This is a genomic window from Klebsiella sp. 10-1 (genome assembly GCF_009758445.1).
In the GTDB taxonomy this organism is placed as follows: Bacteria; Pseudomonadota; Gammaproteobacteria; order Enterobacterales; family Enterobacteriaceae; genus Klebsiella; species Klebsiella scottii.
The window spans coordinates 286,540-344,092 of the sequence record NZ_WQRE01000005.1 but is presented as its reverse complement, the minus strand read 5'-3'; the positions used below and the strand labels follow the sequence as shown (position 1 = coordinate 344,092).

At 59.8% G+C, this 57,553-nt stretch carries 50 protein-coding genes and 1 riboswitch (2 of these 51 running past the window's edge); of the genes, 27 read left to right on the top strand and 23 right to left on the bottom strand.

The genetic code is table 11. The annotated features are described in order from the left end of the window. The 4 genes in view from GO007_RS19700 to acpT are tightly spaced (at most 1 nt apart) and all read left to right on the top strand, a layout consistent with a single transcriptional unit that may run on beyond the window. A protein-coding gene (locus GO007_RS19700; RefSeq protein WP_095102892.1) for a hotdog family protein crosses the window boundary here: on the top strand, positions 1-12 show its end. Its footprint begins 465 nt before the window's first position; only the last 12 of its 477 coding nucleotides appear in the window; its start codon lies beyond the left edge, outside the window; it ends in the stop codon at positions 10-12. Beyond that, positions 9-740 carry a 3-ketoacyl-ACP reductase FabG2 gene (locus GO007_RS19695; RefSeq protein ID WP_095102891.1) on the top strand — a complete coding sequence of 244 codons (732 nt, stop codon included), beginning with the start codon at positions 9-11 and terminating at the stop codon, positions 738-740. The genes GO007_RS19700 and GO007_RS19695 overlap by 4 nt, the downstream gene beginning before the upstream one ends. Continuing rightward, the gene (locus GO007_RS19690; RefSeq protein ID WP_095102890.1) at positions 737-1,966 is read left to right on the top strand and encodes a beta-ketoacyl-ACP synthase; all 1,230 of its coding nucleotides are present in this window, start codon (positions 737-739) and stop codon (positions 1,964-1,966) included. The genes GO007_RS19695 and GO007_RS19690 overlap by 4 nt, the downstream gene beginning before the upstream one ends. 1 nt (position 1,967) lies before the next feature. After that, complete coding sequence (gene acpT, locus GO007_RS19685; RefSeq protein WP_095102888.1) at positions 1,968-2,537, top strand: 4'-phosphopantetheinyl transferase AcpT; 570 nt, start codon at positions 1,968-1,970, stop codon at positions 2,535-2,537. 1 nt (position 2,538) lies between these two features. On the opposite strand, the gene arnF is transcribed toward acpT, so the two are convergent. From arnF to GO007_RS19645, 8 genes are all read right to left on the bottom strand, one after another. After that, positions 2,539-2,922 carry a 4-amino-4-deoxy-L-arabinose-phosphoundecaprenol flippase subunit ArnF gene (arnF, locus tag GO007_RS19680; protein ID WP_095102887.1) on the bottom strand — a complete coding sequence of 128 codons (384 nt, stop codon included), beginning with the start codon at positions 2,920-2,922 and terminating at the stop codon, positions 2,539-2,541. Continuing rightward, positions 2,922-3,260 (bottom strand): 4-amino-4-deoxy-L-arabinose-phosphoundecaprenol flippase subunit ArnE, encoded by a 339-nt coding sequence (arnE, locus tag GO007_RS19675; RefSeq protein ID WP_095102885.1) that lies wholly within the window; start codon positions 3,258-3,260, stop codon positions 2,922-2,924. The genes arnF and arnE overlap by 1 nt, the downstream gene beginning before the upstream one ends. Next, positions 3,257-4,912 carry a lipid IV(A) 4-amino-4-deoxy-L-arabinosyltransferase gene (arnT, locus tag GO007_RS19670; RefSeq protein WP_095102884.1) on the bottom strand — a complete coding sequence of 552 codons (1,656 nt, stop codon included), beginning with the start codon at positions 4,910-4,912 and terminating at the stop codon, positions 3,257-3,259. Before arnT ends, arnE begins: the two co-directional genes overlap by 4 nt. Beyond that, complete coding sequence (gene arnD, locus GO007_RS19665) at positions 4,909-5,811, bottom strand: 4-deoxy-4-formamido-L-arabinose-phosphoundecaprenol deformylase (protein ID WP_095102883.1); 903 nt, start codon at positions 5,809-5,811, stop codon at positions 4,909-4,911. The genes arnT and arnD overlap by 4 nt, the downstream gene beginning before the upstream one ends. Next, positions 5,808-7,793 carry a bifunctional UDP-4-amino-4-deoxy-L-arabinose formyltransferase/UDP-glucuronic acid oxidase ArnA gene (gene arnA, locus GO007_RS19660; RefSeq protein ID WP_095102882.1) on the bottom strand — a complete coding sequence of 662 codons (1,986 nt, stop codon included), beginning with the start codon at positions 7,791-7,793 and terminating at the stop codon, positions 5,808-5,810. The genes arnD and arnA overlap by 4 nt, the downstream gene beginning before the upstream one ends. Further along, positions 7,790-8,773: an undecaprenyl-phosphate 4-deoxy-4-formamido-L-arabinose transferase gene (arnC, locus tag GO007_RS19655; RefSeq protein ID WP_095102880.1), complete on the bottom strand. Its 984-nt coding sequence runs from the start codon at positions 8,771-8,773 to the stop codon at positions 7,790-7,792. The genes arnA and arnC overlap by 4 nt, the downstream gene beginning before the upstream one ends. 1 nt (position 8,774) lies before the next feature. Next, positions 8,775-9,914, bottom strand: coding sequence for a UDP-4-amino-4-deoxy-L-arabinose aminotransferase (gene arnB, locus GO007_RS19650; protein WP_095102879.1), 1,140 nt, complete (start codon positions 9,912-9,914; stop codon positions 8,775-8,777). A gap of 394 nt (positions 9,915-10,308) precedes the next feature. After that, complete coding sequence (locus tag GO007_RS19645; protein WP_095102878.1) at positions 10,309-10,812, bottom strand: phenolic acid decarboxylase; 504 nt, start codon at positions 10,810-10,812, stop codon at positions 10,309-10,311. 99 nt (positions 10,813-10,911) lie between these two features. On the opposite strand from GO007_RS19645, the gene GO007_RS19640 reads away from it, so the two are divergent. The 8 genes from GO007_RS19640 (at position 10,912) to GO007_RS19605 (ending at position 18,583) form a co-directional block, all read left to right on the top strand. Next, positions 10,912-11,772: a LysR family transcriptional regulator gene (locus GO007_RS19640; RefSeq protein WP_095102877.1), complete on the top strand. Its 861-nt coding sequence runs from the start codon at positions 10,912-10,914 to the stop codon at positions 11,770-11,772. Positions 11,773-11,896: 124 nt separating this feature from the next. Then, positions 11,897-13,471, top strand: coding sequence for a nickel ABC transporter substrate-binding protein (gene nikA, locus GO007_RS19635; RefSeq protein WP_095102992.1), 1,575 nt, complete (start codon positions 11,897-11,899; stop codon positions 13,469-13,471). Then, positions 13,471-14,415, top strand: a complete 945-nt coding sequence (gene nikB / locus GO007_RS19630) for a nickel ABC transporter permease subunit NikB (protein ID WP_095102876.1) — start codon at positions 13,471-13,473, stop codon at positions 14,413-14,415. The genes nikA and nikB overlap by 1 nt, the downstream gene beginning before the upstream one ends. Beyond that, the gene (nikC, locus tag GO007_RS19625) at positions 14,412-15,245 is read left to right on the top strand and encodes a nickel ABC transporter permease subunit NikC (RefSeq protein ID WP_095102875.1); all 834 of its coding nucleotides are present in this window, start codon (positions 14,412-14,414) and stop codon (positions 15,243-15,245) included. Before nikB ends, nikC begins: the two co-directional genes overlap by 4 nt. Then, entirely contained in the window at positions 15,245-16,009 is a 765-nt protein-coding gene (gene nikD / locus GO007_RS19620) for a nickel import ATP-binding protein NikD (RefSeq protein WP_095102873.1), read from the top strand. Before nikC ends, nikD begins: the two co-directional genes overlap by 1 nt. After that, entirely contained in the window at positions 16,006-16,797 is a 792-nt protein-coding gene (gene nikE / locus GO007_RS19615; protein ID WP_095102872.1) for a nickel import ATP-binding protein NikE, read from the top strand. Before nikD ends, nikE begins: the two co-directional genes overlap by 4 nt. Then, positions 16,785-17,201, top strand: a complete 417-nt coding sequence (gene nikR / locus GO007_RS19610; RefSeq protein WP_095102871.1) for a nickel-responsive transcriptional regulator NikR — start codon at positions 16,785-16,787, stop codon at positions 17,199-17,201. The genes nikE and nikR overlap by 13 nt, the downstream gene beginning before the upstream one ends. A gap of 128 nt (positions 17,202-17,329) precedes the next feature. Next, a riboswitch (M-box (ykoK) riboswitch) is annotated at positions 17,330-17,513 on the top strand. 56 nt (positions 17,514-17,569) lie between these two features. Then, positions 17,570-18,583, top strand: a complete 1,014-nt coding sequence (locus tag GO007_RS19605) for a magnesium transporter (protein ID WP_095102870.1) — start codon at positions 17,570-17,572, stop codon at positions 18,581-18,583. Positions 18,584-18,626: 43 nt separating this feature from the next. On the opposite strand, the gene GO007_RS19600 is transcribed toward GO007_RS19605, so the two are convergent. After that, a complete protein-coding gene (locus GO007_RS19600) occupies positions 18,627-19,820 on the bottom strand; it encodes a BaiN/RdsA family NAD(P)/FAD-dependent oxidoreductase (RefSeq protein ID WP_095102869.1) in 1,194 nt (397 codons plus the stop codon). Between the two features lie 230 nt (positions 19,821-20,050). Here GO007_RS19600 and pitA point away from each other — a divergent pair, with 230 nt between their 5' ends. The 3 genes from pitA (at position 20,051) to GO007_RS19585 (ending at position 22,496) form a co-directional block, all read left to right on the top strand. Next, positions 20,051-21,547: an inorganic phosphate transporter PitA gene (gene pitA, locus GO007_RS19595; protein ID WP_095102868.1), complete on the top strand. Its 1,497-nt coding sequence runs from the start codon at positions 20,051-20,053 to the stop codon at positions 21,545-21,547. A 174-nt stretch (positions 21,548-21,721) separates the two neighbouring features. Next, positions 21,722-22,111: a polymorphic toxin type 44 domain-containing protein gene (locus GO007_RS19590; protein WP_189339896.1), complete on the top strand. Its 390-nt coding sequence runs from the start codon at positions 21,722-21,724 to the stop codon at positions 22,109-22,111. Next, a complete protein-coding gene (locus tag GO007_RS19585) occupies positions 22,089-22,496 on the top strand; it encodes a hypothetical protein (RefSeq protein ID WP_095102864.1) in 408 nt (135 codons plus the stop codon). Before GO007_RS19590 ends, GO007_RS19585 begins: the two co-directional genes overlap by 23 nt. A gap of 43 nt (positions 22,497-22,539) precedes the next feature. On the opposite strand, the gene uspB is transcribed toward GO007_RS19585, so the two are convergent. After that, positions 22,540-22,875: a universal stress protein UspB gene (gene uspB / locus GO007_RS19580; protein WP_095102863.1), complete on the bottom strand. Its 336-nt coding sequence runs from the start codon at positions 22,873-22,875 to the stop codon at positions 22,540-22,542. Between the two features lie 377 nt (positions 22,876-23,252). Between uspB and uspA the strand changes: the two genes are divergently transcribed. Both uspA and dtpB read left to right on the top strand, forming a co-directional pair. Then, on the top strand, positions 23,253-23,690 hold the full coding sequence (gene uspA, locus GO007_RS19575; RefSeq protein ID WP_041143102.1) for a universal stress protein UspA: 438 nt from the start codon (positions 23,253-23,255) through the stop codon (positions 23,688-23,690). 309 nt (positions 23,691-23,999) lie between these two features. Next, positions 24,000-25,469: a dipeptide/tripeptide permease DtpB gene (gene dtpB / locus GO007_RS19570; RefSeq protein ID WP_095102861.1), complete on the top strand. Its 1,470-nt coding sequence runs from the start codon at positions 24,000-24,002 to the stop codon at positions 25,467-25,469. 39 nt (positions 25,470-25,508) lie between these two features. Here dtpB and GO007_RS19565 read toward each other — a convergent pair whose 3' ends face one another. Further along, positions 25,509-26,012 (bottom strand): RrF2 family transcriptional regulator, encoded by a 504-nt coding sequence (locus tag GO007_RS19565; protein WP_076946208.1) that lies wholly within the window; start codon positions 26,010-26,012, stop codon positions 25,509-25,511. Between the two features lie 232 nt (positions 26,013-26,244). Here GO007_RS19565 and GO007_RS19560 point away from each other — a divergent pair, with 232 nt between their 5' ends. Then, a complete protein-coding gene (locus GO007_RS19560; protein WP_095102859.1) occupies positions 26,245-27,447 on the top strand; it encodes an NAD(P)/FAD-dependent oxidoreductase in 1,203 nt (400 codons plus the stop codon). 80 nt (positions 27,448-27,527) lie between these two features. Here GO007_RS19560 and rsmJ read toward each other — a convergent pair whose 3' ends face one another. The 3 genes from rsmJ to GO007_RS19545 form a co-directional block, all read right to left on the bottom strand. After that, entirely contained in the window at positions 27,528-28,280 is a 753-nt protein-coding gene (rsmJ, locus tag GO007_RS19555; RefSeq protein WP_095102857.1) for a 16S rRNA (guanine(1516)-N(2))-methyltransferase RsmJ, read from the bottom strand. 134 nt (positions 28,281-28,414) lie between these two features. Next, positions 28,415-30,457, bottom strand: coding sequence for an oligopeptidase A (gene prlC, locus GO007_RS19550; protein WP_095102855.1), 2,043 nt, complete (start codon positions 30,455-30,457; stop codon positions 28,415-28,417). 185 nt (positions 30,458-30,642) lie between these two features. Continuing rightward, positions 30,643-31,914, bottom strand: coding sequence for an acid phosphatase (locus GO007_RS19545; protein WP_095102853.1), 1,272 nt, complete (start codon positions 31,912-31,914; stop codon positions 30,643-30,645). A 193-nt stretch (positions 31,915-32,107) separates the two neighbouring features. On the opposite strand from GO007_RS19545, the gene GO007_RS19540 reads away from it, so the two are divergent. Further along, a complete protein-coding gene (locus GO007_RS19540; protein WP_095102851.1) occupies positions 32,108-32,950 on the top strand; it encodes a 23S rRNA (adenine(2030)-N(6))-methyltransferase RlmJ in 843 nt (280 codons plus the stop codon). Positions 32,951-33,021: 71 nt separating this feature from the next. Further along, positions 33,022-34,374 (top strand): glutathione-disulfide reductase, encoded by a 1,353-nt coding sequence (gene gorA / locus GO007_RS19535; RefSeq protein WP_095102849.1) that lies wholly within the window; start codon positions 33,022-33,024, stop codon positions 34,372-34,374. Between the two features lie 17 nt (positions 34,375-34,391). On the opposite strand, the gene GO007_RS19530 is transcribed toward gorA, so the two are convergent. Together GO007_RS19530 and GO007_RS19525 are read right to left on the bottom strand one after the other, a co-directional pair. Then, positions 34,392-35,525: a serine hydrolase domain-containing protein gene (locus GO007_RS19530; RefSeq protein WP_157349287.1), complete on the bottom strand. Its 1,134-nt coding sequence runs from the start codon at positions 35,523-35,525 to the stop codon at positions 34,392-34,394. A 214-nt stretch (positions 35,526-35,739) separates the two neighbouring features. Further along, positions 35,740-36,363, bottom strand: a complete 624-nt coding sequence (locus tag GO007_RS19525) for a glutathione S-transferase family protein (protein WP_095102845.1) — start codon at positions 36,361-36,363, stop codon at positions 35,740-35,742. Positions 36,364-36,584: 221 nt separating this feature from the next. Here GO007_RS19525 and GO007_RS19520 point away from each other — a divergent pair, with 221 nt between their 5' ends. The 3 genes from GO007_RS19520 to GO007_RS19510 all read left to right on the top strand — a co-directional run bounded on the left by GO007_RS19520 (position 36,585) and on the right by GO007_RS19510 (position 40,261). After that, positions 36,585-37,733, top strand: a complete 1,149-nt coding sequence (locus GO007_RS19520) for an iron-containing alcohol dehydrogenase (protein ID WP_095102843.1) — start codon at positions 36,585-36,587, stop codon at positions 37,731-37,733. 257 nt (positions 37,734-37,990) lie between these two features. Further along, positions 37,991-39,643, top strand: a complete 1,653-nt coding sequence (locus GO007_RS19515; RefSeq protein ID WP_095102841.1) for an alpha,alpha-trehalase — start codon at positions 37,991-37,993, stop codon at positions 39,641-39,643. Positions 39,644-39,712: 69 nt separating this feature from the next. Continuing rightward, positions 39,713-40,261, top strand: coding sequence for a GNAT family N-acetyltransferase (locus GO007_RS19510; protein ID WP_095102839.1), 549 nt, complete (start codon positions 39,713-39,715; stop codon positions 40,259-40,261). 17 nt (positions 40,262-40,278) lie between these two features. Here the strand turns inward: GO007_RS19510 and GO007_RS19505 are convergent, their stop codons facing one another. Further along, entirely contained in the window at positions 40,279-41,037 is a 759-nt protein-coding gene (locus GO007_RS19505; RefSeq protein ID WP_095102837.1) for an SDR family NAD(P)-dependent oxidoreductase, read from the bottom strand. A 118-nt stretch (positions 41,038-41,155) separates the two neighbouring features. Between GO007_RS19505 and GO007_RS19500 the strand changes: the two genes are divergently transcribed. From GO007_RS19500 to GO007_RS19490, 3 genes are all read left to right on the top strand, one after another. Further along, entirely contained in the window at positions 41,156-42,055 is a 900-nt protein-coding gene (locus tag GO007_RS19500; RefSeq protein ID WP_095102835.1) for a LysR family transcriptional regulator, read from the top strand. Between the two features lie 121 nt (positions 42,056-42,176). After that, positions 42,177-43,208, top strand: coding sequence for an inner membrane protein YhjD (gene yhjD / locus GO007_RS19495; RefSeq protein WP_095102832.1), 1,032 nt, complete (start codon positions 42,177-42,179; stop codon positions 43,206-43,208). A 269-nt stretch (positions 43,209-43,477) separates the two neighbouring features. Further along, positions 43,478-44,800, top strand: a complete 1,323-nt coding sequence (locus GO007_RS19490; RefSeq protein ID WP_095102830.1) for an MFS transporter — start codon at positions 43,478-43,480, stop codon at positions 44,798-44,800. A 46-nt stretch (positions 44,801-44,846) separates the two neighbouring features. On the opposite strand, the gene GO007_RS19485 is transcribed toward GO007_RS19490, so the two are convergent. After that, entirely contained in the window at positions 44,847-46,898 is a 2,052-nt protein-coding gene (locus tag GO007_RS19485; protein WP_095102828.1) for an AsmA family protein, read from the bottom strand. Positions 46,899-47,092: 194 nt separating this feature from the next. Between GO007_RS19485 and kdgK the strand changes: the two genes are divergently transcribed. Next, complete coding sequence (gene kdgK, locus GO007_RS19480; RefSeq protein WP_095102826.1) at positions 47,093-48,022, top strand: 2-dehydro-3-deoxygluconokinase; 930 nt, start codon at positions 47,093-47,095, stop codon at positions 48,020-48,022. Positions 48,023-48,080: 58 nt separating this feature from the next. On the opposite strand, the gene GO007_RS19475 is transcribed toward kdgK, so the two are convergent. The 5 genes from GO007_RS19475 to bcsZ all read right to left on the bottom strand — a co-directional run. Then, positions 48,081-49,577 carry a M16 family metallopeptidase gene (locus GO007_RS19475; protein WP_095102824.1) on the bottom strand — a complete coding sequence of 499 codons (1,497 nt, stop codon included), beginning with the start codon at positions 49,575-49,577 and terminating at the stop codon, positions 48,081-48,083. A gap of 219 nt (positions 49,578-49,796) precedes the next feature. Beyond that, positions 49,797-51,083, bottom strand: coding sequence for a dicarboxylate/amino acid:cation symporter (locus GO007_RS19470; RefSeq protein WP_095102822.1), 1,287 nt, complete (start codon positions 51,081-51,083; stop codon positions 49,797-49,799). A gap of 155 nt (positions 51,084-51,238) precedes the next feature. Continuing rightward, positions 51,239-53,245 (bottom strand): biofilm formation regulator HmsP, encoded by a 2,007-nt coding sequence (gene hmsP, locus GO007_RS19465; protein WP_095102820.1) that lies wholly within the window; start codon positions 53,243-53,245, stop codon positions 51,239-51,241. Positions 53,246-53,529: 284 nt separating this feature from the next. Beyond that, a complete protein-coding gene (bcsC, locus tag GO007_RS19460; protein WP_095102818.1) occupies positions 53,530-57,009 on the bottom strand; it encodes a cellulose synthase complex outer membrane protein BcsC in 3,480 nt (1,159 codons plus the stop codon). After that, positions 56,991-57,553 carry the 3' portion of a cellulose synthase complex periplasmic endoglucanase BcsZ gene (bcsZ, locus tag GO007_RS19455; protein ID WP_189339895.1) on the bottom strand. 547 nt of this gene lie beyond the right edge of the window, so the window shows 563 of its 1,110 coding nt (coding positions 548-1,110); its start codon lies beyond the right edge, outside the window; its stop codon occupies positions 56,991-56,993. The genes bcsC and bcsZ overlap by 19 nt, the downstream gene beginning before the upstream one ends.

Below are 57,553 nucleotides of genomic sequence, written 5' to 3'. Positions count from 1 at the left end.
GAGAAACCATGAGTCGTTCAGTATTAGTGACCGGAGCCAGCAAGGGCATCGGCCGCGCCATCGCCTGCCAGCTGGCGGCGGACGGTTTTACCGTCGGCGTTCATTACCATCGCGACGCCGAGGGCGCGCGGGAAACCCTCGAGACCCTGCAGGCCGCCGGCGGCGCCGGGCGGGTGCTGAGCTTTGACGTCGCCAACCGCGAGCAGTGTCGCGAGGCGCTGGAGCAGGATATCGCCGCCCACGGTCCGTGGTACGGCGTGGTAAGCAACGCCGGGATCGCCCGCGACGGCGCCTTCCCGGCGCTCAGCGACGACGACTGGGATTGCGTTATCCACACCAACCTCGACAGCTTTTACAACGTTATTCAGCCGTGCATTATGCCGATGATCGGTGCCCGTCAGGGCGGGCGGATTATTACCCTGTCATCCGTTTCCGGGGTGATGGGCAACCGGGGTCAGGTCAACTATAGCGCGGCGAAGGCGGGCATTATCGGCGCCACCAAAGCGCTGGCCATTGAGCTGGCGAAACGCAAAATCACCGTCAACTGCATTGCGCCGGGGCTGATTGATACCGGAATGATCGAGATGGAAGAGGCCGCGCAGAAAGAGGCGATGGCGCTGATCCCGATGAAGCGTATGGGCCAGGCGGATGAAGTTGCCGGACTGGCCAGCTATTTAATGTCCGACATTGCGGGTTACGTCACCCGCCAGGTTATTTCCATCAATGGAGGTATGTTATGACACGCCGTGTCGTGATTACAGGGATGGGCGGCGTCACCGCCTTTGGGGAAAACTGGCAGGACGTTTCCGCCAGGCTGCTCTCTTACGAGAACGCCGTGCGCAAGATGCCGGAATGGCAAATCTATGACGGCCTGCACACCCTGCTCGGCGCCCCGATCGACGATTTCACCCTGCCGGAGCACTATACCCGCAAGCGTATTCGCGCCATGGGCCGGGTATCGCTGATGTCCACCCGCGCCAGCGAGCTGGCGCTGGAGCAGGCCGGCCTGATCGGCGAGGCGGTGCTCACGAACGGCGAAACCGGTATTGCCTACGGCTCTTCGACCGGCAGCACCGGCCCGGTGAGCGAGTTTGCCACCATGCTGACGGAAAAGCATACCAACAACATTACCGGCACCACCTACGTACAGATGATGCCGCACACCACCGCGGTCAACACCGGCCTCTTCTTCGGCCTGCGCGGGCGGGTTATTCCCACCTCCAGCGCCTGCACCTCCGGCAGCCAGGCTATCGGCTACGCCTGGGAAGCCATTCGCCACGGCTATCAAACGGTGATGGTGGCCGGCGGCGCCGAAGAGCTCTGCCCGTCCGAAGCGGCGATCTTTGATACCCTCTTCGCCACCAGCCAGCGCAACGATGAGCCGAAAACCACCCCGTCGCCGTTCGACGCACGTCGCGATGGCCTGGTGATTGGCGAAGGCGCCGGTACGCTGATCCTCGAAGAGCTGGAGCACGCCAAAGCGCGCGGTGCGACGATCTACGGCGAAATCGTCGGCTTTGCCACCAACTGCGACGCCGCGCATATCACCCAGCCGCAGCAGGAAACGATGCAAATTTGCATGGCACAGGCGCTCAGCATGGCCGGGTTACGCGCCGAAGATATCGGCTATATTTCGGCCCACGGTACGGCGACCGATCGCGGCGATATTGCCGAAAGCCGGGCCAGCGCTACCCTCTTCGGCAACCGCGTGCCGATCTCTTCGTTGAAAAGCTATTTTGGCCATACGCTGGGCGCCTGCGGGGCGCTGGAAGCCTGGATGAGCCTGCAGATGATGCGTGAAGGCTGGTTCGCCCCGACGCTCAACCTGCGCCAGCCGGATCCCCAGTGCGGCGAGCTCGACTACATCATGGGGGAAGCGCGCAGGATCGACTGCGAGTATCTGCAGAGCAATAACTTCGCCTTTGGCGGCATCAATACGTCCATCATCATTAAGCGTTGGTCTTGATATGTATCGGCTTTTGCTGGGGAAAATTTCGACCTTAAGCACTCGGGCGCTGCCGCCGGCGATCTCCGCCCTCGCGCCGCAGGGCGCGCGCCGCGCCGGCTGGTTAGCCGGCCGCGCGCTGCTGTATCAGGCGGTGACGCCGCTGCCCGAGATTATCTACGCCCAACAGGGCAAGCCGGGGTTTGCTGACGGGACGCCGCTGTGGTTTAACCTCAGCCACAGCGGCGACGATATCGCGCTGCTGCTCAGCGACGAGGGGGAAGTCGGTTGCGATATCGAAGTCATTCGCCCGCGAGAAAACTGGCGTCGGATCGCCAATGCGGTGTTTAGCTCCGGCGAACACGCCCAGCTGGAGGCCGAACGGCCGGAAATGCAGCTGGCGGCGTTCTGGCGCATCTGGACGCGTAAAGAAGCGATCGTTAAGCAGCGTGGCGGCAGCGCCTGGCAGATTGCCAGCGTCGACAGCTGCTTCCGCTCCCGGCTGTCGGTCAGCCAGCTCCAGCTTGGCGCCCTCAGCCTGGCGGTGTGCACGCCGACGCCGTTCGAGCTCAAGGTCGAACGGCTGGGCTAAGCTATCCTTTGCGCTTCAGCGGCCAGAAGATGGTCAGCACGCCGGCGACGATAATCAGCACGCCCAGCAGCGAGCGCCAGCGGAAAGCCTCATGCCAGCCGGGCAGCCAGATAGCGGCGGCCCACACCACAATGTAGCTCAGGCTCAGCAGCGCATAGGCTTTGGCGAGCGGCAGGCGATGCAGCGCAAAGTACCAGCACACCATTGACAGCAGATAGCCGCTCAGCCCCAGCGCCAGGCCGAAGGTGCCGGCCCGGAGATGTACGAGGTGGCTGATAAACGCGACCAGGTCGGTCAGCGGCGGCAGTTCAACCATCGCCCCGCGCAGCAGCAGCTGTGCGGCGCTGACCAGCCCAACGCTGAGTAGCGCCCAGATTAAGCCCATCAGACGCTACTCCCGAGAATCACGATACCCACGACAATCATCCCGACCCCGACCCAATGGCGGCGCGCTACCGGCTCGTGCCAGACGCCCCACGCCGCGAGGGTGACCCAGACGAAGTTGAGGCTCAGCATCGGGTAGGCGATACTCACCGGGATCGCCTGCAGCACGCTCAGCCACAGCAGCATACCGCCGCCGAGCGCCAGCAGCGCCAGCCCCAGCCAGCCGAGAATATGCCGCCCGCGCCGTCCGGATTTGGACGGGCGGGTGGCCTGTTTTTGGCACAGCTGCCCGGCGCAGCTCAGCAGGCTGGCGAGCGCCAGGCAGATCCAGATGCTCATTGCGGCAGATACTGGATGAACACAACCCGTCCTAACTCATAGGAGTTGTCGGGTTTCGGTAGCGCCAGGTCGTTCATATTCTCCCCTTTGTCCATCAGCAGAACCAGCGACACCGGCCCCTGCTGACGATGCGTCTCCAGCCAGCTGGCAAAGTCGCCCTCGCTGACGAAGCGGCCCTGCGCATCCGGCCAGTCGAGACCGTATTTTAGCTCACCCTGCTTATCGAACAGAATGATATCGCTGCGCCTGAGCTCCCACGACAGGCCGCCGGCAATACCGACGTTATTGGTCAGCACGTAGCGGCTTGGCGCCAGCGACTCGCCGACGATATCAATCATAAACTGCGGCTGCTTGCTATCAATCACCCGGTCAGGAATGGCGAAACCCACCAGCAGCGCCAGTCCCAGCGGACAGCAGGCGGCCAGCGGCCAGCGCCGGGCGCTGTCCTTCATCGTCAGCCAGCCCACCAGCGCCCAGGCCGCAAATATCAGGGCCGCCAGCAGGCACTTATACAGCTCAATCTGCGACCACACCGGCTTGTGCATAAAGCTCCACGGCGAGACCGCCAGCACCGCCAGCAGACCGACCAGGCCGAAGCCGATATTGATCATCGCGTTGATGCGCAGCACCTTCGCCCCCGCTTTCGCCGCATTCAGCGCATAGCGGGCCATCAGGATCGCCAGCGGCCCAAAGCACGGCAGGATGTAGGTCGGCAGCTTGCCCTTAGCGATGCTAAAGAACAGCAGCGGCATCACCACCCAGCCCAGCAGATACAGCGCGCCGCGGGCGTCGTCGCGTTCGGTCCAGCCGCGCTTCAGCGCCCCGGGCAGCAGCGCCAGCCACGGCAGGCTTCCGGCAATCAGGAACGGAATGTAGTACCAGAACGGAGCTTTATGCTGAGCGTCTTTCTCGGCAAAGCGCTGGATATGCTCCACCCAGAAGAAGTAGCGCCAGAAGTCCGGCTCGCGCTGGGCAATAGCCAACCCCCACGGCAGCACCACCAGCGCGCAGACGCCCACCGACAGCCAGCCCCAGGTCAGCACTTCGCGCCAGCGCTTACGCGCAATCACCCACGGCAGTACGCCAACCACCGGCACCGCCAGCGCGAGGAAGCCTTTGGTCATCACCCCCATCCCGCAGGCCACGCCCAGCAGGAGATAGCCGGCCATTTTGCCCTTCCGGGTCTGCGCCTGAGCGGCGCCCCAGAAGCTGCACATGGCGAGGGCCATCCACATGGCGATCATCGGGTCCAGCACCGCATAGGTGCCGATACCGTAGACCAGCAGCGCGGTCAGGAACATCACGCCGGAGAGGATCGCCAGCCGTTTATCCCGCCAGATCCGCCACGCCAGCCAGGCAACCAGCAGCGCGGTCACGCTGATGGAGAAGACCGAGCCAAAGCGCACGCCGAAATTGTTGTGGCCAAACAGCCACTGCCCGATGCTGTTAATCCAGTAGCCGGCAATTGGTTTTTCAAAGTAACGCAGCCCGAGGAAATGCGGCACCACCCAGTCGCCGGAGGCCAGCATTTCGCGGCTAATCTCCGCGTAGCGCGTCTCGTCAGGCTGCCAGAGCAGGCGGAAATTCAGCGGCAGTACGTAATACAGGGCAAACAGCGCCAGCAGGGAGATACCATAACGAATGCTTTTCATACGTCCTGACTCAATAATTGTTCACGCCCAAGCCAGCCTTCCCGGCCGGCCAGTTCACCGCGGACCACCTTGCCCACCGGCAGCTCGCTAAAATCAGCGGGCAGCAGCTGGCTTAGCGGACAAAACTGGATCTCTTCCTGCGCCGCCATCGTCAGCAGCTCATCAAACTGCTGCGCAAACGCAATGCCTTCAACTTCGGCATGAATGGTATAGACCGGGACGCCCGGGTCGCGATGAATGCAGTCCAGCAGATAGCGATTAAAGCCGCCAGCATCAACCGCGCTGCCGACCACCTCATCCCAGGTGGGAAGCGTGACCGGGATCTGCACGGTGCCCAGCGTCTCGTTGCCGAGCTGCGGCCGGAAGGGGCGGCTGCCCCGGCAGTCGCTGTTGTAGAGAAAATCGAAGGACTCTTTGGCTTTGATAACCCGCTGGTCGGCGCGCCAGCCGGCGACGGCGGAGCAGGTCACCGGCTGGCCAATAATCCGCTCCAGCTCCAGCAGCCCGCGCTCAACCTCCAGGGTCAGGCGCTCCTGCGGCCAGACGCCGCTCCACGCCTGCCAGCTGTAGTGATCCCAGGCATGCAGGCCCACCTCATGCGCCTGCGCCGTCGCGCGCAATACCTCTTCATTGCCCGCGCCGATGCGCCGCCCGGGCCAGGCGGTACCGGCCAGCAGGATGTCCCAGCCGTACAGCGAGGCCGCCTTTGAGCGCAGCATCTTCCACAAAAACTTCGGTTTTATCAGGCGCCACAAATGGCGCCCCATATTGTCCGGCCCAACGCTAAAAAAGAAGCTTGCCTGAATCCCGTGCTGGGCCAGAAGGCTCAGCAGCCGCGGAACTCCGTCCCGCGTGCCGCGAAAGGTATCAACATCTATGCGTAAGCCGACCTGTTTCATGATCTCTTATCATCCGCCAGTTCAACGGTGCGCAGGAAGAAGTCGAGGGTATGCTCGACGGTCTCTTCCATCGGTACCGTCGGCGTCCAGCTCAGGCAGCGCTTCGCGTTGCGGATGCTCGGCTTACGGTGCTCGACGTCCTGATAACCTTTACCGTAGTAATCGCTGCTTTCGACATCGCGGAAGCCGGCGAACGGCGGGAAGCTGCCGCGCAGCGGATGGCGCTCGAAGCAATCCAGCAGCATCTCCGCCAGCTCTTTAATACTGGCTTCGTTATCCGGGTTACCGATGTTGATAATCTGCCCGTCGCAGCGACCGTCTTTGTTCTCGATAATCCGGAACAGCGCCTCAATCCCGTCGCTGATATCGGTGAAGCAGCGCTTCTGCTTACCGCCTTCGATAAGCTTAATCGGCGAGCCCTCAACCAGGTTGAGGATCAGCTGGGTAATGGCGCGGGAGCTGCCGATACGCGCGGCGTTGAGGTTATCCAGACGCGGCCCCATCCAGTTAAACGGACGGAACAGGGTGAAGCGCAGCGCGGCTTTATCGCCGTAGGCCCAGATAACGCGGTCGAGCAGCTGCTTCGATACCGAATAGATCCAGCGCTGCTTGTTGATCGGCCCCACCACCAGGTTCGAGCTGTCTTCATCGAAGTTTTTATCGGTGCACATACCGTACACTTCAGAGGTCGACGGGAAGATAATGCGCTTATCGTACTTCACGCAGTCGCGGATAATCTTCAGGTTCTCTTCGAAGTCCAGCTCGAACACGCGCAGCGGGTTACGGGTGTATTCGATAGGCGTGGCGATCGCCACCAGCGGCAGAACCACGTCGCATTTCTTAATGTGATACTCAATCCATTCGGAGTGAATGCTGATATCCCCTTCGACGAAGTGGAAACGCGGATTCTCAAGGAAGCGGCTGATGGCATCGGAGCCGATATCCAGACCGTAGATTTCGTAATTATCGTCCTGCAGTAAGCGCTCGGTCAGATGGTTGCCGATAAACCCGTTAACGCCGAGGATCAGCACGCGGGTGCGGCGCTTAATCGCCACCACCGGTTTGCTGCTCAGCACGGCGCCAGAGACCAGGCCCAAAGCCTGCGCCAGCTGCGTACCCTGAATATAGACGCCGCGATCGGTCTGACCGGTGACGATTTCCAGCGCTCCGTCCTGGCAGGCCACCACCAGCGGCGTGGTGGAAATCACCGTCCCCGCCTTCGCTGCCGGCAGGTCGTGACGGACGCGCGATTTCCAGACGATAAATTTGTTGGCGCCGGTATAGCCAAACGCGCCCGGCCACGGATCGGATACGGCGCGGACCAGGTTATGCAGGGTTTGCGCGGGCTGCTCCCAGTCAAGACGGCCATCTTCCGGCGTACGGCGGCCGACGTAGGTCGCCTGGCTCTCATCCTGCGCGCGCGCGTCAATTTTGCCTTCACGGATCGCCGGCAGCGCCTGGCCCAGCAGCTCGGATGCCGCCGAGCACAGCCTGCGGTGCAGGGTCAGAGCCACGTCATCGCCCCCGATGGCCACCGTCTGCTGCGCGACGATATCGCCGGCATCGGCGCGGCTGACCATGCGGTGCAGGGTGACGCCCGTTTCGCTTTCACCGTTGACCAGCACCCAGTTCAGCGGCGCGCGGCCGCGATATTTCGGCAGCAGGGAGCCGTGCAGGTTAAAGGCGCCCTGCGGCGCAATATTGAGGATCTCATCGCCCAGCAGATTGCGGTAGTAGAAGGAAAACAGGACGTCCGGCGTCATTTCGCGGATACGTTCAATCCACAGCGGGTGATTCACATCTTCTGGCGCCCACACCGGGATACCTTGTTCCGCAGCGATACGCGCCACCGAACCAAAGAAATGGTTTTCGCCGGGGTTATCCGGATGGGTGAAAATAGCGGCAATGTCATACCCGGCGTCCAGCAGGGACTGAATACCGGCACAACCCATATCGTGATAAGCGAAGACTACGGCTTTCATGAACGATCTTCCTCTTGAGATGCCGTTTCCGGCTGACGAACAACACGTTGAATAAAGTAGCGGGGGCGGGCGCGAACATCGTTATAGATGCGGCCGATATACTCCCCAAGCAGACCCATGCCGACAAACTGGGCGCCGATAAACATAAACAGCACGGCAAAGAGCACGAATACCCCTTCGGCCGCCCACTGCGGGCCTAATACCAGGCGCAGCACAATCAGCAAGATCGAGAAGGCAAAGCCCAGCAGGGCGATCACGCTGCCGAAAACGCTGAGCAGGCGCAGCGGCGTGGTGGTCAGGCAGGTCACCAGGTCGTACATCAGGTTGATCAGGCGCATAAAGCTGTATTTGGAATCACCGAACTCACGCTCGGCGTGCATCACCGGGATCTCCACCGCCCGGCGGGCAAAGGTATTCGCGAGGATCGGGATAAAGGTGCTGCGCTCGTGGCAGTTGAGCATCGCGTCGATGATATGGCGGCGATAGGCCCGCAGCATGCAGCCGTAATCGCCCATCGCTTTGCCGGTGGTGCGCTGGATCAGGCGGTTGATCATCTTCGACGCGGTTTTACGGAAGAAGGTATCCTGGCGGTTCTGACGTACGGTACCGACCACGTCATAGCCCTCGTCCGCTTTCTCCACCAGCCGCGGGATCTCCTCCGGCGGGTTTTGCAGGTCGGCATCGAGGGTAATGATCAGATCGCCGGTGACGTGGCTAAAGCCCGCCATAATCGCCGAGTGCTGGCCGTAGTTGCGGTTCAGCAGCACCGCCACGACGTGGCTGCCTTCGGCTTCGGCCGCCGCCGTCAGCATGCGGGCGGAGTCATCGCTGCTGCCATCATCGACCAGCAGGATTTCATATTCGCGCCCAAGGGTGGCGCAGGCGCTATCCGTGCGGCGAATGAGCTCTGGCAGGCTCTCCTGCTCGTTATAAACAGGGATAACCACCGAGACCTTCTTCACGGGAGGATAAGTAAACATATTAACGTCCTGACAGCTGGTGCAGAGCGGAGATAACGCGGGTGACGTCGTCATCGGTCATATCCGGGAACAGCGGGAGTGAACAAATGCGCGCGCTGTTCCATTCCGTATTCGGTAATGACAGCGTCGGGAAGCGCTCGCGGTAATACTTTTGCGTATGCGCCGCGCGGAAATGCAGCCCGGTGCCGATCCCCATGGCTTTCAGCTGCTCCATTAAGGCATCGCGATTAATGCCGCAGAGGGCTTCATCGACGCGAATAATAAACAGGTGCCAGGCGTGCTGGTGCTCCCAGCCCGGCACCTGCAGCGGCGCGAACGGGGTATCCGCCAGCTCGCTCAGATAGCGGCGGGCGATGTCGGCGCGACGCCGGTTGGCGTGCGGCAGCTTCTCCAGCTGCACCAGCGCCAGCGCGGCGTTGATATCGGCCAGGTTGTACTTGAAGCCCGGGGAGATCACCTCCGCCTGCGGAGCGCGGCCGAGGGTCTGGCGGTCGTAGGCATCAACGCCAAGGCCGTGGAATTTGAGGCTACGGATACGCGAAGCCAGCTCGTCGTCATCGGTGACGATCAGGCCGCCTTCGGCACAGGTCATATTTTTAATGGCGTGGAAGGAGAAGATTGCGGTACCGCGGCTGCCGACGTGACGGCCCTTGTAGTAGGTCCCCGCCGCGTGGGCGGCATCTTCAATCACCGCGATGCCGTGACGCTCGCCGACGGCGCGAATCGCGTCGATATCCGCCGGCGCGCCCGCGTAATGCACGGGAACGATGGCCCTGGTGCGGGGGGTAATCGCGGCTTCGACCGCTTCAGCGGCGATCATCAGGTTATCGCGATCGACATCGATCATCACCGGCGTCGCGCCCAGCAGACAGATCATGTTCAGGGTCGAGACCCAGGTCTGCGAAGGGGTGATCACCTCATCGCCGGCGCCGATGCCCAGCGCCATCAGCGTGACGTGCATGCCGCCGGTCGCCGAGCTGACCGCCACCGCATGCCGGTTGCCGGTCAGCGTGCAGAAGGCCTCTTCCAGCGCCTGATTTTTCGGCCCGGTAGTGATCCAACCTGATTGCAAAACTTCACGCAGCGCGGCCAGCTCTGCGTCACCCATTGACGGGCGCGAAAACGGCAAAAATTCGCTCATCATTTTCCTGTTCTGTATATGGCCCGAACAAACTCAGGCCGGTAGAAAAAATATCCTGCGCCAGCGGACTTAAACAAAATGAAAATGAAATTCTTTCAATGCCACATTTTCATTCCAGGGTATTTGACGTTATTTAATTTAGACGGGGTTGCTTAGGATAATATTAAGAAATTAATATAGTTGGCGATCGACAATACAACCAGTTGTTTTATAAATAAGTTTATTAACTGTGATGGCGGTTTTAAGCGGGGAATTCGGCCCCTGACTCAGAACGGGCCAGGAGCACGGGGCGGTAAAGTAAACAAACATTAAACCGTTAAACAATAAATAAAATTTTACTCTATGATACTAAAGAGAGAAATCTTACATAGATCACAAAATTATTTCCGGAGTATTACAAGTTTGCAGGAAAATCTGCAGGTAATTGGTTAGCAGGACAATTAATAATAGCGTCATTATCCGCGCCGCAGTCGCGAACAAAGGTAATTGTCGCAAACTCGTCAATCACTTCCGTCGGATAGGCCGGGCCGGCGGCGCGGTACGACTCCATCAGCGGGATATGCTCATTCTGGAAGCAGACGGTTTTTTGCGGATCGTTGATAACCCAGCGCGGAAAGAAGATGGTGCCGTGAAATAGCCGGTCGCCGAGATTAACGATCAGGCTGACGTCAGTCCCGGTCGGTTCGGTCCACGAGATTTTATAGATGCTGGCCCCTACTCGTACGATAAAAGCCTGCTGATCTTTCACCCACCGGTTGCCGACGATCCCGCTATGAATACGGTAGTCCAGGGTGCGGCCGTTTTTGACGTAAATTTCGTAATTCCACCCGTTATCGTAGGTATAAACCAGATGTTTGCCGATAAAACCGCTCAAATCGTGTTTGTCGAAAGCGTTCATTGTGCTTGCTCCTCTGTTGTTGGAACCCAGAGTACTGCTTTAAAAAATGAATAAATAACGCTATGTTTTGATTGAATCCATCCACTTTTTAGATGAGTTATGCACAAGACAACGCTCGAACAATGGGCCCTGCTGGAGAAGGTTATCGCCCTGGGCAGCTTTGCCAGAGCCGCGGAGGAGACCCATCGCAGCCAGTCGTCGGTCAGCTACAACCTCGCCCTGCTGCAGGAAAGGCTGGGGGTAACGCTGCTGACGCCATCCGGGCGCCGCGCGGTATTAACGCCGGCGGGCGAGCTGCTGCTCGCCCAGGTTAAGCCGCTGCTGCAGGCTTTTTATTATGTTGAAAATCACGCTATTGCGCTGCGCAACGGCGCCCGTACCAGGCTCGATCTGGTCGTCGACAGCATTTTTCCTCGCCAGCGGCTGTTTGCTATTCTGCGCCAGTTCCAGCAGCGCTACCCGCAAACCCAGGTCAGGCTGATGGAGGTGCTGGAAAACATCGGCGACGAGAGCGCGGCGCGCGGCGAGGCTGACGTGATGGTGCTCACCCGCCGCCAGGATATTACCGGCCGCGGCGAGTGGCTTATGAACATCGATTTTATCGCCGTCGCTCACCGGGACCATCCGCTCGCCGCCCTCGACGGGCCGCTGGACGATAGCGCCCTGGCCCGCTGGCCGCTGGTGCAGATCGCCGATCGCCACAATGAACGCCAGCCGGGCCGCGACGCGTGGACCTTCTCCACCATTGATGCCGCTATTGATGCCGTGCTGTATCAGGTCGGTTTCGGCTGGCTGCCCGAAGAGCGCATTCGTCCGCAGCTCGCCCAGGGGGAGCTGAAGCCGCTGCCGCTGAGCCACGGCGCCCGACGCGCGACCCCGCTGCACCTGATCGTCAAGCGCGACGTCACCCCCATTGATGAACAGCTCGCCACGCTGCTGGATCTCTTCAGGCGCCCCTGACGGCGCCGCTTATATATGATTTTCTTATACTATCGGGCCATTGATTGATCTGAGTTACTCCTAAAGTATGATGAATTATTAAAATCATCATACTTTCCTGCTCACTGAGATTAACGCCTTGTCGATCCTCCGCACCCTCTTCCGCCCCCTTCTGACGGCGGTTTGCCTCTGTCTGCCTCTGCTAACCGGCGCCGCAGCGCGTGAATTAGTTACCGCCTGGCCGGTTAACGTAGGTCCTCTGAACCCCCACCTCTATACCCCCAACCAGATGTTCGCCCAAAGCATGGTCTACGAGCCGCTGGTCAAATATCAGCAGGATGGCTCGGTCAAGCCGTGGCTGGCGAGCAGCTGGAGCCACTCCGCGGACGGAAAAGTCTGGCTGTTTACCCTACGCAGTGACGTGCAGTTCTCCAACGGCGAGCCGTTTAACGCCCAGGCGGCGGTAGCCAATTTTCAGGCGGTGCTGGCGAACAGGCAGCGCCACGCCTGGCTGGAGCTGACCAACCAGATCAGCGATGTCAGAGCGCTGAGCGATACCCGGCTGCAAATCACCCTCAAAAGCGCCTACTACCCTTTTCTCCAGGAGCTGGCTCTGCCGCGTCCGTTCCGCTTTATCGCCCCGTCGCAGTTTGTTGACGGCGGCACCCTGCACGGCATTAAGGCGCCCATCGGCACCGGGCCGTGGGTGCTGAAAACCGCGAAACTCAATCAGTTTGATGTGCTGGTGCGTAACCCACGCTACTGGGGCGAAAAACCGTCGCTTGACCAGGTGACCGTGAAGGTGATCCCGGACCCGATGACCCGCGCCGTGGCCTTTGAAACCGGCGATATCGATCTGCTCTATGGCAACGAGGGCCTGCTGCCGCTGGATACCTTCGCGCGTTTCAGCCATAACCCGGCCTGGCGCACCCAGCTTTCTCAGCCCGTCGAAACGGTGATGCTGGCGCTTAACTCTGCCAAAGCGCCCACTAATGAGCTGGCGGTGCGGGAAGCGCTAAACTATGCGGTCAACAAAAAGTCGCTGATCGACAACGCGCTGTACGGCACCCAGCAGGTCGCCGATACGCTGTTTGCCCCTTCGGTGCCCTACGCCAATATCGGCTTAACGCCGCGCCGCTACGATCCGCAGCGGGCTAACGCCCTGCTGGAAAAGGCCGGCTGGCTGAAGCCCGCAGGCGAGCAGATCCGCCGGAAAAATGGCCAGCCGCTGCGTATCGAAATGTCGTTTATCGGCACCGACGCCCTGAGCAAATCAATGGCGGAAATTATGCAGGCCGATATGCGTCAGGTTGGCGTCGACGTCGTGCTGAACGGCGAAGAAGAGAGCAGTATTTATGCCCGCCAGCGCGACGGGCGCTTCGGCATGATTTTTAACCGCACCTGGGGCGCACCGTACGATCCGCACGCCTTTATGAGCTCAATGCGCGTCCCCTCTCACGCCGACTATCAGGCCCAGCAGGGGTTAGCCGATAAGGCGCTTATCGACCAGCAGATTGGCAAGGTGCTGGCTACAACCGACGAAACCCGGCGCCAGGCGCTGTATCGCGACATCCTCACCCGCCTGCACAACGATGCGGTCTATCTGCCCATCAGCTACGTCTCGATGATGGTGGTGGCAAAACCCGAGCTCGGTACAATCCCTTACGCTCCGGTTGCCGCTGAAATTCCGTTCGAACTGATCCGGCCGGAGAAACCCTGATGCGGCGCTACGTACTGCGGCGCATCCTGCTGCTGATCCCGATGATTTTCGCCGCCTCGGTCATTATCTTTCTCATGCTGCGTCTCGGCACCGGCGACCCGGCGCTGGACTATCTGCGCTTATCAAATCTCCCGCCGACGCCGGAGATGGTGGCCTCCACGCGCGCGATGCTCGGGCTGGACCAATCGCTCGTCACCCAGTACGCCAGCTGGCTATGGAAGGCGCTGCATCTCGATTTTGGCCTCTCCTTCGCCACCCAGCGACCGGTGATCGACGACGTGATGCACTTCCTGCCCGCCACGATGCAGCTGGCGGGCGCGGCGCTGGTCATTATCCTGCTGACCTCCGTGCCGCTGGGGATTTGGGCCGCCCGCCATCGCGACCGCCCGGCGGATTTCATCGTGCGGATGATCGCCTTTCTCGGCGTCTCGATGCCCAACTTCTGGCTCGCCTTCCTGCTGGTGATGTTTTTTTCCGTCTACTTGCAGTGGCTGCCGGCGCTGGGCTACGGCGGCTGGCAGCACCTTATTCTGCCCGCGGCGTCGATAGCCCTGATGTCGCTGGCCATTAACGCCCGCCTGCTGCGCGCCAGCATGCTGGAGGTTGCCGGCCAGCGGCACGTGACCTGGGCGCGGCTGCGCGGGTTGAGCGACAGGCAAACCGAACGCCGTCATATTCTGCGCAACGCCTCGCTGCCCGTGGTGACCGCTATCGGGATGCATATTGCCGAGCTGATTGGCGGCACGATGATTATCGAAAATATCTTTGCCTGGCCGGGCATCGGGCGCTACGCGGTGTCGGCCATCTTTAACCGCGACTACCCGGTGATCCAGTGCTTCACGCTGGTGATGGTGGTGGTGTTTGCCCTCTGCAACCTGACGGTTGACCTGCTCAACGCCGCGCTGGACCCGCGCATTCGCCGCCATGAAGGAGTACGCCAGTGAACCTTTTTCTTTCCGCCCGCTGGCCGGTTCGCCTGGCGCTGATCGCCATTATCCTGCTGGTGCTGATCGCCCTCACCGCCCAGTGGTGGCTGCCCTACGACCCGCAGGCCGTTGATTTACCGTCACGCCTGCTCTCGCCGGACGCCCGGCACTGGCTGGGTACCGACCATCTGGGACGCGATATTCTTTCCCGTCTGCTGGCCGCCACGCGGGTTTCTCTCGGCGCGGTGCTGGCCTGCCTGCTGCTGGTGCTGACGCTGGGGCTGGTCATCGGCGGCTGCGCCGGGCTAATGGGCGGCCGGGTCGACCAGCTCACCATGCGGGTTGCCGATATGTTTATGACCTTCCCGACCTCAATCCTGTCGTTTTTCATGGTCGGCGTACTGGGTACCGGGCTGACTAACGTGATTATCGCCATCGCCCTGTCGCACTGGGCATGGTACGCGCGGATGGTGCGCAGCCTGACGATTTCGCTACGCCAGCGCGAGTTTGTGCTCGCCTCCCGGCTTTGCGGGGCGGGGCATATCCGCGTCTTTGTCGATCATCTGGCAGGCGCGGTGGTGCCGTCGCTGCTGGTGCTCGCCACGCTTGATATCGGCCATATGATGCTGCACGTCGCCGGAATGTCGTTCCTTGGCCTCGGCGTCAGCGCGCCGACCGCGGAGTGGGGAGTGATGATTAACGACGCGCGCCAGTACATCTGGACCCAGCCGCTGCAGATGCTGTGGCCGGGCCTGGCGCTGTTTATCAGCGTGATGGCCTTTAACCTGGTGGGCGACGCGCTGCGCGATCGTCTCGATCCTCACCTGATCGCGGAGCATAGCCACTGATGCCACAGAAGATCGAGCTCGAGCAGTTCACCCTTCACGCCGGGCAACCTCTGGTCCACGATCTGTCGCTGACGCTGCGCCGCGGCCAGGTGCTGGCGCTGCTCGGCAGCAGCGGCTGCGGAAAATCGCTGACCTGCGCCGCGGCCCTTGAGGTTCTGCCGCCCGGCGTCCGGCAGAGCGCCGGGCGCATCCTGCTCGACGGTATGCCGGTCCACGGCAGGCAGCTGCGCGGAGGCACCGTCGCCACCATCATGCAGAATCCTCGCAGCGCCTTTAACCCGCTGCACACGATGGCGGCTCACGCCCGGGAAACCTGCCGCGCCGTCGGCCGGCCGCTGGATGAGTCCTCATTTATCGCCGCGCTGGAGGCGGTGGGGCTGGAGAACCCCGCCCGGCTGCTCAGGCGCTATCCCTTCGAGATGAGCGGCGGCATGCTGCAGCGCATGATGATTGCCCTGGCCGTGCTGAGCGAGGCGCCGTTTATCTTTGCTGATGAGCCCACCACCGACCTCGATGCCGTCGCCCAGGCGCGCATTCTTGACCTGCTGGAAGAGATCGTCACCACCCGCGGCCAGGGCCTGCTGCTGATCACGCACGATATGGGCGTTGTGGCGCGGCTGGCGCACGAGGTCGCGGTGATGGATGGCGGTCGTATCGTCGAGCGCTGCGATGTGGCAACCCTGTTCAGCGCCCCGCAGCATCCGGTCAGCCGGCGGCTGCTGGCGGCGCACCTGGCGCTGTATGGAATGGAGAGCAGAGCGTGAATTTACTTAACGTCGCTGGCGTCAGCCACGATTACCCGCATCACCCGGCGGTGCTGCAGCAGATCAATCTCAGCATCGCGCCGGGGGAGACGGTCGCCCTGCTCGGCCGCAGCGGCTGCGGCAAGAGCACCCTCGCACGCATGCTGGTGGGGCTGGAGTCGCCGGATTGCGGCGTTATCGCCTGGCGCGATACGCCGCTCACGGCCCTGAAGGATGAGGCTCTGCGCACCTTTCGCCGCGATATCCAGCTGGTTTTTCAGGACCCGCTGAGCGCGGTGAATCCGCGTAAAACGGTGCTGGAGATTATCAGCGAACCGCTGCGCCACCTGTTCCGCTACTCCCGCGATGAGCGCACGGCGCAGGTGAAGGCGATGCTGCAGGCGGTCGATCTCTGCGATGACCTGCTCCACAAGCGCCCGCTGCAGCTCAGCGGCGGCCAGCTCCAGCGCGTGTGCCTGGCCCGAGCGCTGGTGGTGCGGCCGCAGCTGCTGATCCTTGATGAGGCGGTGTCGAATCTGGATCTCGTCCTGCAGGCGGAGATCGTTGCCTTGCTCAAGCGTCTGCAGGTACAGTTTTCTACCGCCTGCCTGTTTATCACCCACGACCTGCGGCTGGTCGAACGCTTTTGCCAGCGGGTGATGGTGATGGAGAGCGGGCAAATTGTTGAAACGACGGAGATAAGCTCACCGCTGCGTCTTCAGTCCACGGCGGGCCGGGCGCTACAGCGCGCGGTACTTCCCGCTTTTCCAGCCTCCCTGACTAAAGAGAAACGGCCATGCAGCGCGTAACCCTGACCCTTGATGATGAGCTCCTCGCCACCCTTGATACGCTCAGCGAACAGCGGGGCTATAACAACCGCTCGGAAGCGGTGCGCGATATTTTGCGCAACGCCCTGATGCATGAGCACGCGCAAAAGAGCGAACAGCGCGGCTACGCGGTGCTCTCCTACGTGTATGAACACGAGAAGCGCGAGCTGGCGAGCCGGCTGATTGCCACCCAGCACCATCACCACGATCTCTCCGTCGCCACGCTGCACGTGCACATCAGCCACGATGACTGCCTGGAGATTGCGGTGCTAAAAGGGGAGATGGGCCAGGTGCAGCACTTCGCCGATGAGGTGATTGCCCAGCGCGGCGTGCGCCACGGGCATTTGCACTGCCTGACCGCCGAAGAAGAGCACTCCCACCCATAGTATCGCCGTCGGCGGGAACACGATGGCGTGCCGGTAAACAAAACCGCCGCCGTTTATCAACAGTTGATAAACCTGTTGAATTATAAGCTTGGTGAACGATCCCCCTTCGCCAATAATGGCGCCTCATTTAACGATCTCGTTATGGCGAGGCTCCTGCACAAATATAAGTTACCGCCCTGCTGGTATCGAGAGAGACCACTCAGGGAAATACAGGCATCCATCGAATCAAGGTGTTGCCAAGGTAACTTCTGACGGCATTCGTGCCGGACGGATACGTTGTGCAGTGCTAAAACCAGGACGTAGGGATCTGCCTGTGCTCATCCTGTCTTGTTCGCCCCTATGAGTGATTTTTTATAGGGAATTACACCATGTCATCCATCCAACACTGCGCCACCCATCCGGCTACCGCCGCCTTCGACGGCGATGCGATCGCCCAGTACATGCGTACCGATTTTATTACGCTGCCGGAGCAGCTCAGCGTCCATGAAGCGCGGGAGCGCTTTGTCTCGCAGCTCAGCAGCGATGATATTCCAGGCCAGGTTTTCGTCGTCGCCGGCAGGAAGCTGCGCGGCAGCCTGTCGATTAAAAAACTGCTGCAGGAGAGCGATACCACTCAGCCTATTCGCTACTTAATGGACAGCTGCCTGTTCCGCGTCAAGCCCGATGACGAGCGCCAGCAGGTGGTTGCCGAACTGGGCGAACGCGAGCTTACGCTGGTGCCGGTGGTCGAAAAAGGCGAACTGGTCGGCTGCCTGATGGAGAAAGAGATCGCCCATCTGCTGGAAGATGAGGTCACCGAAGACGCGCATCTGCAGGGCGCCACGCTGCCGCTGGAGAAGCCCTATCTGGAGATCAGCCCGTGGACGCTGTGGAAGAAGCGTTCGGTCTGGCTGCTGCTGCTGTTCGTCGCAGAAGCCTACACCAGCAGCGTGATACAGCACTTTGAAGAGGCGCTGGAATCGGCCATTGCGCTGGCCTTCTTCATCCCGCTGCTGATTGGCACCGGCGGCAACAGCGGCACGCAGATCACCTCCACGCTGGTGCGCTCCATGGCGCTGGGCGAAGTGCGGCTGCGCGATATGGGGCGGGTTATCCGTAAAGAGGTCTCGACGTCGCTGCTGATCGCCCTCACGCTCGGGCTGGCGGGATGCCTGCGCGCCTGGATGATGGGCATCGGCATGGAAATCACGCTGATCGTCAGCCTGACGCTGGTGTGCATTACGCTATGGAGCGCGCTGGTATCGTCGGTGATCCCGATGGTGCTCAAGCGCGTCGGCATTGACCCGGCGGTGGTCTCCGCGCCGTTTATCGCCACCCTGATCGACGGGACCGGGCTGATTATCTACTTCAAAATCGCCCAGTATTTTCTGGGATTGAACTAACTGGCCAGGTGTCAGCCTCCCGCTGCGGGAGGCTGACACCGTCTTACGCCTGGGCCAGCGCCTGCGCGCAGGCCCAGGCGGAGGACCACGCCCACTGGAAGTTATAGCCGCCGAGCCAGCCGGTGACGTCCATGACTTCGCCGATAAAATAGAGCCCCGGCACGTTACGCGCTTCCATCGTGCGGGACGAGAGTTCGTTGGTATCCACGCCGCCGAGGGTCACTTCCGCCGTGCGGTAGCCCTCGGTGCCGTTTGGCTGCACCCGCCATGCGGTCAGCATCTCAACCAGCGCCTCCTGCTCGCGGAGGTTAAGCTGCTTCAGCGTCACATCCGGGATCTGCCCCAGCTGCTGCAGGCACTCGACCAGACGCTTCGGCAGCTGCATGGCCAGGGTATTTTTCAGGCTTTGATTCGGATGCTCGGCCCGCTGCTGGTTGAGGAAGTCGTCGAGATTGCAGTCTGGCAGCAGATTGACGCTGACGAACTCCCCGGGCTGCCAGTAGCTGGAAATTTGCAGCACCGCCGGGCCGGATAGCCCGCGATGGGTAAACAGCAGATTCTCACGGAAAAGCGTGCCGTTTTCGGCGCTAATGGTCGACGGCACCGATACGCCGGAGAGCACCTGCAGCTGCTCAAGCAGCGGTTTATGCAGGGTAAAAGGCACCAGGCCGGCGCGGGTCGGCAGCACCGTCAGGCCAAACTGTTCAGCAAGCTTGTAGCCGAACGGCGACGCGCCAAGGCCCGGCATCGACAGGCCGCCGGAGGCGACAACCAGCTTGTTCGCCGCCACCGTTTCGCCGTTAAGCTGTAGCGTGAAGCCCGCGTCGTCGCGCTCGACGCTAAGGATCTCCGTGCGCAGGCGGATCTGCACGCCGCCCTTTTCGCACTCGGCCAGCAGCAGGTTGACCACCTGCTCGGCAGAATCATCGCAGAACAGCTGACCGAGCGTCTTCTCATGCCAGGCGATGCCGTGTTTACCCACCAGCTCGATAAAATCCCACTGGGTGTAGCGCGCCAGCGCCGACTTGCAAAAATGCGGGTTCTGGCTGAGGTAGGCCGCCGGCTCGATATACATATTGGTAAAATTGCAGCGCCCGCCGCCGGACATCAGGATTTTACGGCCCGGCTTTTTGCCATTATCCAGCAGCAGCACGCGCAGCCCCGCCTGGCCTGCCTGCGCCGCACAAAACATTCCCGCCGCCCCGGCGCCGATTACAATGGCATCAAACCTTTCCACACTGCTTTCCTCATGTCCCGATTGTCGGGAATTGTAAATATTTCACGCTGGTCGCACCAGCGCGAAAAATTAAGTATTTATGTACATCATTGAAAGATATAGGATTACTCCCAAGCGAGGCGGGCGCAAAGAGCAGGGAAATCAAAAAAAGTCTATATTTCACTTTGCCCACGCCGCCAAAGTCACTGATAATGCGCCGCGTTCATGTCCTCAAAATGGCGTAACGTCCTATGCTACATTTATTTGCCGGTCTGGATTTACATACCGGGCTATTACTATTGCTTGCTTTAGCTTTCGTGCTGTTTTACGAAGCGATTAACGGTTTTCATGATACCGCAAACGCTGTTGCAACTGTGATCTACACACGCGCAATGCGGTCGCAGCTTGCTGTGGCGATGGCGGCCCTCTTCAACTTTTTCGGCGTTCTGTTAGGTGGTCTTAGCGTAGCCTATGCCATTGTGCATATGTTGCCGACCGACCTGCTGCTTAACATGGGTTCTGCACATGGCCTCGCTATGGTGTTCTCCATGCTGCTGGCGGCAATTATCTGGAACCTCGGAACCTGGTACTTCGGTCTTCCGGCCTCCAGTTCACATACGCTGATCGGCGCCATCATCGGGATTGGTTTAACCAATGCATTGATGACCGGCACCTCGGTGGTTGACGCGCTGAATATCCCGAAAGTCATCGGTATTTTCGCCTCGCTGATCGTCTCGCCTATCGTGGGCCTGGTGGTGGCTGGCGGCCTGATTTTCATTCTGCGCCGTTACTGGAGCAACACCAAGAAACGCGCGCGCATCCACCTGACTCCTGCTGAACGTGAAAAGAAAGACGGAAAGAAAAAGCCGCCGTTCTGGACCCGTATTGCGCTGATCCTGTCAGCAATAGGCGTGTCATTCTCGCACGGCGCGAACGACGGTCAGAAGGGCATTGGCCTGGTCATGCTGGTGCTTATCGGCGTAGCGCCGGCAGGTTTCGTGGTGAACATGAATGCCTCCGGCTACGAAATCACCCGTACCCGCGACGCGGTCAATAACGTGGAAACCTTCTTCGAGCAGCGCCCTGAGCTGCTGAAGAAAGCGACCGGCGTTGACCAGCTGATTCCTTCACCGGAAGCCGGCGCGGTCGCCACCGGCGAATTCCACTGCCATCCGTCGAACACCGTCAACGCGCTTAGCCGCGTGAAAACGATGCTAACCGGAATCGAAAGCTACGACATGCTCACGCTCGATCAGCGCAGCCAGATGCGTCGCATTATGCTGTGCATTTCCGACACCACCGACAAAGTCGCGAAGCTGCCGGAAGTGAATGGCGATGATAAGCGTCTGCTGAAGAAACTGAAAACCGATATGCTGAGCACCATCGAATACGCGCCAATCTGGATCATTATGGCGGTTGCTCTGGCGTTAGGTATCGGCACCATGATCGGCTGGCGTCGCGTGGCGACCACGATCGGCGAGAAGATTGGCAAGAAAGGCATGACCTACGCCCAGGGTATGTCGGCCCAGATGACCGCAGCCGTATCGATTGGTCTGGCGAGCTACACCGGCATGCCGGTTTCCACCACCCACGTGCTCTCCTCCTCGGTTGCGGGGACGATGCTCGTTGACGGCGGCGGACTGCAGAAAAAAACCGTCACCAGTATTCTGATGGCGTGGGTTCTCACTCTCCCGGCGGCGATTCTGCTGTCAGGCGGGCTGTACTGGATAGCGCTGAAGATTATCTAAGAAGCTGAAAGCGACAAAAAAGCGGGTCAGGAAACTGACCCGCTTTTTTTATGTCCGCTGTTTTACTTAATCTTTTTCTGGCATGAGGAAAATCTGAACATTTTTTGTTCAAAAAACATGGAGGAAAAAAAATATCATCCCGGCCAGGATAAGATAACTCACAGTGGAGAATGTATGGCTGCTGTCCCCATCCCAGGACCTGGTTCAATCGTTATAGCGGGCAATATGCGTGAAGCACGCCGTCAAGGAATGTCACGTAATATGGCTACCCCATCAACGTACTACTGGTTTTATCAAAAAGTCAGAAATGGCGGCCCGTGGGATTATAAAAAATTCGCCCCGTATTTCGCCGCGTTCGGTAATTTCAATTTTGGGGCTACCGGCACTGCCGCAGGTATTCCTGCAAACATTCTTCTTATGGGCGCAGGTTGGGCGCAGGGTCGTGCGGGAACCTCAAAACCCGAATGGGGGAAATGGTATGAAAAACCTCCCTATGGAGATGACCCTACGGATCAGCGCAATATCAGAGAAGGGATAGATTATGCCATTCAGAACGGCTATTAGATGGATCCATCGGTTTGTTACGCTGGCACTTCTGGCCCTGATCGTCGGATTTGTGTGGCTAAACCACCATCCCGATCCGCGAAATAGCGATGAGCTCCAGCGTGTTTATAAATTGTCTGACGACGTTTGGCTCTATATGACCGTTAACAACCGAGGTGGCGCAACGGTGCCTACAATCTATCGTTACTATCTGTCGCATGAGATAGCAGGGAACAATACAGAAATTATCCAGCAGCTTACGCAGAAGAGCCCGCTGATTGAGGGGACAGGGAGTCTTACGAGTGCCGGCATAGATAAAAACGGGGAAGTGAACCTCTCTTACAGCGGGAAGGTTATCTCAATCCAGGACAATATCTCAGACCTCAGATTCTCAGTTAAGCCCTGACTCCGATGTAAAGAAGGCGAGACTAGCCTCGCCTTTCTTATGCTCAGTGCCAAATCATCAATGCAACCATACTCACCACCACCAGGCCACATAGCGCGCTGGTCAAAATAAACTGCCGCCGCACCCGTTCACAGCGACGAATAAACTCGTCGTCGTGATGATCGCGGTAGCGCTGGGCGTAGATATACCAGACCAGCCTCATCTGTTTACCCGGCTGGCCATGAGAGGTGAAAAAACCTCCGCCATCAACATATTGATACAGCAAGGGATCGCAACCACGCAGCACTACCAGCAACGCACGCAATGATGAGAAGTAGCGTGCCATATTCACCACACAAACGATACACAGGGCCCAAAACAGCGCAATTGTGCTGATCATACATCCTCCCCGGCGACCCGCCCTCGGAGACGTCTCCGGGGCTAGCGCTCCCCAATACCCAACCCATACAATAGAAGAGTGCGATACCAATCACGTTTATTTATTCGATCGGCTCATTAAATAGTGTAGGAGATCAGTTAATTTTTTTACCACAAGGTTAATCGTTATCAATACGTAAGACGGATATATTTGTTTAACTATTTGGTGAACCAGGCGCATTGACGGAGCGCGAGGGGCGCTATAAGGTAGAAATATCTTCTACAATTAAGTCCTTAACGGACTGAACCCCCGCGAATTAGCACGCAGGACGCGGGCGAAGCGGCAGCGCTAGCTGTCTGGTCCAACGGTCATCGACAACTTATGGAAGGAGTAACACTATGGCTTACAAACATATTCTTATTGCAGTAGACCTTTCCCCGGAAAGCAAAGTGCTGGTAGAGAAAGCCGTTTCTATGGCGCGTCCCTACAATGCCAAGGTTTCCCTGATCCACGTCGATGTTAATTACTCCGACCTCTACACCGGTCTTATCGACGTCAATCTGGGCGACATGCAGAAACGCATTTCTGAAGAGACCCACCATGCGCTGAGCGAGCTGTCCGGCAATGCGGGCTATCCGATTACGGAAACCCTGAGCGGCAGCGGCGATCTCGGTCAGGTGCTGGTTGATGCGATTAAAAAATACGATATGGACCTGGTCGTCTGCGGCCACCATCAGGACTTCTGGAGCAAGCTGATGTCCTCCGCGCGCCAGCTGATCAACACCGTACATGTCGATATGCTGATTGTGCCGCTGCGCGACGAAGAAGACGAATAACGTTCCCGCCTTTCTCAGTATCAGCCTGTCTGCGCCCGCTTATGCGGGCGTTTTTTCTGCCCGCGCAGACATCCCCCGCCCACCGCTATCCCCAACGCTCGTTAACGCATCTCCGCACCGAATAAACAGCACATAAAGCCACCCATTCAATATCAGTTAGTGTGATCAACCAATTATAAGAAAAAATATCTATATAATAATCTAATGATTCAGCCAATGACCGCAGCATAGCGCGTCATCATACTTTTTCAGCGCGTTCTGGCATACGCGTGCATACTTTTTTGGGATAGCACTAAAAGGCGAAGGAATATGAAAACAACTGCACCTACGGGCCTGCTGCAGCAACCGCGGCCGTTCTTCATGATTTTTTTTGTAGAGTTATGGGAGCGATTTGGCTATTACGGCGTCCAGGGCATCCTGGCGGTTTTCTTTGTTAAACAGCTCGGATTCTCTCAGGAACAGGCGTTTATTACCTTTGGCGCATTTGCGGCGCTGGTATACGGCCTGATCTCCATCGGCGGCTACGTCGGCGACCACCTGCTGGGCACCAAACGGACGCTGGTGCTGGGTGCGATTGTGCTGGCGCTCGGTTATTTCATGACCGGGCTGTCGCTCTTAAAACCCGAGCTCATTTTTATCGCCTTGGGCACCATCGCCGTCGGCAACGGGCTGTTTAAGGCCAACCCCGCCAGCCTGCTGTCAAAGTGCTATCCCCCGGACGACGCGCGCCTGGACGGAGCCTTCACCCTGTTTTACATGTCGATTAACATCGGCTCCCTGCTGTCGCTATCGCTGGCGCCGGTGATTGCGGAGAAGTTTGGCTATGCCGTCGCCTACAACCTGTGCGGTGCAGGGCTGATTATCGCTCTGCTGGTCTATTTCGCCTGCCGCGGGATGGTCAAAGATATCGGTTCGGAGCCCGACCATCGGCCGTTAGTTCCGCGCAACCTGCTGTATGTGCTGGTCGGTACGGTAGCGATGATTTTCCTCTGCGCCTGGCTTATGCATAACGTGAAAATCGCCAACCTGGTGCTGATCGTCCTCTCTGTCGTGGTGATTATTTTCTTCTTTCGCGAGGCCTTCAAGCTCGATAAAACCGGCCGCAACAGGATGTTTGTCGCCTTTATCCTGATGCTGGAAGCGGTGCTGTTCTACATCCTGTATGCGCAAATGCCCACGTCGCTCAACTTTTTTGCCATCAACAACGTGCACCACCAAATCCTTGGCATCACCATTAACCCGGTCAGCTTCCAGGCGCTGAATCCGTTCTGGGTGGTGGTCGCCAGCCCGGTGCTGGCCGCGATCTACACCCGCCTGGGCAACAAAGGCCGGGACCTGACCATGCCGATGAAGTTTACCCTCGGAATGTTTTTATGTTCGCTGGGCTTCCTGACCGCCGCCGCCGGCATCTGGTTTGCCGACGCGCAGGGGCTCACTTCGCCGTGGTTTATCGTGCTGGTCTATCTGTTCCAGAGCCTCGGCGAGCTGCTGATTAGCGCGCTCGGCCTGGCGATGGTCGCCGCGCTGGTTCCGCAGCAGCTGATGGGCTTCATCCTCGGGATGTGGTTCCTGACGCAGGCAGCGGCCTTCCTGATGGGGGGATACGTGGCGACGTTCACCGCGGTGCCGGAAAATGTCACCGACCCGCTGCAGACCCTGCCGATCTACACCAACGTGTTCGGCAAAATTGGCCTGGTGACGCTGGCGGTAACGATAGTGATGGCGATTCTGGTGCCGTGGCTCAACCGCATGATCAATACGCCTGCCGGCAGCAAATAGCGGCAGCTTCCGCCCTCGGCCAGCGGCAGCTGGCTGAGGTTAACTCTTACGGGCGTCAATCCACTCCTGCACTTCAATCACAAACTCATCCGGCGCTTTGCGGTACATCTTGCGGGCGAGATCCAAAATTGTATGCTGCCCGAGCGCTTCTTCCATACGCTGCTGGGCCATATCCATCACCGAACGCACGCCACAAATGCCTTCACAGGCCCATTCCGGCGGCTGCTCGTCAAATACCGCCAGCCGCTGGCGAATTTCACGGCATTCGAAAATACGCTTATCGCCATCAATAGCATTGACCACATCCAGCACCGTGATGTGTTCGGCGGGCTTCGCCAGCTGGAAGCCGCCGCCCTTGCCTTCCATGCTGCGCACCAGGCCTGCCCGGGAGAGGCGGGTAAATATTTTGGCCAGATAGTCGTAGGGCACGCTTTGCAGCTCGGCGATTTCCCGCACGCTCATATCGCGCGCGTCGCCTTTGCTGTCCACCATGCACATCAAACTATGGATGCCGTACTCAACGCCAGAACTGTAGAACGCCATTCTCTTATCTCAGCCAAAACAAATCTGAGTTATTGTAGCTTTTTGATCGTAGCCATACCAGACAGACGCCATAGCATGCCGCAGAATAAATAATTATTTAATTGTTTATCATATAGATAATACCGCATTCCGCCATTTCGCTCTGCCGAGGGCACAAATCACGTTGCATTCGATAACTACGACAAATAAAATCCGAGTAAATACATCGTAGCAAACAGTGAGTGAAACAATAATGGCTAAAAAAATCCTGATCGTCGGCGCGGGCTTTTCCGGAATGTGGGCTGCGCTCAGCGCCGCTCGGCTGGCGGATATGCACCGCGACGAGACCGTGGAAATCACGGTAATTGCCCCGCAGCCCGAGCTGCGGGTGCGTCCACGTTTCTATGAGGATGATGTGCCGACGCTGGTCGCCCCGCTACAGCCATTATTTGACGCCACCGGCGTCAGCTTCCTGCGCGGTACCGTTGCGCGCATCGTTCCCGCCGCCAGAGAAGTGGCGTGGGTCGATGCCTCCGGCAACGCGCAGCGCGCGGGCTACGACCGGCTGATTCTCGCCAGCGGCAGCCACGTTAACCGTTCTCTGGTCGCCGGAGCCGAGGCTTACGCCTTCGATCTCGACCAGCTGGAAAGCGCCACCGTTCTGGAAAACCATCTGAAATCCCTGGCCCACGCCGCGGATAGCGTGGCGCGCAATACGGTCGTCGTCTGCGGCGGCGGCTTTACCGGCATCGAGATGGCGATGGAGCTTCCGGGCAAACTGCGGGCCATCCTGGGCTCAAATGCTAAGACCAGAGTAGTCGTAGTTGAACGGGGCCCGCAGCCGGGCTCGCGCTACAGCGACGCGCTGCGCGAGGTTATCGTCCAGGCATCCGCAGAGCTCGGCGTTGAGTGGCTGGTGAATACGGAGGTCGAAAGCATTGACGCGGCCGGCGTCACGCTCAAAGACGGGCAGACCATTGCGTCGCAGACCGTTATCTGGACCGTGGGGGTACAGGCCAACGACCTGACGGCGCAGATTGACGCCCCGCGCGATCGCCAGGGTCGCCTGCACGTCAACCGCGATCTTCAGGTGGTGGGCCATGATGAGATCTACGCCACCGGGGACGTGGCCTACGCGGCCACGGATGACAAAGGCAACCACGCGCTGATGACCTGCCAGCACGCTATTCTGCTGGGCAAATTTGCCGGGAATAACGCGGCGGCCAGCCTGCTGGAAGTCGCTCCGCTGCCCTATCGTCAGGAAAACTACGTTACCTGTCTGGATCTCGGCGCCTGGGGCGCGGTCTATACCGAAGGCTGGGACCAGCAGGTGAAGCTAACGCGGGAAGAGGCGAAAAAGGTGAAGATATCGATAACCAGCGAGCTTATCTATCCCCCGAAGGCCGATAGAGCCATTGCCTTTGAGATCGCCGATCCGCTGGCGCCGTTTGTCTAACCGCGCCCCGGCCGCGCGATGCTGACCGGGCTACGTAGCCCGGATAAGGCGTACCGGCCGGGATATTCCGCGAGAAGGGGTTATTCCGCCGTACCGGCGTAAATATCAAACCGATGGCCCTTGGTAACCACCGCGTTCGGCGTGGCGACATCCGCCAGCGGCGGCGCGTAGTCAGGGCGTTTGACCACCACGCGTTTGGTCGCCAGCAGGCGCGCCGGCTCCAGCAGGCCGTCGGCGTCTAAATCCGCGCCCACCAGCGACTGAAAGACGCGCATCTCTTTTTTCACCAGCGCGCTTTTCTGCTTGTGCGGGAACATCGGGTCGAGATAGACCACCTGCGGCCGCGGCGTAATATCGGTCAGCGCCGTCAGGCTTGAGGCGTGAATAAGCTGCAGGCGCTGCTGCAGCCACGGGCCGATTTCCGGATCGGCGTAGCCGCGGGCCAGGCCATCATCAAGCAGCGCCGCCACCACCGGGTTACGCTCCAGCATCCGCACGCGGCAGCCTACGCTGGCGAGCACAAACGCGTCGCGCCCCAGCCCCGCCGTGGCGTCCACCACGTCCGGCAGATAGTCGCCCTTTACCCCCACCGCTTTGGCCACCGCCTCGCCGCGTCCGCCGCCGAACTTACGCCGATGGGCCATCGCTCCGCCGACAAAATCAACGAAGATGCCGCCCAGCTTCGGCTCATCGCGTTTACGTAATTCCAGATGCTCCGGCGTCATCGCCAGCGCCATCAGGCTGTCTTCGTCGTGCTCCAGCCCCCAGCGGGCGGCAAGAACGGATAAGGCGCCGTCTCCGGCGCCCGTTTCATCAATTAAGCAGATTTTCACTTCCGCTTTACCCTAAACAATTCGCGTTGCCTCAGGACAACAAGGGAAAAAATCCCCGGGAACGTACACAGAGCGCGTTCCCGGGGTGAGTGAGTGCAGTTGCCGAAGAGGCAGCCTGAAGTCTGTCGGGTAAATTAGCCCTTGATCCCGTAGTGATCCAGCATCGCGTCAAGCTGCGGCTCGCGGCCGCGGAAGCGTTTGAACAGAATCATCGGCTCTTCAGAACCGCCGCGGCTGAGGATGTTATCGAGGAACGACTGACCGGTTTCACGGTTGAAAATACCCTCTTCCTCGAAGCGAGAGAAGGCGTCCGCCGCCAGCACGTCGGCCCACAGGTAGCTGTAGTAGCCCGCCGCGTAGCCGCCGGCAAAAATGTGGCTGAAGGCGTGCGGGAAGCGGCCCCACGACGGACCCGGCACCACGGCGACCTGCTTTTTGATTTCCGCCAGCGTTTCGAGGATTTTCGCCCCTTGCTCCGGCTGGTACTCCGCATGCAGGCGGAAGTCGAACAGGCCGAACTCCAGCTGGCGCAGAATAAACAGCGCGGCCTGGTAGTTCTTCGCGGCGAGCATTTTTTCCAGCAGCGCCTGCGGCAGCGGTTCGCCGGTCTCGTAGTGCCCGGAGATAAATGCCAGCGCCTCCGGCTCCCAGCACCAGTTCTCCATGAACTGGCTCGGCAGCTCAACCGCATCCCACGGCACGCCGCTAATTCCGGACACGCCCGCGGTATCGATACGGGTCAGCATATGGTGCAGACCGTGGCCGAATTCGTGGAACAGGGTGATCACTTCATCGTGGGTGAACAGCGCCGGCTTGCCGCTAACCGGACGGTTAAAGTTGCAGGTCAGGTAGGCCACCGGCTTTTGCAGCGAACCGTCCAGCTTGCGCATCTGGCCGACGCAGTCGTCCATCCACGCGCCGCCGCGCTTGTGCTCGCGCGCATAGAGATCGAGATAGAAGCTGCCGCGCAGCTCGCCTTTTTCGTCATACAGCTCGAAGAAGCGCACTTCCGGGTGCCAGACGTCGATATCGGTACGCTCTTTGGCGCTGATGCCGTAAATACGCTTAACCACTTCGAACAGGCCGTTAACGGCTCTGTTTTCCGGGAAATAGGGGCGCAGCTGCTCATCGCTGATGCTGTAGAGATGCTGCTTCTGCTTTTCACTGTAGTAAGCGATATCCCACGGCTGCAGCTCCTCAACGCCGAACTCCGCTTTGGCGAAGGCGCGCAGCTGGGCCAGCTCTTTCTCCCCCTGCGGACGGGCGCGTTTCGCCAGGTCGGTCAGGAAGTCGAGCACCTGCTGCGGGTTTTCCGCCATTTTGGTCGACAGCGATTTTGACGCGTAGCTGTCAAAGCCCAGCAGCTGCGCCAGCTCGTGGCGCAGGGCGAGGATCTCGGCCATCACCGGGCTGTTGTCCCATTTGCCGGCGTTCGGCCCCTGGTCAGAAGCGCGGGTGGAGTAGGCGCGATAGAGCTCTTCGCGCAGCGCCTGGTTTTCGCAGTAGGTCATCACCGGCAGGTAGCTCGGGATATCCAGGGTCAGCAGATAGCCTTCCTGCTCTTTGGCCTGCGCCTGAGCCTGAGCCGCCGCCAGCGCGCTCTCCGGCATCCCGGACAGCTCGGCTTCGTCGGTCACCAGCTTGCTCCAGCCCATCGTGGCGTCGAGCACGTTGTTGCTGTACTGATTGCCCAGCTCGGAGAGGCGCGCGGCAATCTCGCCGTAGCGCTTCTGCTGCTCTTTCGCCAGACCGATACCGGAGAGTTCAAAATCACGCAGCGCGTTATCCACCGCCTTTTTCTGGGCGGTGTTCAGGGTGGCGTAGTGGTCGCCGTCGCGCAGATCGCGATACGCTTTGTACAGACCTTCGTGCTGGCCCACCCAGGTGCTGTATTCCGACAGCAGCGGCAGGGTTTGTTCGTAGGCTTCACGCAGCTCCGGGCTATTTTTGACCGAATTCAGATGGCTAACGGGAGAAAAAATACGCCCCAGCACGTCGTCGACTTCCGCCAGCGGCTGGCACAGCGTCTCCCAGCTATAGGGCGCGCCCTGCGCCACGACGCTCTCTACCGATGCCCGGCAATCGTCCAGCGCTTTGGTGACCGCAGGCACCACATGCTCCGGCTTGATTGCAGAAAAAGGCGGCAATGAAAAAGGCGTCAGTAATGGATTGGTCATATGCGCAGTCCTGTTGAAAAGGGGAAATGAAGCGCGCGTTCCGGCGCTTTAGCATGGGATCTAGAATGGGGGATAGTTGGGTGAATTTCAATGTCGCGCGATGCTCAGCGCCGGGTATTGCTGCAATAAGCCCGGCCGTTGAGCAAAATCCCGGCTGGCGCGATGCTTCGCCGGGCTGCGTGAGATTAATGCGTCTTCTGCGCCATCTGCCAGGCGGCAGGCAGGTTGAGGCGCTGCCAGAACTGCTGGTCGGCGGTCTCTCCCGACAGCGGGTAGCCGGCCGGCAGCGCGGTTTTCACCATCAGCGCCCGACGCTGTGCGGCGGAAAGATGCGGCAAGGCGGCCTCCAGCAGCACCTCGGCCCCTTCCGGCACCTTCAGGGCCTGCTTCTCACCCTTCTGCTGCGGCAGATCGTAGGTCATGGTGAAGCGATAAAAGGCGTTCATGGCCGGATCGCGATAGGGATCGTCCTTCCCGGCAGTTTTCGCGCATTCAGCCAGCGAGGTGCCGCACTCTTTCTCCAGCGCGGCGCGCAGCTGATCGCGCGCTTCGTTAAACAGCGCGCGATATTTTGCATCGTTCAGATAGTGGGCGACGTTACGCTGCGCCACCATCCGCGAGCCCATCACGTCCAGCGGGTAGTGGACGCCGAGGACGATCCGCGAGTAGCCGTAGCGCGCCCCGCGCGTGACCAGCGCATCAAAGCGTTCCGGGATCATCTCGGCCATCAGCAGGGCATCGGTATAGCCGGTATTGGTGTGCCCGCTGGGGAAAGAGCCCTCGTCGGCGGTATAGGGCTGGTTATCCTTCACCACCACGTCATCCGGCACCAGATGGATAGTGTTGCCCTGAATCAGGAACGGACGCGGGTTATTGAAGTGCTTTTTCGCCGCCCCGGTGCTGACTTCGCTGGCCTTAATCAGCGCCGCCGCTTTGCCCAGCTCGCCTTTGTCGTAGGCCGTAAGGAACGCTTTGCCCAGCCGAGGCCCCATCGCATCGCTGAGGAAGTAGAGATAGCTTATCCCCTCGGCATCGGCCAACGCCTGGTGCCGGGTAGCCTGGGTGGCATCACGGTTAATGGCGGTGACGGTAGCGAGGTTATCTTTCACCACCGAATCAGGGAGTTTGCTGAACGCCGAGAGCAGCTCAATCCCCGCCTGCTGGTTCGCTTTAGCCTGAAAATCGTAGCCGCTGGCCTTGAGCCAGGCTTTATCCGCCTGGGTTTTATTCTGCTTAGCGTGCTCCAGCTGGCCGCGGGTGAGCGTTGCGGCATCCCCTTTCAGCGCCTGGCGCAGCGCCGCCAGCGTCTGGCTTTCCAGCGCGTCAAACGCCGGACTGGCGGCCGCAGGGGTGACGCTGGCGGCGATCGCCGCCGCCTGATTAAGCGGGACGTCTTTTGCCAGCGCCGGCAGCGCCAGGATCAGCGCCGACGTCAGAAGTGTGATTTGCAGTTTCATTATTTTTCCTTTTATTCAAACAATTACCTTGCCTGCACGCGACGCTAGCGCGACCGTTTGACATTTTTATGACACCGTTATGTTTTGCAACGCTTTTGCCACAATTGAAACAGCACGGCGCTACAGCGGTAATCCGGACGGATCTGCGGTAAACTATCGGTTATCTTGTTTAATTCCCGGAATCTCTGCATCCATGCTCAGTTATCGCCACAGCTTTCACGCAGGCAACCACGCCGACGTCCTCAAACACACCGTTCAGAGTCTGATCATTGAATCGCTGAAAGAGAAAGAGAAACCGTTTCTCTATCTGGACACCCACGCCGGCGCAGGGCGCTACCATCTGAGCAGCGAGCACGCCGAGCGTACCGGCGAGTATCTGGAAGGCATCTCCCGCATCTGGCAGCAGGATGACCTGCCGGCCGAGCTGGAGCCGTATATCTCCGTGGTTCAGCACTTCAACCGTAGCGGCCAGCTGCGCTACTATCCGGGCTCGCCGCTGGTTGCCCGCCAGCTTCTGCGCGAGCAGGACAGCCTGCAGCTGACCGAGCTGCACCCGAGCGATTTCCCGCTGCTGCGCTCAGAATTCCAGAAAGACGAGCGCGCGCGCGTGGAAAAGTCCGATGGTTATCAGCAGCTGAAGGCTAAGCTGCCGCCCGCCTCCCGTCGCGGTCTGATTCTTATCGACCCGCCGTACGAAATTAAAAGCGATTACCAGGCGGTCGTTACCGGCATTCACGAAGGCTACAAGCGCTTCGCTACCGGCACCTATGCGCTGTGGTACCCGGTGGTCTTACGTGCGCAGATTAAGCGAATGATCAAAGAGTTAGAAGCAACCGGCATTCGTAAAATCATGCAGATTGAGCTTGCCGTGCGCCCGGACAGCGACCAGCGTGGAATGACCGCGTCGGGGATGATCGTTATCAACCCGCCGTGGAAGCTGGAACAGCAGATGAACAACGTCCTGCCGTGGCTGCACAAAAAGCTGGTGCCGACCGGCATCGGTCATGCAACGGTTAGCTGGATCGTCCCGGAGTAATCGCAGTCATCGGCGGAACCTATTGATTTCCGGTATACAATCGCAGCATTCAGATATTAAGGATATGACTCATGAGCAAACATTATGACTACATTGCTATCGGCGGCGGCAGCGGCGGTATTGCCTCCATCAACCGCGCGGCGATGTACGGCCAGAAGTGCGCCCTGATTGAAGCGAAAGATCTGGGCGGCACCTGCGTTAACGTCGGCTGTGTACCGAAGAAGATCATGTGGCACGCGGCGCAGATTCGCGAAGCGATTCACCTGTACGGCCCGGACTACGGTTTCGATACCACCATCAATCACTTCGACTGGGACAGGCTGGTTGCCAGCCGCAGCGCCTATATCGACCGCATTCATACCTCTTACGACAACGTGCTGGGTAAAAATAAGGTCGACGTGATTAAAGGCTTCGCCCGTTTTATCGACGCCAAAACGGTTGAAGTCAACGGCGAAACCCTGACGGCCGATCATATCCTCATCGCCACCGGCGGCCGCCCGAGCCATCCGTCGATTCCGGGCGTAGAGTACGGCATCGATTCCAACGGCTTCTTCGAGCTGCCGGCGCTGCCGAAGCGCGTGGCGGTTGTCGGCGCGGGCTATATTGCCGTTGAGCTGGCGGGCGTGATTAACGGTCTGGGGGCCGAGACGCATCTGTTCGTGCGCAAGCACGCGCCGCTGCGCAGCTTCGATCCGCTGATTGTCGAGACGCTGGTTGAGGTGATGAACGCCGAAGGCCCGCAGCTGCATACCCACGCCATTCCGCAGTCGGTGGTGAAAAACGCCGACGGCAGCCTGACCCTGACCCTGGAAGATGGCCGCAGCCAGACCGTCGATTGCCTGATCTGGGCCATTGGCCGCCAGCCGGAGACCGATAACTTCAACCTCAAGGCTACCGGGGTGAAGACCAACGACAAAGGCTATATCGTCGTGGATAAGTTGCAGAACACCAGCGTGGCGGGGATCTACGCGGTGGGCGATAACACCGGCGCGGTCGAGCTGACGCCGGTCGCCGTTGCCGCCGGCCGCCGCCTCTCCGAGCGTCTGTTCAACAACAAGCCGGAAGAGCATCTGGACTACAGCAACATCCCGACCGTGGTCTTCAGCCACCCGCCGATCGGCACCGTCGGCTTAACCGAGCCGCAGGCCCGCGAGCAGTACGGCGATGAGGCGGTGAAGGTCTATAAATCGTCCTTTACCGCGATGTATACCGCCGTGACCTCGCACCGCCAGCCGTGCCGCATGAAGCTGGTCTGCGTCGGTCCGGAAGAGAAGATTGTCGGTATTCACGGCATCGGCTTCGGCATGGATGAAATGCTGCAGGGCTTTGCGGTCGCGCTGAAGATGGGCGCCACCAAGAAGGACTTCGACAACACCGTGGCGATTCACCCGACCGCCGCGGAAGAGTTCGTTACCATGCGCTAATCTTCAAGGCCCCGTACTCACGGGGCTTTTTTTAACCCCTCATGGCGCGCCTGATAAGCCGTTCCCGCCGCCTGATTTTGCAAAATCGCATGCCCGATGTAGTTACTCCAGTTAAAGCTATTTTGCAGCACCACCACCGCATTCTGGTTCGCTTTATCGAAACCGATATAGCTGGAATAGCCGCCGATATAGCCCACCTGATAGGTAATTTTCTGCCCGCCGATCGTATCGGTAACCCAGGCAATATTCGCCGCCTCCGTCTGCCGCGGATAGTAGTCCGCGCCGACGTCGGCAAAGGCTTTATCCAGCGCCGCGTTATGGGTCGGTGAAAAATGGGCGCGGGCCCAGGCGATCAGGTCCTGGGCATCGCTGTACAGGTTTGCCGCCCCGACCATATTGTTGCTGAACTGCCAGTCCGGAGTCAGCGCTCCGCGGGTTTTAAATTTCGGCTGATCCCCCGCATGCCCGAGCGCGCGCCGGGAGTATCCGCGCAGCGTTGACGGCACGAAGCTGGTGCTCTGCAGCGCCAGCGGCTGGAAAATCATCCGCGACGCCAGCGTATCAACGGATTCCCCGGTCTGATATTTGAGGATGTAGCCCAGAACGGCGTAGCCAAGATTGGAGTACTCAGGCTCACGCACCCGCGGCGCGCTGAAGGTGCGGAGATAGCCCAGCGCATCGTCGCTGTCGAGGTCGTGGTAGAAGTTTTCCCCATCGCTCAGGTAGGCCAGCAGATGCTCCAGCGACAGCAGGTTCATCGGCTGACGCGGCAGGCCGGAGGTATGCGTGACCAGCTGTAGCAGGGTGATTTTTTTGGCATCCTCGCTCAGCCGGATCTCCGGCGGCAGCAGCATGGAGAGCGTATCGTCCCACTGCAGCCGCCCCTCATTGACCAGCAGGGTTATCACCTCGGCGGTGATCCCTTTACTCAGCGATCCCAGGGCAAAGAGCGTATCCGGGGTAATCGGGTAGCGATTTTTCGCATCGGTCACGCCGTAGCAGTGAAATTCCGCCGGGCCGTTATGCTGGATAACCGCCACCACCACGCCGCTCACCTGCTTGCTCTGCATATAATGGTTAACGAAGGAATCAATGGAGAGCAGATGCCCGTTTTGCCCAACCTGACTGGTTTCGTCAGAAGGGACACTCATTTGCGAAAGCGTTCCGGAGCATCCGACAAGCAGCAGAGACGCCAGCAACACAGGGCTCAACCGCCTGCTCAAACCATACCTTCCTGCCGTACGCGCTACCGGGTGGATAAAAAAGGGACGCAGATCGTAACGGCAGTCGTCGGTGATTGCAAAGCGAACAGGCTGAATTTAACGTCCAGGGCGATGTAATTCTGGACATTTTTTTATCCCGCCGTCACGCCGTGCCGTTATTACCGTGGCGCATGAACGCCGGGCGCTGATTGAGCGCCATATACCAGCGTTCAACGGCCGGCATCTCCGGGTGGGCGAAGGGCGTCATTTTCCAGCGATGGACCGACAGGCCCAGAACGATATCCGCCAGCGTAAACCGGCTGCCGGCCAGCCACGCGCCGGTTTGCTGAAGCTGAGCGTCCACTATCTGCACGCAGCGGGTCCAGCTGGCAATGCTCTCTTTCAGCGCCGCCGGGTCCTGAAAGCGCGGGTCCTTACGCACCAGGCCCATAAACGCGTAGCGCCAGGCGTTATTAAACTCCGTGGCCTGCCAGTCCATCCAGCGCTCGACCTCGGCAGCCGCCTGCGGCGCGACGGGCAGCAGATCGTCGCGCCCGGCTTTGCGCGCCAGGTAGCGACAGATGCTGTTCGACTCCCACAGGACAAAGTCGTCATCCAGCAGAACCGGCACCAGGCTGTTCGGATTCAGCGCGCGGAACTCCGCGGTATCAATCGGCTGAAATCCGCTACCGTAATCTTCCTGCTGATACTCAAGGCCCGCTTCTTCGCAGGTCCACAACACTTTACGGACGTTAATTGATGAGCGTTTACCCAGTATTCTTAGCATTGTCAGGGATTCCTTAACCGAAGGGACGTTTTATTCACCATACTCCATCGGCTGCGCGAGTACAGCCAGCAACGGAGCAGCCTGGCGGATAATATGTAATGACATATGCGTTGGCTTTCCTCGCTCGCCCCGGTCACTTACCTGCGTTGCCGCCTTCCTGCAACCCGAATTATTTAGGGTATAGTTGATTCCAGCCTTTTTCGCCGATACAGGAGCCCGTGATGCTGACCCCCTTTAACGTTTTAACCCCGGGAAATATTCGTTTTGGTCGCGGCCTGGCGCAGAGCGCTGCGCCCTGGCTGGCCCAGCACAGCGGCAAGGTGCTGATGGTGCATGGCGCCAGCCCGCAGCGGGCCGACTTTTTGCTGGCCGAACTTCGCGCCCACGCGCTTGAGGTGACGACCCTCTCCATCGCCCATGAGCCCGACCTGCACGCTATCGAACAGGGCGTGCGCCTGGCCCGCGAAGAGGGCGTCGGGGCGGTAGTGAGCCTCGGGGGCGGCGCGGTTATCGACGCCGGCAAGGCGATCGCCGCGCTGGTGCCAGCATCCGGGGAGGTCATCGAGTATCTGGAAGTGGTCGGCAGCGGTCGGGTACTGGAGGCGCATCCGCTGCCGTTTGTCGCCATCCCCACCACCTCCGGCACCGGAGCCGAGGTGACGAAAAACGCGGTGATTAACGTCGTGCAGCAGCAGCGTAAGGTCAGCCTGCGCGATGACCGTATGCTGCCGGACCTGGCGATCGTCGACCCGGCGCTGACCGATAACGCGCCGCGGGCGGTGACGCTGGGCTCCGGCCTCGATGCGATCACCCAGCTTATCGAACCCTGGCTGTGTACCCGAGCCAATCCTTTTACCGACGCCCTGTGCCGGGAAGCGATCCCGCGCGGCATCAAGGCGCTAAAAACGCTGATGGAGAAAGAGTGCCCGCAGAGCCGCGATGAAATGGCCTGGGTCAGCCTGTGCGGCGGCCTGGCGCTGGCCAATGCCGGTCTCGGCGTGGTTCACGGCCTGGCGGGACCGCTGGGCGGCCTGAGCAACGCCTCCCACGGCGCGCTGTGCGGCTGCCTGCTGCCCTTCGGCCTCGCGCTTAACGAATCGCTGGTCACCGATGAAGCCCTGCGCGGGCGCTTTAACGACGTGCGCCGCTGGCTGGCCGACGGGCTCAACGTGCATCCGGATACCGCCTGGGAGAGCCTGCACGAATGGAGCCGCAGCGCGGGGCTCGGCAACCTGAATGACCTTGGCGTGGCGCATCAGGCGCTTGAGCCCGCCGCGCTGGCCGCCAGCGGCTCATCGTCGATGAAAGCCAACCCGGTCACGCTGAGTAGCGAACAGCTGCTGGAGATGCTGGAAGCGGCGTGGGAGTGATCCCGCGTCAGCCCGACGAAATAAGATTTTGTTGCAAAACGATTGCTCTGAATTTTTCCGCGCTATTCAGAGCAACAAATTATAAATTTATGATAAAAATCATAAAGTAATAAAAATTCCGACTTCAGGCCTCCGCACAGAAGCGTGACCTGACGCACAGTTTACTCCACGAAAACCGAAGCGAATGACTAAGCTTAAAAACCATGCCGGGGATACCCGGCGCCATTAAGCGACGCGATCCGGAGGTCCGTATCACTATGTCCAGCCAGACATTACGCAACGATAATAGCGATGAGTTGAAGATCGACGTCGATCTGCGCTACGAAGCCGATCCGTATGAGTTAAAACTGGACGAAATGTTCGACGCCGAACCGGAGCCAGAAATTATCGAGGGGCTGCCGGCGTCTGACGCCCTGACCCCGGCCGATCGCTATCTGGAGCTGTTCGCCCACGTGCAAAAATCGCGCATTTTCGCCGACAGCAAAACCTTCCCCGACTGCGCGCCCAGGCAGGACCCGCTGGATATTTTAATCCACTACCGCCGGGTGAGGCGCACCCCAGGGTTCGATCTGCGGCAGTTCGTCGAGGATCACTTCTGGCTGCCGGATCATCGCGCGGAAGATTACGTTTCCGATCCTAAGCGATCCCTGAAGGAGCATATCGATCACCTGTGGCCGATCCTGACCCGCGAGCCGCAGGATCATATCCCGTGGTCGTCGCTGCTGGCGCTGCCGCAGTCGTATATTGTGCCCGGCGGACGCTTTAGCGAAACCTACTATTGGGACTCCTACTTCACGATGCTGGGGCTGGCGGAGAGCGGCCGCGAAGACCTGCTGAAGTGCATGGCGGATAACTTCGCCTGGCTGATTGAAACCTACGGCCATATCCCTAACGGCAATCGCACCTACTATCTCAGCCGTTCACAGCCGCCGGTTTTTGCCCTGATGGTTGAGCTGTTTGAAGAGGACGGCGTGCGCGGCGCTCGCCGCTACCTTGAGCACCTGAAGATGGAGTACCGCTTCTGGATGGACGGCGCCGAGTCGCTGATCCCGAACCAGGCGTATCGCCACGCGGTACGTATGCCGGACGGCTCGCTGCTCAACCGCTACTGGGACGATCGCGACACCCCGCGCGACGAGTCCTGGCGCGAAGATGTGGAAACGGCAAAACGCTCCGGCCGCCCGCCTAACGAGGTTTATCGCGACCTGCGCGCCGGCGCCGCCTCCGGCTGGGACTACTCCAGCCGCTGGCTGCGCGATATCACCCGCCTGGCGAGTATTCGCACCACCCAGTTTATCCCCATCGATTTGAACGCGTTCCTGTTCAAGCTGGAAAATACGATCGCCAATCTCTCCGGCGTTGAGGGCGATCGCGAAACGGAAGCCGCTTTTCGCCAGAAGGCCAGCGACCGTCGGGCGGCGGTGACGCGCTATTTGTGGGACGACGACAGCGGCTGTTTCCGCGACTACGACTGGCGCCGCGAGCAGCTGGCGCTATTTTCGGCCGCCAGCATCGTGGCGCTGTACGTCGGGATGGCCACGCATGAGCAGGCGGATCGCCTTGCCGACGTCGTGCGGGCTCGCCTGCTGACGCCTGGCGGCATTATGGCCACCGAGTATGAAAGCGGAGAGCAGTGGGATAAGCCCAACGGCTGGGCGCCGCTGCAGTGGATGGCGGTGCAGGGCTTTAAAATGTACGGCCAGGACCCGCTCGGCGATGAGATAGCCCAAAGCTGGCTGCAAACGGTGAACCACTTCTACAAGCAGCATCATAAGCTGATTGAGAAGTACCATATTGCCAGCGGCGTCCCTCACGAAGGCGGCGGCGGTGAATACCCGCTGCAGGATGGTTTCGGCTGGACCAACGGCGTGGTGCGTCGGCTGATAGGCCTCTACGGCGAGCCATTATAACCAGGTGCTATTCCGGCGAAGAATGTCCTGCTATGGTCACGCTATTGACCGTTGCAGGAATCCTGAACTATGCCTGAACTGCTTACGCCACGACTGCGCTGCTCGCCGCTGCAGCTGGATGACTGGTCCTTCTTTTTAGCCCTGCAGCGCGATCCGCAGGTGATGCTCTATATCGCCGATTCGCGCCCGCTCGCCGAGATCCGTGAAGCCTTCGATTCGCGCCTGTCGCCGTGGACGCCGGGCGCCAGGCACTGGCTGTGCCTGATCGTCCGCGATCGACACACCCATACGCCGCTCGGCATAACCGGCTATCGGCACCACGAGGACGACTGCGCTGAGGTCGGGTTCCTGTTCACTCCCCAGGCCCAGGGAAAAGGCTACGGCTACGAATCGCTGCAGGCGCTGTGCGATTTCGCCTTTTCCGCAGGCGGCGTCCGTCGCCTGACCGCCACCGTCACCGCCGGCAACATCGCCTCGAAAAGCCTGTTACAGAAAACCGGCTTTCTGCTGGAGGGCGAGCTGCGCGAATGCTACTGGCTCAACGGCCGCTGGCATAACGACTGGCTATTTGGCCTGCTGCCGCGCGACTATCTCCGCTCCGCCTCCGCAGCGGGCTAGCGCCGCGGCCTGACGGCTTACAGGTACATCCCGCCGGAAACCTCCACGCGCTGGGCGTTCATCCATTGCAGATCGTCGCTCAGCAGCGCCGCTATCGCATCGCCGATATCGTCCGGCAGCCCAACCCGCCCCAGCGCCGTTTGTGCCGCAATATGCTGGTTTACCTGCTTATTATCGCGCACCACGCCGCCGCCGAAGTCCGTCTCGATGGCCCCCGGCGCAATAATGTTCACCGAGATCCCGCGCGCGCCCAGCTCTTTTGCCTGGTAGCGGGTCAGCACCTCCATTGCCCCTTTCATTGATGCATAGGCGGCGTATCCCGGCAGCGCGAAGCGGGCCAGCCCGCTTGAGACGTTGAGGATGCGTCCGCCGTCCTGCAGCAGCGGCAGCAGACGCTGGGTCAGAAAGAACGGGCCTTTAAAATGGATATTCATCAGCTCGTCAAACTGCGCTTCGCGGGTCTCAGCAAAGGCGACGTTGAGACCGATCCCGGCGTTGTTTAATAAATAATCAAAGGTGCCGCGCTGCCAGCGCTGCTGCAGGAGTTTTTCCACCTCCAGAGCAAAGCTTTCGAAGCTCGCCGTATCGCCGACGTTAAGCGCTAATGCCGCAGCTTTAACCCCTTTTTGTTCGATTTCAGCGACAACTTCCAGCGCCGCCTGCCGGTTGCTGTGGTAGGTCAGGATAATATCGGTTCCCTTCGCCGCCAGCTTCAGCGCCGCGTTTTTTCCCAATCCACGGCTGCCGCCGGTCACTAAAGCAATACGGTGTGTCATCAGAAACCCCTTATCAGTTGCATTTGCATCGTAAAAGAGCTTATTAGCTGACGGAAAAACAATAAATACGCTAAATTACGTTTTACTGTTTCTATGACAACAACAATAGGTCTCGGGCATGGATAAAATTCACGCAATGCAGCTGTTTATTCGCGTGGCGGAGCTGGAGAGCTTTTCCCGCGCCGCCGACACCCTGGGCCTGCCGAAAGGCAGCGTATCGCGCCAGATCCAGGCGCTGGAAAGCCACCTCGGCGCGCGCCTTCTGCACCGCACCACCCGCCGGGTGCAGCTGACGCAGGACGGGATGGTCTATTACGAACGCGCCAAAGATCTGTTGAGCAACCTCGAGGAGCTGGACGGAATATTCCAGCACGATCCCTCCAGCATCAGCGGACGACTGCGGGTAGATATGCCCGTCGGCCTGGCAAAAAAGCTGATTATTCCGCGGCTGCCGGCCTTTTTGCAGCAGTATCCGGGGATCGAGCTCGAACTGAGCAGCAGCGATCGGCTGGTTGACGTGATCCGTGAAGGTTTTGATTGCGTCGTCCGCGTCGGTACGCTGAAAGATTCCGGCCTGATCGCGCGTCCGCTGGGTAAGCTGACGCAAATTAACTGCGCCAGCCCGCAGTATCTGGCGCGCTTCGGCTACCCGCACTCTCTTGACGATCTCGGCGATCATGCCCTGATCCACTATGCCAGCACCCTTGGCGTCCGCCCGGCGGGTTTTGAGGTCATCAGCGATGGCACCGCGCGCTGGGTAAAAACCGGCGGCATACTGACCGTCAATAGCACCGAGACCTACCAGGCCGCCTGCCTGGCCGGGCTGGGTATTATTCAGGTTCCGCGCGTCGGCGTTCGCGAAGCGCTGCGTACCGGCGAGCTGATTGAAATTCTGCCTCAATACCGCGCGGAACCGCTGCCGGTTTCGCTAATCTACCCGCATCGGCGCAATCTTTCGCGCCGCGTACACCTGTTTATGGAGTGGCTCGGCGGCGTGATGAAAGGCTACGTCGATTAGCCCGCGAGGGGCCCGTTTTGCCGGGGCCCTGCGGTCGGGTTTGCCGCCCCGCCGCCGCAACCGGCATTTTGCGTATATAATTTTTGCTGAATCTCGCTGTAAAGAAAGGAAGAAATAACTAATGACACCGGAAAACGACGCCACACGCCCGACTCAGGATCCGGGCCAGCAGCTGGAAAAAAGTAAAAGCAAGCTGGCCGCCATCAACGAATCCGCCGTGGGACAGAAAGCGAACCAGGCGCTGAAAAGCGTGACCGGGACGGCGGAAAAGGTCCAGCGGAATCCGATTATTGCGCACCTGATCCGCGCGGCCGAGCGCTTTAACGACCGCCTGGGCAATCAGTTCGGCGCGGCCATCACCTACTTCTCGTTTCTGTCGATGATCCCGATACTGATGGTCTCCTTCGCTGCCGCCGGCTTTGTCCTCACCTGGCATCCGACGCTGCTGCAGGACATCTTCGATAAAATCCTGCTCAACGTCAGCGATCCGACGCTGGCGGCGACGCTGAAGAACACCATCAATACCGCGGTTCAGCAGCGCACTACCGTCGGCCTGGTCGGGCTGCTGGTCGCGCTTTATTCCGGCATTAACTGGATGGGCAACCTGCGGGAAGCCATCCGCGCCCAGTCCCGCGACGTCTGGGAGCGTACGCCGCAGGATCAGGAAAAAATCTGGGTAAAATACTTCCGCGACTTTATTTCATTAATCGGCCTGCTGGTCGCCTTGATTATTACCCTGTCCATTACCTCCATTGCCGGCGCCGCGCAGCAGACCATTATCTCCGCGCTGTATCTCGATAACATTGAGTGGTTAAAACCGGCCTGGCGGCTAATTGGCCTGGCGATCTCAATTTTCGCCAACTACCTGCTGTTTTTCTGGATATTCTGGCGCCTGCCGCGCCACCGCCCGCGGCGCAAGGCGCTGATACGCGGCACGATGATTGCGGCAATCGGCTTTGAGGTCATCAAAATCGTGATGACCTGGACGCTGCCAGCGCTGGTGAAGTCCCCTTCGGGCGCCGCGTTTGGCTCCGTTTTAGGACTGATGGCCTTTTTCTATTTCTTCGCGCGCCTGACGCTTTTCTGCGCGGCGTGGATTGCCACCGCCGAGTATAAAGACGACCGCCGGATGCCGGGGAAAACCCACGATTGACGCCGTATCGGGCTGAACGGAGAGGTATCATTCAGCCCGATCCATCATTTCAGCAGATAAATCCAACGCGTAACTTTTATTTAACCTAAACCTGGTTTTATCTGCTATTGTTTTATTTATGTGAAGCATTTCATAGAAGTTATTTTTCAGGCACGAAAATTATCCGCTTTTTGCCCATTTTTTAGCCTCCTCCGCGCCCTGTTACAGATTGAAATGTCGCTTTTGCTGTGGCTATATGGCCTTTCGTTCGCTAAAAATAAGAAAGATCTATGCAAGCCACAGCCACCACGCTCGACAAGGCGCAGGAAACCGCACCGGTTAACTCGCGCAATAAGGTCGTCGTTGCCTCACTCATCGGCACCGCCATTGAGTTCTTCGACTTCTACATCTACGCCACCGCCGCGGTTATCGTATTTCCGCATATCTTCTTCCCGCAGGGCGATCCTGCCGCCGCGACGCTACAGTCGCTGGCAACCTTCGCCATTGCCTTCGTCGCGCGTCCGATTGGCTCAGCGCTGTTCGGTCACTTCGGCGATCGCGTCGGCCGTAAGGTAACGCTGGTCGCCTCGCTGCTGACCATGGGGATCTCTACCGTAGTCATCGGCCTGCTGCCGGGCTATGAGAGCATTGGCATTCTGGCTCCGATGCTGCTGGCGCTGGCGCGCTTTGGTCAGGGGCTTGGCCTGGGCGGCGAATGGGGCGGCGCGGCGCTGCTGGCAACCGAGAACGCCCCGCCGCGCAAACGCGCGCTGTACGGCTCCTTCCCGCAGCTGGGCGCGCCTATCGGCTTCTTCTTCGCAAACGGAACCTTCCTGCTGCTCTCCTGGCTGCTGACCGACCAGCAGTTTATGGAATGGGGCTGGCGCGTGCCGTTTATCTTCTCCGCCGTGCTGGTCATTATCGGGCTGTATGTCCGCGTTTCGCTGCATGAAACGCCGGTCTTTGCCAAAATCGCCGCGGCGAAGAAGCAGGTAAAAATCCCGCTGGGGACGCTGCTGACTAAGCACGTGCGGGTGACCGTACTCGGCACCTTTATCATGCTGGCCACCTATACCCTGTTCTATATCATGACCGTCTACTCGATGACCTTCAGCACCGGCGCTGCGCCGGTCGGCCTCGGTCTGCCGCGTAACGAAGTGCTGTGGATGCTGATGATGGCGGTAATTGGCTTTGGCGTGATGGTGCCGATTGCCGGCCTGCTGGCGGATGCGTTTGGCCGTCGTAAGAGCATGATCGTCATTACCTCAATGATTATTCTCTTCGCCCTGTTCGCCTTTAAACCGCTGCTGGGTTCCGGTCAGCCGGCGCTGGTCTTCGCATTTCTGCTGATCGGCTTAAGCCTGATGGGGCTGACCTTCGGCCCGATGGGCGCCCTGCTGCCGGAGCTGTTTCCGACGGAAGTACGCTACACCGGCGCATCGTTCTCTTATAACGTGTCGTCGATTCTTGGCGCCTCCGTTGCGCCCTATATCGCAGCCTGGCTGCAGGGCAACTATGGCCTGATGGCGGTAGGGCTCTATCTGGCTTCGATGGCCGCGCTGACGCTGATTGCGCTGCTGCTGACCCACGAAACTCGCCACCAGTCGCTGTAATCCTGTGCTGCCCGGCGCGCCGCGCCGGGCACCTTCTCCTCTGCGCCTACTTTTTCATCTGCGATAAAATCGTCTGACACTGGTTGGCTTCTCCTTCCGCTGGCGACACCAGCGCCAGCAGCGCCGCCGCCGGAGTGACCAGCGTCGCCAGCGCAGCCGCAACCGCACCGCGCGCAATCAGCGGCCCCACCTTCACCCCGGCATTCGGAGATTTAAACGTACCGCGCACGTACAGCGGAGAGCGCAGGGTAATAATGCGCAGCCCCTTGCTTTCGGGGTCGATGGTTAAGTCGAGCTGCTCCGAGGCGAAGCTGGCGGTCCCGGTGACGTTAATCAGCGCATTTTCGGTATCAAAGGCAAAGATCTGCGGCCGCGCGACGCCGTTAACCACATCAACGTTCGCCGCCGCGCAGTTTACCCGCACCTCGTCATCGCCAAAGATCTGCCCGATAAGATAGTTACCGACGTTCAGGCCCAGAATTTCCATCAGGTTCCGGCTAATCAGGCCATCGTTCATCAGCAGCTTGATATTGCCGTTGCTGTTGCCCAGCAGCGCCGCCACCGAGTTACCGGTGCCGCGCAGCTGCATATCGCCGTTCATCTCGCCGAGGGTCTTCTGCATCATCTCCACGTTCGGCATCAGCGCCTTAAGCTTCAGGCGCCTGGCCTGCAGGTTAGCGGCGCCCTGCAGCGGCTTTTTATCGCCCTGCAGATGCAGGCTGCCGGCGATCGTACCGTTGGCGAGGCCAAAGCGCAGCGGCTGCAGGCGCAGGTCGCCGCGCTCAAGAATAACGTGAGTGCTCAGGTCGCTAATCGGCAACGTGCCGCCGTGCTCAATTCGCCGCCCCTTGAAGCGGACATCGGCATCCATCAGCTGCCACTTGTCGGTCTCAAAGCGATCGTAAGGCAGGATTTTCCCGGCCGGCTGCGACGCGGCTTCGCCTTTACGCTGCTCGGCTTTGCTCGCCTTACTCTCTGAGTTCACGCCAATCAGCGGCCCGAGGTCCGCCAGACGCAGCTGGCGGGATTCCACATCGCCCTCCAGCCTCGGGCGCGGCTTGCCGGTGGTGTAGGTCAGGGAGCCGTGAATATCGCTTTCGCCGATCCGGCCATTGAAATCGCGATAGCTAAAGCGCGACCCGCCCTGCTGATTGAACACCGCCCGCAGGCGTCCGTCGGTGGAGAACGCCGGCGTATCCGGCAGGACAATACCGGTGAGATCGTATAAATCCCCCAGCGAATCGCCGGAGAACTTGAGGCGTAAATCGACGCCGCCCAGGCTCAGCGGATCGCTCACCGTCCCGCTAAAGGCCACCCGGGTATTGCCGGAGCGGAAGTCGCCCTGCAGCGGGAACGGCGTCCCTTCGCTGCGCAGCGCCAGCATGCCGCCAGTTTTACCGCTGCCGGAGAGCGGCTGGTCACGATAGCTCCCCTTAGCCGTCAGCCCAAAAACGTAGTCCGCCACCTTCTTTGGCTCCTCTTTGCCCCCTGCGCCGGTGACTTCGCTAAACGGCAGCGGTTTCCCCAGCGGATCGACCGTCAGGGTAATATCGGCGCGCGTCACTTTGTCGGTAATAGCGATTCGTCCGCGATCGAAGAGAATATTATCCAGCCGGAAAGACCAGTCGGATGGCTCGGCCTGACTGTCGGCAGCGCCCTCCGACGCCAGCATAAAGGTCCAGTTATTGGTTTTCTCGGAGAGCCTGATCAGCCGGGCATCGGGCTGCTGCAGCTTAATCCACGGCAGATAAACCGTCTTGCTCAGCAGCGACAGCGGCGCCAGCGTGGCTTCGACGCGCGGCAGGTGTACCATCATGACCTGCGGGATATCCGGCGGGTTGCCGAGGACGATATCTTCGGCATGGACGTGTGGCCAGGGCACCCAGCTCCGCCAGCCCCGCTCGTCGCGCTGACGCTCCCAGACCACTCCAAGGTCGCCGCGAATGGCAAACGGCCGGTTAAGCTCGGCGGAGACCTTCTGGTTAATGGTTGGTTTCAGGCGGTTCCAGTCAAAAGTCGCCAGTACGATGAAAAACAGAACAATAAGTAAGACTATCGTTCCCGAGATAATGGCAATCGTCTTGCGGGTTGTGGTCATACCCTCTCAGCTCCTTTGCTCCTCGTCAGTCCTGAATATAGTTGAAAAGCGCATCTTTCTCCGCCAAATGCGCTTTTCGTCACATTACTCGCGTGATGTCAAAAAAATAATGGAACGATGTTTTAATATGGTTGACCATAAAAACGACGCAGCGCAAACTAGCGCTAATTTCGATTCAATCCCAGGCCATGATTATGTCTAAAAAAATTGCCGTTATCGGCGAATGTATGATTGAGCTGTCAGAGAAAAACGCGGCGGTAAACCGTGGATTTGGCGGCGATACCTTAAATACCTCGGTCTATATTGCGCGTCAGACCGACGCCAGCGCGCTCGCCGTGCACTACGTTACCGCGCTTGGGACGGACGCATTCAGCCAGCAGATGCTGGAGTCCTGGCAGGCTGAGGAGGTCAAAACCGACCTGATCCAGCGCATGGCCGATCGTTTACCGGGGCTGTACTACATCGAAACCGACGATACCGGCGAGCGTACGTTTTACTACTGGCGCAACGAAGCGGCGGCAAAATTCTGGCTGGAAAGCGAGCAGTCTGCCGCGATCTGCGAAGAGCTGGCCACCTTTGACTACCTCTATCTCAGCGGAATTAGCCTCGCCATTCTCAGCCCGCAGAGCCGCGAGAAGCTGTTAACGCTGCTGTGCGAATGCCGCGCTAACGGCGGGCAGGTGATATTCGACAATAACTACCGCCCGCGCCTGTGGGCCAGCAAAGAAGAGACTCAGCAGGTTTATCAGCAAATGCTGACCTGTACCGATATCGCCTTCCTGACGCTGGATGACGAAGATGCGCTATGGGGCGAGAAACCGGCGGAAGAGGTGATTGCCCGGACCCATGCCGCCGGCGTCAAAGAGGTGGTGGTAAAACGCGGGGCAGATTCTTGCCTGGTGTCGATTGTCGGCGAGCCGCTGCAGGAGATCCCTGCCGTGAAGCTGCCGAAGGAGAAGGTGGTTGATACCACGGCCGCCGGCGATTCGTTTAGCGCCGGCTACCTCGCCGTGCGCCTGACCGGCGGTGACGCCCGGTCAGCAGCCGCTCGCGGGCACCTGACCGCCAGCACGGTCATCCAGTATCGCGGGGCCATTATTCCGCGCGAAGCGATGCCGCAGTAACGCTCTCCCGGGCTGCGCCATCGGTGCCGCAGCCCGGGAAGACCCTCGTCAACCGGGCCTACTGGGCAGGGGGAATATCCGTCGCGTCGCTATGCGCCTCGGCAGCCTCGCCGCCTCCGGTCGTCGCCGTCGGTACAGGCACCATCAGCTTCTCCCACGTCGCCTTCAGATCCTTCATGTTATATTCCGGCTCGCCCTGCGGCTGCTGCAGCACCAGCGCCATATCCTGAGAAAGCTGCTGACGCAGATACTGATTCAGCATATCGACGGTCAGAGAATCAAGAAACTCCTGACGCAGCTTCTGGTACTGCTCCGGCGCGATATCCACCACCTGATTCTGCAGCGAGCGGATGCGCTGGCTGATCAGAATATCGGTATCGGTACGCGCGTAGGTGGCGAAAAGCTTTTGCAGCTCAAGGTTTTTCTGCGCAATCAGGGTATCGAACTCTTCCTGCGGTAAACCGTTATCGCGGACCTTCGCCAGCTCGCGGGAAACCGCGATCAGGTTAGCGTTGAGCTTGCTGCCCGGCGATTCAATATTGATCGCGCACTGGGCGCGCTGGTACAGCACCCGGCAATCAAAGCCGAGGTTTACGTCTTTGATATTGTTCTTGCTCAGGTTCTGCTGCACGTGCCAGAACAGCGCTTCGCGCGCCAGATCGTCGCGCCAGTAGTGCTGCAGCGCGACCGAATCGCGAATAGGCTGCCACGGAGAATCCCACATAATCGACAGCTTATCCTGGCGCACGGTATTGGTCATGATGCTGACCGGCGTCGTCGGCAGCGGAGACAGCGTCGGCACCGCGGCCGGGGTTTCCCGTTTGCCCTTCAGCTCGCCGAAGTTTTTGTTGATCTGCTCCGCTACGTTGCGGCTATCGACGTTGCCCACCACGATCAGCGTCATGGCGTCCGGGGTGTACCATTTCTGATAAAACTCTTTCAGCTTCGCAGCATCGACCGGATTTTTAAGCGGCGCGGCGGGGTCATGTCCCAGCATGATGGAACCTTTCAGCCGATAGCGCCACCAGCCCTCTTTGGTATCCAGCGGCCAGGTCGCCACCATGTCGCTGCCCTGCAGGGCGTGATTCACCGCTTCAGGCGTCACCGCCAGCTTACCGCTGGCGTCAGCTAGCCAGCTCAGCGCCTCTTTCAGCAGATCGTTGCGGTTATTCGGCAGGCTCAGGTTAAACATGGTGTAGTTATAAGAGACGATCGCCGGCGGGAGCGGCCGATTCGGATCGATGCTCTGCTGCCACAAGGAGCGCGCCTGCATCGTCGGGAGGCTGCCGCTTTGCGTCAAGGCAAGGCGGGGAATAAAGTGGCTAAAACCGCTCTGCTGAGTGCTTTCGCTCAGCGAGCCAATATTGACGAACAGGCGGACTTCAATACGATCGCTAGGACGCTGCGGAGTGGCTAAAACCTGCCACTGAAGTCCGTTGGCGAGAGTCCCCTGTTGCCAGGCCGGGTCCGGCTGGAGCGCTTCTGCTTGCACATAACCGGCCGCTGCCATCATCAGCAAACCACCCGTTAAGAGTTGAATTTTTGTGCCCTGCATGTGAACCCCTGATGAACATTCCTGGTTACAAAAGCAGCCCGCTGGAGGGCTGCCAAAAAATATGGTGAGTAAGTACGTCGGTTAGACCACGCGGAGAGGAAAATGTCGCATGGAGACGTAAAATAATCATTTAGTATCACTCCCCAACCCAGGGGAGTGATGCCTAATTATGCGCAGGAGCCAGGAGTCCAGCAAGGGACAACGGCCTAACAGATGGATTTAAGAGGATAATTCGTGCGATTTGTTCGCCGGAGCGCGGTTATTCAGGACATCATCCAGCTGTTTGGAGTCCAGCTCTTTCACCCATTTCGCCACCACGATAGTCGCCACGCCGTTGCCCACCAGGTTGGTCAGCGCGCGCGCTTCGGACATAAAGCGGTCGATACCGAGGATCAGCGCCAGGCCGGCAACCGGTAAATGGCCCACTGCGGAAATGGTGGCCGCCAGGACGATAAAACCGCTGCCGGTAACGCCCGCGGCGCCTTTCGAGGAGAGCAGCAGCACCACCAGCAGCGTTATCTGGTGGAAAATATCCATATGGCTGTTGGTCGCCTGAGCGATAAATACCGCCGCCATCGTCAGGTAGATGGAGGTGCCGTCGAGGTTGAAGGAGTAGCCTGTGGGGATCACCAGCCCCACCACCGATTTGCGACAGCCCAGCTTCTCCATCTTATCCAGCATGCGCGGCAGCGCCGATTCGGACGAGGAGGTGCCGAGAACAATCAGCAGCTCTTCGCGGATATAGCGGATAAATTTAAAGATGCTAAAACCGGTTATCCGGGCGATAGAACCCAGCACCACGACCACAAACAGAATACAGGTAATGTAGAAGCAGACGATCAGCTGGCCCAGCTGTACGAGGGTACCGACGCCGTATTTCCCGATGGTAAAGGCCATCGCCCCGAAGGCGCCGATCGGCGCAAGGCGCATAATCATGTTGATGATGCCGAAGATCACCTGCGAGAAGCTTTCGATAACGTTAAAAATCAGCTGGCCCTTGCTGCCCAGACGATGCAGGGCAAAACCAAACAGCACCGCAAACATCAGCACCTGCAGGATGTTGCCGCTGGCGAAAGCGCCAATCACGCTACCGGGAATAATATCCAGCAGGAAGGCGACAATGCCCTGATCTTTTGCCTGCTCGGCGTAGACCGCCACGGCCTTCGCATCGAGGGTGGCCGGATCGACGTTCATGCCGCCGCCGGGTTGCACCACGTTGACGATGATCAGCCCGATAATCAGCGCTAGGGTACTGACGACTTCAAAATAGAGGAGCGCTACCGCGCCGGTACGGCCGACGGCCTTCATGCTTTCCATCCCGGCAATCCCCGTCACGACGGTGCAGAAGATAACCGGTGCAATAACCATTTTAATCAGTTTAACGAAGGCGTCGCCGAGGGGTTTCATCTGCGCGCCCAGTTCCGGGTAGAAATGGCCCAGCAGAATACCGATCGCAATGGCCGACAAAACCTGAAAATAAAGGCTTTTGAAGAGAGAGGTTTTCATAGGGTGTCCTTTGGGTATAACCACAGACCGGGAAGGGTTATATGTCGTCTGTGGCTTAAAAGTAACACCCGGGAAACATTTCAGAAATAACTAAGCGTGAAATTGCAACGGAATTGTTAAAAACTTAGAGCTGACTCGCACAAGTCAGCATCCCGTTACAGGCTTGCACCCTCTTCATTCACCTGTAAAAACTGCGCCGTAAACGCCTCTTGCGGTAAGGCGCCGCCAAAAAGATAGCCCTGGGCAACATCGACGCCGGCCTCCTGAAGCCACCGGAACTGCTCCTGTTTCTCAACGCCTTCCGCCACAATGCGCAGGTTCAGGCCGCGCGCCAGCTGAATAATCGCCGGCACCATGCTGGTATCTTCGGGCAGCATATCAATAAAAGCCTTATCGATTTTCAGGATATCAACCGGCAGCGATTTCATATGCTGGAGCTGGCGCAACCCGGCGTAACCCATGCCAAAGTCATCGAGAGCGATGCGAACGCCCGCTTCGCGCAGCGGGCGCAGCAGGGAGACCACCGTCCGCGGATCGTCCAGCCGGCGGCTTTCGGTAATTTCGATAACCAGCGTGCCTGGCGCAATGCGATAGCGCGAGAGCAGGGTCAGCATCTCTGCGCCCCGGTCGTGGTGCAGCAGCTGCAGCAGCGATACGTTCACCGATAGCGGCAGCATAATGCCCTGGCTTTGCCATGCGGCAAGCTGGCGGCAGGCCTCTTCCATCACCCAGTAGCCGACCGGGACAATCAGCCCGCAGGCCTCAATACGTTCAATCAGATCCGGCGGCAGCAGCCAGCTGCCGTCCTCCTGGCGCTGGCGCAGCAGAACCTCCGCGCCGCACACTTCGCCGCTGGCGATATTCACCTGCGGCTGCAGCCAGATGGCGAACCGCTGATTATCCAGCGCCGCCAGAATATCGTGCTCTTCCATCAGCCGGCGCTGCGCCTTCTCCATCTGCTGCGGGTCGAAAAACTCAATCTGATTTTTACCTTTGCGCCGCGCGGCGACGGCGGCTGAAATCGCGCGGCGATAGAGCTGCTCCGCGCTCAGTTCGCCGTTAAACATCGCAATTCCGACGCTGGCGCAGGGGCGAAGCTGGATACCGTGCAGCGGCAGGCGCTCGCTGATTGCAGTGAGCACTTGCTTACTTAATGTCACCGCCTGCCAGGGCTCGGTAATACCGTTAGCCAGAATCGCAAAGTCATAGCCGCTGACCTGAGCCAGCACCATGCGCGATGGGATCGTCGACCGCAGTTTTTCCACCAGGGTCAGCAGCAGTATTTCGCGCTGGGCCTCTTTCAGGACGCCGGCGGTGTCCTGCAGCGTTTCGCAGGCGACCACCAGCAGCGCCGACGTTTGCGGGCGGGCCACCGCCTGCTCAAGCAGCGCCATCAGGAAGGCTTTATTCGGCAGGTCGGAGACCGGGAAACGGGTGGACTGTAAAGAGAGCTCATCGTGCCGGCGCAGCAGGGTTTGCTGGTTGCGATTGTAGCTGCGCACCAGCATGCCAATCTCATCATCATGATGCAGCCGCGGCAGGGTCAGCTGATGCCCGAGACGCTCCTGCTGCGGAACATCGTTGAGTTCGCGAGCCACCTTACGCAGCGGACGGACGATCAGGCGGTTGATGCACCACGTGATCGCCACCGTCAGAACCAGCACCAACAGGAAGTAAGCAGTCACTAACGTAGAAAGCGTACTCATCACGAATTTATACATCTGGTACGAGTCGGCCTGCAGCACCAGATAGGCAAGCGGCTGCGGATTAGCGGGTCGTTCCTGGGAGTATATCGGCAGCGATATCTGTACCGGCAGCTCAAACATGCGGGTAATCATGACCGGAACCGGACGCTCCGGAATAAAGCGCATCCGCAGCGCCTGGAACTGGTTCGGCAGCACCACGTCCGCCCGGCTGACGATGCCAGCAGGCTGAATATGGCCGAGAATGGCTTCCGCCTCGGGAATATCCGCCTTCAGGATAGCCGCAGAGAGCGGTTCGCGAACGGAGCGGGCGATACTTTCTAACTGCGTGGCCGTAGTAAAGCGACTCTGTTGCACAAAGTGAAAGAGTAAAATAGAGCAAAAAACCAATACAAATGCCATGGACACGCTCGCGACCATCGCCATCTGTTTAATTGTAAGTGAGCGGCTGACGCGCAACTGTGTTCTCCACTGATACTGAATACTGTCCGGATTTCGTCCATCAACGCCGGTATTTTCAGGCTGATTATATCTGAAAAATAGCTCGCAAACGCCCGGCAGAGAGCGCTAAACGGGTAAGCAGGACGGGTGCGAAGCACCGCCATCGGGCTTGCGGGCACGCCAGGCCGGCGTTCCGGTTAGCGCAGCGCGAGCGGGAGATGCCCCCCGCGGCGCGAAGTACGACGAGTATACGCGAACACAGGGGTGGAGTGACGGTTGATCGCGTAATTCAGCCTATTCTGCTACCAATCAGCGTAGGGAACCAGCGGCTGCGGCGGCATATTCATATCGCCCTGCCAGCCGGAGGCCGAGTAGCGAACATAGAGCAGCGCATGGCTTGGGGTATAGTCCTTGGCCTGCTGGATATCGACCGCCGCGCCCACGAACCAGTTGCCGGTAACCCGCCGCTCGACCAGCGCCCGGGCGGTATAGCCAAAGCCCTGGCTGCTGCTGCCCTGCTCGCTGAGCTGGCTGGCATCGGCGCGATACTCTGAGGGTATGAGGTTCAGCAGCGGATAGCGCGCCTCGGTTTTCGTCCGCGAATGTGACCAGGAGACGGAGCCGCCAAGCTCCCACGACCAGTTTTCGGTACGCTGACGCCAGGTCACCGGCACGGCGAAAGAGACGTACTCCTGCGGGCTATAGTAGCCGCCCTGTCCCAGAGTATAGCCGCTGAGGTCCTTGTCATAGTGCCAGAGCATATTGCTCAGGCCGACCGTCACGCGGCGGTTATCCTCGTTAATGACTTTATAGTAGTAGCCGCTCATCCAGCGCACGCGCCAGTTATCGGCGACGTTTTTGCCGGTGAGCTGGTCGGCCCCCAGCGAAGACCAGACGCCGTTGGCTTCCCCTTTGTCGTAGCTCAGGCTGACGCCGCCGCCGTCGGCGCGCACCCCGCCCCAGGTTTTACCGGTATGGCTGCCGCTGTCCTTCTGCCCGCCAAATGCCAGCAGGGAGCTGGAAATCGGCCGACGATGCAGATTGAGGGTGTAGCCCAGCGGGCCAAGATCGTCGCTGTAGCTCAGACCGCCGACGACATCGACAACGTTAAAGCCCATCGGCGTGGTGCCGATATCACCGCTCCAGGTGTCATTCTTCCACCCTACCGCCACGCTCGCCCCGCCGTCGCTCTGGTGAAGGCTGCCGCTGGTGCAGGCAATTTCGCCGCAGGTGCCCCAGCTCGGCGAATAGCTGCCGTCGCCGTTGGTTGAGAAGCTGCCGGCGTTCATATTGACCAAATCGGTACGGAAGAACATCCGGCCAGCGGCCAGCGGCGCGTCCACGTGCAGCATCGTCGTTTGCGCTTTTAAATCGGAGTAGCCGCCGGTACCGCTGGACCCCCAGTAATCATGCTCCAGCGTGACGTTAAGATCCTGCTGGCGATAAAGATCCGCCGCGTCGCTGCGGATCCCGCGCTTCAGCCAGTCGTCGTGGGCGTCGTTGCGGGTGAGGCGGGTGAAGGTGTTGTTATCCTGCGGACGAGCCGTCGCCACGCCGGAGGCCACCATCGCGTCTTTATAGCTTTCCAGCGCCTGCTGCGGCTGGCCGTTTTGCGCCTGAAAACGCGCCGCATCGCGCAGCACCAGCGCGCTCTCCATCGACGGCGGCTGCGCTTTCGCCTGGGTGGTGATACGGCTAAAGATCTGCCGCGCCTGCGCCGCGTTGCCCAGCCCGGCCTCAGCCAGCGCGACTCGCCGCTGCAAATTGATCGATGCGGCGTCCTCGCCCTTCAGCTGCGCGACCTGCGCGCGCGCGGCGTTCTTGTCGCCCTCGGCAAGGTAGACTTCCGCCAGCCCCAGCCGGGCGTCGCCGTTACTGGCCTCTTTACGCAACGCCGCGTTGTACTGGAGGATCGCCGCCTGCGCGTCGCCGCGCTGCTGCGCCCAGTCGGCGAGGGTCAGATCGTAGCGAACCGAAGCGGGCTGCTGCTTAATCAGCGCAATCGCCTGCGCCTCCTGACCCGCGTCGCGCAGCCCGTTGGCCTGGCGCAGAATCTTGTCGCTCCGCAGACGCGCCTCAAGCTCGCGAATATTGTCGTTCCACTGGCTACGCGGCAGAGCGTTAATCTGCGCCAGGGCCATGTCGTCCTGGCCGTTGCCGGATAAATAAAGGCCCCAGGCATACACCCGTTCGGCATCGCCCGGCCTGCGGCTGGCCATCGTGCGCATCAGCGCATCCGCCTCGGCCCGCTCACCTGCGTTCACTAAATCTCGCGACAGGCGGTATGTGATCCAGACGCTATCGGGGTCGAGCGCCAGGCGTCGACGCTGCACTTCCGCAGCCTGCGCCCAGTTACCCTGGCTCTCCAGCGCCTCAGCCTGCTTTTCCAGGCGCTCGTTGGTCAGGCTGCGTTCGATATCGTCAATGCTGCGCCGCTGGGCCGGCGTCAGTCCGGCGATAAATGCGCTGGCTTTTTCCGCCGATTCCGCACGATAGAGGTTCGCCAGCCCGCGTACCGCCAGGCTATTGCCGCGATCCATGCGCAGCGCGCGTTGATAATAGCTCTCCGCCGCGGCGCTCTCTTTGCGCGCGGCAGCCACGTCGCCAAGGCCAAGAACCGCGTAGCTGTCGGTGCGATCCACCCGCTGCGCCTGCGCGTAAGCGCTTTGCGCCTGCGCCAGCTGCCCGGCCTTCAGCGCGCTATCGCCCTGCTTTATCAGCAGCCAGTAGCGGTTGGTTTGCAGCAGGCTGCGCCATTTATCGCGATTCGGGCTATCCGGCGCCATCGCGAGCGCTTTATTCAACTGCGTCACGGCGCGGGCGCGATCGCCGCGCCGGGAGTAGGCCTGCCCCAGCGCGCCCACGGCGTCGCTGTCCTTCGCATCCGCGCGAACGGCCTGCTGTAAATCCGCCACCGCCTGAGAAGGTTTATCGCTTTTGACTGCCGCCAGCCCTTCGGAGCGGGCGCGGAACGTCGGGTCTTTAAGCTGCGCCTGCTGCCGATCGAGCAGCACCCGGGCATTAGCCGCCGACTCGCCGGTAGCGAAGAGAACCAGAAAGCGCTGAAGCGCCTGCACGCTGGCGCGGCTTGCCGGCATATCTTTTATTTTGTCGAACCACATCGAGGCGGCAGCGCCGCGGCCGGCGGCAGAGCGCGACATCTGCTCCAGCCAGGCAAAGCCTTCATCCGGCTTATTGTCGGCAAACATCAGCTTAGCCAGCGCGGTTTGCAGGGTGACGTTGCCCGGCGAGCGGGCGTTAATTTTTTTAAGCTGGCCGACGGCTTCGTTATGCCGGGCCGGCAGACGCGCCACCAGCGACCAGTATTCAATGGCAAGCGTTTCATCCGGCGGGGCGCCGCCGAACAGCTTTTCGAACGCGGCCACCCCCTCTTCGACATGCCCCGAGATGCCCAGCAGGCGCGCCTGCTGCAGCGCCTGACGCCCATCGCCGGTGCTGAGGTTCATTTCGCTACGCGAGGATTTCAGAGCGATCGAATCCGGGGCCAGCTTCGCCAGGCGATCGAGCTGTTTCTTTGCCCCTTCGGTATCGCCCTGGCGCAGCAGATAGCGCATCCGCGCGGAGATAACGTCCGGATTGTTCGGGTCAATCAGCTCCAGCCGGTACAGCGATTGACGCACCAGATCTTCACGATTGCTCGCTTCCCCCAGCCGCACCTGTTCCAGCAGATGGTCCTGAGCAGGCGTGGTCTCCGCCTGGGCCAGCGGCAGGAGCGCAACTCCCAAGGTCAGGGTGATAAACGTTAGTGAGAACTTGCGCATTCCTGGTTCCAGTCAGGTTGTAATTCGCCATCGGCGGTAAAGCGAAAGCGATGTTGATCCCATCCCTGGCCAAAAAGGGTCAGGACCGCGTTGTAGTACGCGTCCGCGCCGGGATAGTTGTCGCTGACCCGCTGGCGCTGAACGGCCCGGGCATCCTCATTTTGTAAAAACGGCAGCAGCGAGGCCGAGAACCCCACCGGACCGTTGCCGGTGGTCTTCGCCGCGGCGATATTCACTTTTTCCGGCGGCAGGCCCTGGCGAATGGTCTGTTCCGCCATCGGTTTAAAATGCGCCAGCAGCCGCGCTTTCTGCTTATCGGCGTCGTTGAGCATGCCGACCCACAGATAGACGCGGATCGCGTCATAGCTGCCGATAATCGGTTTATCCGCCTTCAGCTGCCAGCCCTTCTCTTTCTCGTAGCGTACCCAGTCCGGGGAGAAGCCCTTTGGCGCCGTCTCCAGCAGCAGGCGGATATTGCCGTCGCGCAGCTTCGGCCAGGGCGCGCCGTAGCGGACAAAATAGTTCGCCAGCTGCGGCGGAAGAT

What these genes read in the sequence shown, in the direction of transcription:
- GO007_RS19695 (WP_095102891.1), top strand. Translation starts at nt 9, where the DNA reads ATGAGTCGTTCAGTATTAGTGACCGGAGCCAGCAAGGGCATCGGCCGC.
- GO007_RS19690 (WP_095102890.1), top strand. Translation starts at nt 737, where the DNA reads ATGACACGCCGTGTCGTGATTACAGGGATGGGCGGCGTCACCGCCTTT.
- acpT (WP_095102888.1), top strand. Translation starts at nt 1,968, where the DNA reads ATGTATCGGCTTTTGCTGGGGAAAATTTCGACCTTAAGCACTCGGGCG.
- arnF (WP_095102887.1), bottom strand. Translation starts at nt 2,922, where the DNA reads ATGGGCTTAATCTGGGCGCTACTCAGCGTTGGGCTGGTCAGCGCCGCA.
- arnE (WP_095102885.1), bottom strand. Translation starts at nt 3,260, where the DNA reads ATGAGCATCTGGATCTGCCTGGCGCTCGCCAGCCTGCTGAGCTGCGCC.
- arnT (WP_095102884.1), bottom strand. Translation starts at nt 4,912, where the DNA reads ATGAAAAGCATTCGTTATGGTATCTCCCTGCTGGCGCTGTTTGCCCTG.
- arnD (WP_095102883.1), bottom strand. Translation starts at nt 5,811, where the DNA reads ATGAAACAGGTCGGCTTACGCATAGATGTTGATACCTTTCGCGGCACG.
- arnA (WP_095102882.1), bottom strand. Translation starts at nt 7,793, where the DNA reads ATGAAAGCCGTAGTCTTCGCTTATCACGATATGGGTTGTGCCGGTATT.
- arnC (WP_095102880.1), bottom strand. Translation starts at nt 8,773, where the DNA reads ATGTTTACTTATCCTCCCGTGAAGAAGGTCTCGGTGGTTATCCCTGTT.
- arnB (WP_095102879.1), bottom strand. Translation starts at nt 9,914, where the DNA reads ATGAGCGAATTTTTGCCGTTTTCGCGCCCGTCAATGGGTGACGCAGAG.
- GO007_RS19645 (WP_095102878.1), bottom strand. Translation starts at nt 10,812, where the DNA reads ATGAACGCTTTCGACAAACACGATTTGAGCGGTTTTATCGGCAAACAT.
- GO007_RS19640 (WP_095102877.1), top strand. Translation starts at nt 10,912, where the DNA reads ATGCACAAGACAACGCTCGAACAATGGGCCCTGCTGGAGAAGGTTATC.
- nikB (WP_095102876.1), top strand. Translation starts at nt 13,471, where the DNA reads ATGCGGCGCTACGTACTGCGGCGCATCCTGCTGCTGATCCCGATGATT.
- nikD (WP_095102873.1), top strand. Translation starts at nt 15,245, where the DNA reads ATGCCACAGAAGATCGAGCTCGAGCAGTTCACCCTTCACGCCGGGCAA.
- nikR (WP_095102871.1), top strand. Translation starts at nt 16,785, where the DNA reads ATGCAGCGCGTAACCCTGACCCTTGATGATGAGCTCCTCGCCACCCTT.
- GO007_RS19605 (WP_095102870.1), top strand. Translation starts at nt 17,570, where the DNA reads ATGTCATCCATCCAACACTGCGCCACCCATCCGGCTACCGCCGCCTTC.
- pitA (WP_095102868.1), top strand. Translation starts at nt 20,051, where the DNA reads ATGCTACATTTATTTGCCGGTCTGGATTTACATACCGGGCTATTACTA.
- GO007_RS19590 (WP_189339896.1), top strand. Translation starts at nt 21,722, where the DNA reads ATGGCTGCTGTCCCCATCCCAGGACCTGGTTCAATCGTTATAGCGGGC.
- GO007_RS19585 (WP_095102864.1), top strand. Translation starts at nt 22,089, where the DNA reads ATGCCATTCAGAACGGCTATTAGATGGATCCATCGGTTTGTTACGCTG.
- uspB (WP_095102863.1), bottom strand. Translation starts at nt 22,875, where the DNA reads ATGATCAGCACAATTGCGCTGTTTTGGGCCCTGTGTATCGTTTGTGTG.
- uspA (WP_041143102.1), top strand. Translation starts at nt 23,253, where the DNA reads ATGGCTTACAAACATATTCTTATTGCAGTAGACCTTTCCCCGGAAAGC.
- dtpB (WP_095102861.1), top strand. Translation starts at nt 24,000, where the DNA reads ATGAAAACAACTGCACCTACGGGCCTGCTGCAGCAACCGCGGCCGTTC.
- GO007_RS19565 (WP_076946208.1), bottom strand. Translation starts at nt 26,012, where the DNA reads ATGGCGTTCTACAGTTCTGGCGTTGAGTACGGCATCCATAGTTTGATG.
- GO007_RS19560 (WP_095102859.1), top strand. Translation starts at nt 26,245, where the DNA reads ATGGCTAAAAAAATCCTGATCGTCGGCGCGGGCTTTTCCGGAATGTGG.
- prlC (WP_095102855.1), bottom strand. Translation starts at nt 30,457, where the DNA reads ATGACCAATCCATTACTGACGCCTTTTTCATTGCCGCCTTTTTCTGCA.
- GO007_RS19545 (WP_095102853.1), bottom strand. Translation starts at nt 31,914, where the DNA reads ATGAAACTGCAAATCACACTTCTGACGTCGGCGCTGATCCTGGCGCTG.
- GO007_RS19540 (WP_095102851.1), top strand. Translation starts at nt 32,108, where the DNA reads ATGCTCAGTTATCGCCACAGCTTTCACGCAGGCAACCACGCCGACGTC.
- gorA (WP_095102849.1), top strand. Translation starts at nt 33,022, where the DNA reads ATGAGCAAACATTATGACTACATTGCTATCGGCGGCGGCAGCGGCGGT.
- GO007_RS19530 (WP_157349287.1), bottom strand. Translation starts at nt 35,525, where the DNA reads ATGAGTGTCCCTTCTGACGAAACCAGTCAGGTTGGGCAAAACGGGCAT.
- GO007_RS19525 (WP_095102845.1), bottom strand. Translation starts at nt 36,363, where the DNA reads ATGCTAAGAATACTGGGTAAACGCTCATCAATTAACGTCCGTAAAGTG.
- GO007_RS19520 (WP_095102843.1), top strand. Translation starts at nt 36,585, where the DNA reads ATGCTGACCCCCTTTAACGTTTTAACCCCGGGAAATATTCGTTTTGGT.
- GO007_RS19515 (WP_095102841.1), top strand. Translation starts at nt 37,991, where the DNA reads ATGTCCAGCCAGACATTACGCAACGATAATAGCGATGAGTTGAAGATC.
- GO007_RS19510 (WP_095102839.1), top strand. Translation starts at nt 39,713, where the DNA reads ATGCCTGAACTGCTTACGCCACGACTGCGCTGCTCGCCGCTGCAGCTG.
- GO007_RS19505 (WP_095102837.1), bottom strand. Translation starts at nt 41,037, where the DNA reads ATGACACACCGTATTGCTTTAGTGACCGGCGGCAGCCGTGGATTGGGA.
- GO007_RS19500 (WP_095102835.1), top strand. Translation starts at nt 41,156, where the DNA reads ATGGATAAAATTCACGCAATGCAGCTGTTTATTCGCGTGGCGGAGCTG.
- yhjD (WP_095102832.1), top strand. Translation starts at nt 42,177, where the DNA reads ATGACACCGGAAAACGACGCCACACGCCCGACTCAGGATCCGGGCCAG.
- GO007_RS19490 (WP_095102830.1), top strand. Translation starts at nt 43,478, where the DNA reads ATGCAAGCCACAGCCACCACGCTCGACAAGGCGCAGGAAACCGCACCG.
- GO007_RS19485 (WP_095102828.1), bottom strand. Translation starts at nt 46,898, where the DNA reads ATGACCACAACCCGCAAGACGATTGCCATTATCTCGGGAACGATAGTC.
- kdgK (WP_095102826.1), top strand. Translation starts at nt 47,093, where the DNA reads ATGTCTAAAAAAATTGCCGTTATCGGCGAATGTATGATTGAGCTGTCA.
- GO007_RS19475 (WP_095102824.1), bottom strand. Translation starts at nt 49,577, where the DNA reads ATGCAGGGCACAAAAATTCAACTCTTAACGGGTGGTTTGCTGATGATG.
- GO007_RS19470 (WP_095102822.1), bottom strand. Translation starts at nt 51,083, where the DNA reads ATGAAAACCTCTCTCTTCAAAAGCCTTTATTTTCAGGTTTTGTCGGCC.
- bcsC (WP_095102818.1), bottom strand. Translation starts at nt 57,009, where the DNA reads ATGCGCAAGTTCTCACTAACGTTTATCACCCTGACCTTGGGAGTTGCG.